Consider the following 55,205-nt stretch of genomic DNA (forward strand, 5'->3'; position numbering starts at 1 on the left):
CGCTCTACCTGCTGGCGTTGCACCGGCTGCTGAAACAACGCCTGGGCGCAGCCTACCAGCCGGAACAACAGCTGGGTGGCGCACTCTACCTGTTCCTGCGCGGCATCCACGCCCCCGGCAATGGCTGCTGCCATCTTGCCCCGCCGCTGGCCTTGCTGGAGCAGCTGGATTGTCTGCTGTCGAGCGAAAAAACGAAAATCCGGCCAGTGACCATGCCGTAGGTCGGAATTCATTCCGAAAGCCGGATTGTTTGTCGGGTTGAAACCCGACCCACGGCGATGCTGCAAATTTACAAACAATAATCAGCGCAGCAGCGCCAACTCATCCTCGCTCAAATGCTTCCACTCGCCTTCCGCCAAGCCAAGGCCTGCCAGCTCCAGTCCGCCAATCGCCGTCCGGGTCAGCGCGGCGCAGTGATTGCCGGCTGCAGCCAGCATGCGTTTGACCTGATGATATTTGCCCTGATCGAGCACGATCTCGATGCGGCAATCGTCGAGTTTGCGGCACGCCAGCGCAGCGAGCGGGGCCGGTTCGTCATGCAGTTTCACCCCGGCAAGCAGATCCGCGACCAGTTGCTCGGTTACCGGCTCGGCGGTGGTGGCGACATAAGTCTTGGGCTGGTGGCGCTTGGGGGATGACTGGGCGTGGATGAAGGCGCCGTCATCGGACAGCAGCAACAGCCCGGTGGTGTCGTAATCGAGGCGGCCGACCGGCTGCACATCGCGCCATTCATAGTTTTCCGGCAGCAATGACAAGACGCCCGGGTGGCTGGACGGTTTGCGCGAGCATTCGTAATCGAACGGTTTGTTGAGCACGATGTACACCTGCGCGCGGTATTCCCAGGTTTCATCGAACACGCTGAAAACCAGCCCGTCCGGGTCGATCTCGGTGCGCCAGTCGGTAATGACCTCGCCGGCGATGGATACTTCGCCGTCTTCGATCAGCTCGCGGCAGCCCTTGCGGCTGCCAAAACCCTGCGATTGCAGGATGCGGTCAAGAGAGAGTTTTTTAGCCATGGCGGCACTTTACCGCGTCAGGCCCGACGCCTGCAAACCGCGACCAGCGAACAAAGTGATTGGCTATCCATTTGATTGCTGGCAAGTCCCTCCCAAATTCCTTCAAGGCCGCCAAGTGCTGTAGGTCGGGTTTCAACCCGACACAATGCCTATGCTGTCGGGTTGAAACCCGACCTACGACAGATGCAAAGAAAGTGCCCACTCGCCGGGGCGAACGCCCGGCCAATCCCGGCTTCCATGCACACCGTCACCACTTGTTGCGATGCAATTGGCCTCGCAGCCTGTTAATCTTGTCGCTCCTTGCGCCACGCCCAATTGCTGCCATGCTGCCCGTCGACTTCTCCCCGCTTTATTCGCCGCTTGCCCCCAGCCATGGCCTGTGCCTGGCCTTTATCGGCGAGGATTTGCTGCTGACCCCGAACAATCAGTTTCCAGCCATGACCGAGTTAACCGCCTTGCCGCCCGCGGATACCGACTGCCTGATCGGCCAGCTCGGAGATCAGCCATGCCGGCTCATGGCCTGGCCGGATGCGACGCCGACACCGGCCAATCTGCAGCGCCTTGGCCTGCGCGCCGCCTGGAACCTGCTTGACCGCGAGCAGCATGCGCTCGCCACACGCGCCAAACTCATGCGCACCTGGGATCGCGAGCACCGCTTCTGCGGCGTGTGCGGCACACCCACCCAGCCCATGCCGCACGAACCGGCACGTATCTGCCCGGCCTGCCACCATCGTGCCTATCCGCGCCTGTCTCCCGCCATCATGGTGCTGATCCGGCGCGAGCGCGAATTGCTGCTGGCACGTTCTCCGCATTTCCGCCCCGGCATGTATAGCGCCGTGGCTGGCTTTGTCGAGCCCGGTGAAAGCCTGGCGGAATGCGCCCATCGCGAGGTGATGGAAGAAGTCGGCGTGCGCATTGCCAACCTGCGCTGGTTCGACAGCCAGCCCTGGCCATTCCCGCATTCGTTGATGCTGGCCTTCCATGCCGATTATGTCTCGGGCGAGGTGGTGCCGCAGCCGGGCGAGATCGAAGATGCCCGCTGGTTCTCGATCGATGCCATGCCCGACCTGCCTACCTCGGACAGCATTGCCTACCGGCTGCTGCAGGATGCCCTGAAGGAGATGCGCGATGCCGAGTGATTTCGACCGCATCATTGACCGCAGCGGCACCGCCAGCCTGAAATGGGACAAATATGCCGGGCGCGACGTGTTGCCGCTATGGGTGGCGGACATGGATTTCGCCGCACCACCGGTGGTGCTGGATGCGCTGCGCGCGCGCATCGATCACGGCGTGTTCGGCTATACCCGCGCACCGGCCAGTGCCAATGCCGCCGTGGTGAACTACATGCAGCACCGCTACGACTGGACCATCGAGCCGGGCTGGATCGTCTGGCTGCCGGGGCTGGTCCCGGGCATCAATCTGGCCTGCCGTGCCGTGGGCGAAGCCGGCGACGCGGCATTGACCTTCACCCCGGTCTATCCGCCATTCCTGTCCGCGCCCGGCTTCAACCAGCGCGAGCTGATCGCCTTGCCACTGGTCGAGGGTAAAAACGAATGGCAAATTGATTTTGCCGCACTGGAACAGGCAATCACGCCGCGCACGCGCCTCTTGATCCTGTGCCACCCGCACAACCCGGTCGGGCGCATCTGGCGCCGTGACGAGCTCGAACATCTGGCCGTATTCGCGCAAAAACATGCCCTGACCGTGGTCAGCGATGAAATCCACTGCGATCTGCTGCTGGAGCCCGATGCGCGGCATGTTCCGTTTGCCAGTTTGTCAGAGGATGCCGCAGCGCGAACCATCACGCTGATGGCACCGTCCAAGACTTACAACGTGCCGGGCCTGGCGTGCTCCTTTGCCGTGATTGCCGATCCGGTCCTGCGCCATGCCTTCCAGCGCGCGATGCGCGGCATCATGCCGGAAATCAACCTCCTGGGTTTTACCGCGACCGAGGCCGCGTTCAATCATGGCGGGCAATGGCTGAATGGCCTGCTGGATTACCTGCGCGGCAACCGTGATCGCGTCATCGCAGCACTTGATGGCGTGGGCGGGCTGAAGGTCACGCGCGCGCAAGCCACCTACCTGGCCTGGATCGATTGTCGTGCAAGCGGGATCGAACAGCCGCAGCGTTTTTTCGAAGCGGCCGGTGTCGGTTTGTCCGATGGCGCGGATTTCGGCCTGCCCGGTTTCGTGCGGCTGAATTTCGGCTGCCCACGCGCCACGCTGGACTTGGCACTAGAGCGGATGACCGCAGCTTTGCACCGGCGCTGAAGCCGGGCACAATGCGACCCGGTTTGCACAAGGGATAAGCGGAACATGTGGCAGTTTTTGAAGCGCTTGCTGGGTTTGGGTGGCCAGATCAACAGTTCGGTCGACCCTGCTTTCATCGATCAACTGGTCGATACCGCCAGCCCGCGGATCAAGATGGCCGACAGCTACCGCCAGCGCCTGGCTCCACTGGTCGAACATGCCTGCAGCCTGGTTCACGTGCTGGGCGAAAAACTGCCCGCGCCGGTAGCGCTGACTGCCGAATCCTGGCGCAACAACCGTCTGCTTGGCGTTGCCTTCGCCAACCCCGACCGCATGGCCGAACTGGTTGCCAGCGATGAACGCATCCGCCACTGGTTCCGCGAACATCCGCTGGCAGAACGCGCCTATGCCATTCTCGGCATGAGCCATACCGTCGAACTGCGTTATGGCCTGGAAGAGCACAACGGCCTGGTGCGGCATGATGTGCCGCAGGAAGTGCTGGTTTTGCGGGATCACCTGTTCGGCGAGCCGGTCGGCGATGTTCACGAATTGAACCGCCAGGCCCGTCTGCGTGCCATGGAAGAACTGGCCAACCACGCTGCACGGCGCATCCAGGGGCTGGAAACCGATCGAAAGCAGATCGAGGAAGAGATCAACACGCTGCGCATCGCCATCCGCTACGGCGGCAGCACCGATCCGATCAGCGCCTCGCCACAACAACGCCAGCGGCAGCAGCGCCTGGCCAGCCTGCAGCAGGATCTGGCCGATCTGCGCCGCGCACTGGAGCCGGACATGCAGCTGGAAACGCTGTGCGCCGCCTTGGCAACGCCGGAAAATCAGTTGCGTTATACCGAGACCGAACTCCTGGTCGATGCCATGGGCATCGTGCGCAACACCGATCCGCAAGCCAGGCCGGTGCGTCTGGTCGAAATCGAAATGATCGCCGACAACCCGGTCAGGCGCGTGCTGTTGCCGGTGGAAATCCCCAAAAGCCTGATCCAGCGCGAAGATGGCGGTTCAGCCGAAGCCGCGCTTTTCAGCATCACCTCTTATTGAACCTCTGCCGGAGTCATCATGGAATCCCGTCTCACCGAACTTGAAATCCGGCTTGCCCTGCAGGACGACCTGCTCGATACGCTGAACCGCACCGTAGCGGAACAGCAACTGCAGATCCTGCGCCTGCAACAGGAATTGCGCGAGTTGTATCAACACCTGCAAGCGCTGGAACCTTCGGCGCGCCATCTGCCGCAGCAGGAAATCCCGCCGCATTATTGAGAATTCAGCACTCCGCCTTTAAATTCAGTGCTGTAGGTCGGGTTTTAACCCGACAGCCTACGACCTTTGTCGTCGGAATGAATTCCGACCTACGGTGACAAGGCAGAATTCTCGCGAATACTTACAGGCTCAGACAAGCACCAGGTTATCGCGATGGATCAGTTCAGGCTCGTCGATATAGCCCAGCACTGCCTCGATCTGGCCGGTGGGCAGCTTGAGAATGCGACGACTCTCCTGCGCGCTGTAATTGACCAGCCCGCGCGCGATTTCCTGACCGGCTTCGTCCACGCAACGGACCACATCCCCGCGCAGGAATTCTCCCTCCACCGCAATCACGCCGATCGGCAGCAGACTGGAACCCTGCAGACGCAGCGCGCGCACGGCACCGGCATCGAGCACCACGCGCCCGCGCCATTGCAGATGGTCGGCTATCCATTGTTTCTTGGCCGCCAGCGGCGACGTATGCGCCAGCAACTGGGTGCCGATGCGTTCACCCGCAGCCAGTCGCGACAGCACATCGTCTTCACGCCCGCAGGCTATTACCGTGGCCGCGCCGCTGCTGGCAGCACGCTTGGCGGCAAGCACCTTGGTCAGCATGCCGCCAGTACCGACACTGGAGCCGGCACCGCCCGCCATCGCCTCCAGCTCCGGCCGCCCGGCTTCGTCTTCTTCGATCAGGCGCGCGGACGGGTCCTTGCGCGGATCGGCGGTGAACAGGCCCTTCTGGTCGGTCAGGATCACCAGCGCATCGCCTTCGATCAGGTTGGTAACCAGCGCGCCCAGCGTATCGTTATCGCCAAACTTGATTTCGGCCGTCACCACCGTATCGTTTTCGTTGATGATCGGAATCACGCCCAGATTCAGGAGTGTGAGCAAGGTAGAGCGCGCATTCAGGTAACGCGTACGGTCGCTCAGGTCTTCATGCGTGAGCAGGATCTGCGCGGTCTTGAGGCCATGACTGCGAAAAGCGGTTTCATACGCCTGGCACAAGCCCATCTGGCCCACGGCGGCGGCCGCCTGTTTTTCATGCACGGCGGTGGGTTTCTCCTTCCAGCCCAGTCGTGCCACGCCTTCGGCAACGGCACCGGAAGAAACCAGCACCACCTGCTTGCCCAGGCGGGCGAGTTCGGCAATCTCACGCGCCCAGCGTGACAGGGCATGGTGATCGAGCCCCTTGCCATCGTTGGTAACGAGGCTGGAACCCACTTTGACGACGATACGGTGTGCGGTATGAATGACGCTGCGGGACATGATGGCTGGAATTCGTTGGCAAGCCTGCATTATAACGGTATGGCCAGTTCTGCGAGTTGCTGCGGTCGGTCGATTATTAATCCTGCCCTAGGCTCTGTTGACATTTGATTAATTTTTACGCGGTTGGGTATTTTGCTCCAGTACAAGGCATTTCCCAGGCCGCGGTACGGGTACCGCAAGTGGGAAATAACGCCGTAATGGAGCAAAATACCCAGCGCCCGGAGGGCAAGCCCGCCATTCTTGCTGGTAACTTTGTCGCCAATGCTCGCAATACACCAGTATTGCTGGCGCTTGGCTTATCGCCCCGGCAAGTTGACGGGCTTGCGTAAAAAACAATCAAACGTCAACAGAGCCTATTCTTGCCGCAGGTCGGAATTTATTCCGACAACTGGGTACATTGTGACGGGTTAAAACCCGTCCTGCGGCCTCATTTCCTTTGGAACAAGCAGCCAAAGGATTTAAAGGCCTCCCTGGCGATAGCACTGGCATGCAACCTTGGCACACGTTAAGCTGCGCGCAAACCAATGAGTCACCCCGGATTGATTCTCATGAACAGCCAACCCGATCCCTTGCCGCTGCAGGAAGTGCTTGATCTGTCGCTGGTCGCCGGCCTGATAGCACACCAGTCGGGCGGCGATACCGCACGCACCAGCGCCACGATCCGGCGCATGGCGCTGGCGCTGGGTGCCACGCGCGCCGATACAGTGGTCTCGTCACTGAATATCGGCGTGACGGTCGAGCGTGGCAAGGCGCGCGAAACCGCTTTTCGCAAGGCACCGCACATGGGTGCAAATTTCACCATGCTCACGGAAGTTGCGCGCGTGGTCGAAGCGATCGAAGAGGGCAGGATCGGTATCGACGAGATCCGCGGCCGCCTGGATGCGATCAGCAGTCAGCCGCATTTCTATCCGCGCTGGCTGATCGCCAGTCTGGTCGGCATTTCCTGTGGCGGTTTTGCGGCGCTGTTCGGTGGCGACCTGCTGGCGATCCTGTGCACAACCATCGGCAGTGCACTCGGCATGCGCTTGCGCCAGTTCCTGCATGCACGGCATTACGTACCGTTCATGTTTGCGGCAGCATCCAGCTTCACCGCACTGCTGATCACCGGCCTGCTGCTGAAATGGCTGCCCTCCACCACGCCTGAAGCCGCCATGGCGGCCTCGGTGCTGTTCCTGATCCCCGGGGTACCGCTGATCAATGGCGCGGCTGACCTGTTCCACACCAATTATCTGAACGGCATGGTGCGCATCATGATGGGCCTGCTGTTCGTGATCGGCATCGCGGTGGGTGTGAGCCTGGCGCTGCGCATCCTGTGAGATCTGACCTATGAATGCCTGGCTTCTGGAATTGTGGGCTGCACCCGCAGCACTCGGGTTCGCACTGCTGTTCAACGTGCCGCCGCGCTCGCTGGTGGCCTGCTGCACACTGGCCGTGATCGGGCACGCCACACGCAAGGGCGTGGTCGATCTGGGCGGGGATATCGTGCTGGGCACCCTGCTGGGTGGGGTGGTGATCGGCATTGCCGCCGAATGGTGGGCCAAGCGCCATCACATGGTGCCGACCGTTTATTCGATCAGCGCGGCAATCCCGATGGTGCCGGGTACTTTCATGTACAAGGCAATTCAAAGCCTGCTCGGCATTGCCACCATGTCCGGCCTGCCGGCCGGCGCAAGCCAGGAAAGTGCTCAGCAATTGCTGATGGCGGCCAGCGTCAGCGCGGTCAAGGCCAGCATGATCCTGATGGCTCTGGCTTTCGGCATTGCCGCGCCGATTTTATTCCTGCCGCACCGGCGGGATTAGAGCGCCCTAAATACCAGAGATGTAACGCGTCGGATCAGCCACGCCTGCGGCTTCAAACCCGGCACGGCGCAAACGGCAGGCATCGCACACGCCGCAGGCGCGGCCTTCGCTGTCGGCCTTGTAGCAGGTGACCGTCAAGCCATAATCCACCCCCAGTGCCACCCCGCGCGCCACGATCTGTGCCTTGGTCAGCGAGATCAGCGGGGTATGGATGGTTAGCGGCGCACCTTCCACGCCGGCCCGGGTCGCCAGGCGTGCCATGGCCTCGAAGGCGGCGATGTATTCCGGCCGGCAATCCGGGTAGCCCGAATAATCGACCGCATTCACGCCGATGAAGATATCGTTCGCGCCCAGCACCTCGCTCCAGGCCAGTGCATAGGAAAGCAGGATGGTATTGCGCGCCGGCACATAGGTCACCGGAATCACGTCCTCCTGCACGCCATCGGTCGGCACTTCAATATTGGCATCGGTCAGAGCCGAGCCGCCGAAGGTGGCGAGATCAATCCTGGCAATGCGGTGCTCCATGGCACCCAGCGCCTTCGCCACGCACGCAGCGGCTGCCAGCTCGGCATTGTGGCGCTGGCCATAATCGAACGACAGGCAATAGGCCTCGTAACCCTGGCTTTTGGCGATTGCCAGGCAGGTGGCGGAATCCAGCCCGCCCGAGAGCAGAATGACGGCTTTTTTCATCAGAATCCTTAGCGATACTGTTTCGGCATACACCGCAAATATCAACGACTAATGATTCGGCCCCGTAATGCTTAACTCGTCGCCCCGGCGAAGGCCGGGGCCCAGGGGTTTTAAACCACATCGTAGCTGGATTCCGGCCTTCGCCGGAATGACGACATATTAAACTTCAGAGGACCTGATCAATAATAGGTAAACCTGCCAGACGAGCGAGCCAAAGCAGATTGCAGGAAGCCGGAGCGCAGGAACCGGAATGTACATTTTGTACCTGAGGATTCCGAGTACCGCCTGACTGCAAGATGCGAAGGCGCAGCCGTCTGGCTCTCACACGCCGGGCCGGTCGCCCCAGAGTATCTTGTGCAACTGCACCTGCATCCGCACCGGCAACCGGTCCTGCACCACCCAGTTGGCCAGATCGACCGGTTTGAGCGTTTCCCACACTGGCGAAAAACTCACCGGGGCGATTTTTTCCAGTGCGCGTTCGCGCAGCACGTTGCGCGCCCACTCGTAATCGGCCCGATCGCACAGTACGAACTTGATTTCGTCATGCGAGGTGAGTTCGGTAAGGTTTTCCCAGCGGTTTTGCATCACCTCTCCCGAGCCGGGGGTCTTGATATCGACAATGCGCGAAATGCGCGCATCGATACCCTCGACCGGCATGGCACCGCTGGTTTCCAGGCTGACCGAATAGCCGGCATCCGCCAGCCGGGTCAGCAAGTCAGGTGTTGCGATCTGGGCTAGGGGCTCGCCGCCGGTTACGCAGACATAGTACGCGCCGTATTGCGCAACTTTGGCCAGGATGTCATCCAGCGACATGCTCGCACCGCCCGAATAGGCATATTTGCTGTCGCAGTAGGTACAGCGCAACGGGCAGCCGGTGAGGCGCACGAATACCGTCGGCAAGCCGATGCGGCTGGTTTCCCCCTGCAGGGAATAGAAGATTTCGCTGACACGCAGCGTTAGAGGTCGATTCAATTGCTTGCTCCTGCCGGATATACAGTCCGACGGAAAAGTGGGCGATGGCCTGAAGCCATCACCCGGCGGCAACCCGGAAAGCCAGGCCGCCTGGTTGGTATTACTGGATGGTCAGTGCCTTGCGCGCCGTGGCGGCTGCCTCGGATTGCGGATATTTCTCGATAATGCTAACCAGATGTTTGCGCGAATTCTGGTTGTCTTTCTGCGCGGCGGCAACGGCAGCCAGCCCCAGCAGGGCATCCGGTGCGCGCGGATTATCCGCCGCCTTGCCTACCACCTCGTTGAAGGCTGCCGTGGCGGCCTTGTAGTCCTTCAGAGCGGAATAGGCAGCACCCTTCCAGTAAGTGGCTTCCGGCAACTTAGTGCTTTGCGGGTTGTCCTTGGCAAACTTTTCCAGTGCAGCCAGTCCTTCCTTGTGCTTGGCCGCTTTGACCAAGGCCACGGCCTCATCGAACTGCTTCTGTTCGGCGACCACCAGGGCATTCTGTTGCGAAGCCTTCGCCTCTTCGCGGGCCTGTTCCATGCCACGCAGACGGGTATCCAGATCAACGTACAGGTCCTTCTGGCGCTTGATCGCCTCGTCCTGGTTGAACTGCAACACTTCAATCTTGCCGCGCAAAGCAGCAATTTCCTGTTTCAGGCTGTCGATCTGGTTGAGCAGATCCAGCATCCGTTTGCTTGATGCTTCCAGCAATTGCAGCCGCTCTTCCTGTTTCTGCAAATTGCCTTGCATCTCACTGCGTAGATCCACAATCTGCTGGCGAGCAATATTGTCATCGAACAGCGCTGCCTGGGCCTGGAAGGCAAAGGCCAGCATAAGCACAGCCGCAATACGTTTCATGATTTTTTCCTGACAAGACAAAGGCCCCGGCAACCTGCGGCGATACACCTGCCGGGCTTGCGGGGCCTCTATTTTATGCCGAAGCGCTTACTTCTTGGGGAACTTGGCTTCGCCCGGGTACACGATTTCTACACGACGGTTTTTCGCCCAGGCTTCTTCGTTGCTGCCTTGCACTGCCGGACGTTCCTTGCCGTAGCTGGTGGTTTCCACTTGCTTGGCTTCCACACCGTAAGCGGTCGTCATGACCTTCTTCACGGCATCAGCACGCTTCTGGCCCAGTGCCAGGTTGTATTCGGCGGTGCCGCGTTCATCAGCGTGGCCTTGCAGGGAAACCTGTGCACCGTTGGTCATGGTCAGGTAGTTGGAATGCGCCTGAACCAGTTCGGTGAAGTCTTCCTTGACGTTGTACTTGTCAAAGTCAAAGTAAACAGCGCGTTGCGACAGAATGTTGTTCGGATCGGTCAGGGCGCTGTAGGCACCCGGCGTTGCAGCGATCTTATCGGTCGGAGCAACAGCGGTACCGGCGGTTTGGGACTGGCTAGCCGTTTGGGCCGGTTGCGAAACCGGGGCAGGCTGCTGGCTGGCACAGGCTGCCAGCAGGGTGGTGGCCAAAAGGCTGAGGCCGATCTTTTTCATCATTCACTCCTTGCTTGTTGAATTAAAAAGTTGATACACCAATGGGCCGGGTTATGTTGACACTCGGCTGGTCAAAATTGCCAAGTGCCAACATAACCCGATACCCAAACTGCGGGGAATTCGTTACTTCAGCAACGGTCCCCAGGCCGGTTGCCGCACTTCACCTGCAAATGCCTTGATACGCTGCTTGATGCGCCCATCATTGGAAACGATGGCCAGCGTACGGCGGCGACCTTCCAGTGTTTCATACAGAATCATGCGGCCATTGGGCGAAAACGTGGGCGAATCATCATCAGGGCTGTCAGTCAGCACCATCGATTGGCGCGAGGCCACATCCATCACGGCCACGTTATAGCCATTGCCAGTCTTGGTGACATAAGTCAGCAATTTTCCGTTTGGCGAAAGTTTAGCCGAAGCATTATACCCGCCATTGAAAGTCAGGCGTTCCGCATCCCCTCCCGTGAGAGGCTGACGGTAAATTTGCGGGCTGCCGCCACGATCCGAAGTAAACAGCAGGGCACGGCCATCCGGTGTCCAGGAAGGTTCGGTATTGATGTCGCCCACCATGGTGAAACGACGTGCCGGGCCACCTTCGGCGCTGATCAGGTTGACTTGGGTGCCGCCATCCTTGGTCAGTGCCACCGCCAGCTGCCGTCCGTCCGGCGACCAGGCCGGCGCCGAATTGTTGCCGCGGAACGAGGCCACCGCCTTGCGCCGGCCCGATTGCAGATGGTGCGTATAGACTTCCGGCTTTTGGCGCTCAAATGATACATAGGCCAAGGTCGAGCCATCCGGCGACCATTTCGGTGACAGGATCGGCTCGCGCGAGCCCAGCACGGTCTGTGCGCCGAAACCATCCGAATCCGCCACTTGCAGCTCGTAGCGCGCACCGGTTTTCAACACGTAGGCGATCCGAGAATTGAAGGCGCCGGGTTCGCCGGTGATCTTTTCGTAGATCATGTCGGCGATCTGGTGCGCGGCGCGGCGCAGTTGCTGCGGCTGTGCCGTCATCTCATACGCGATCAGTTCCTTGCGCGTGGCAGCTTCCAGCAACCAGAACTTGATGCGCACTGCCGCCCCTGCCGGCTCGACCTGACCCACCACCACCGTCTGCGCCCCCCGGGCTGTCAGCGCTTGCGGATTGACCTCCGCCGGCGCGTACGGCACCGGCGACAGATCGCCAGCATTGATCACGCGAAACAGGCCGGAAAGCGTCAGATCATTGCCGATAACCGGTGTCAGTTGCTGGCTCAGTGCCACCTCGCTGCGAAACGGCGCAATGGCAATCGGATATTGCTGGCCGCCAACCCCCACAATTTCAATCGAAACATCCGCACGCGCCGGGCCGGCCAACAGCAATGCCATACCGAACACGGCCAGTGCCAGGCTTATCCGCTTGATCCAGTTCATGTCTCGTTCCTCAATCTATCCGGCATTCGTTGACTTCCTTGGCACAGAAGCTCAAGGTCCATTCACGCATATCGCCGCTAAAGCCCTTGCCATCGGGTCGTGGCGGGAAGGTGTGCGTCGTGATCACCGCCCGGCGTGCCGCTTCGGCATAGGCCGGATCGCCGATCGATTTCACCAGCTGGGCATCCCGAATCGTACCGTCCGGCAGCAAAAACACCTTGATTTTTGCCTTCGGATTATCTGGCCTGTTGTCCGGATAAACCAGATTCGACTTGATCAGGCGCACCACCTGGCCCAGATAAGCATCGCCCAGCCTGCCCCCCCCGCCGGCACCCAGTCCTGGCGCGCTGTTGCTCTGGGCATTGACATTGGCACCCGTTCCGCCAGGTTTGCCCCCTGCCTGTGGCGGCGTATTGGCCTGGTTGCGCTGCTCCATGGCCTGGCCAAGCAAATTGGCCAGATTATTGGATTCCGTCTTCTTCGGCTCCGGCTTCTTTTCCGGCTGCGCTTTGGGCTCGGGTTTGGCTTCAACCTTCGGCTTCGGCTTTTCCTCGACCTTCACTTTTGAAGCGGGCTGCGGCTTGGGCTTTTCTTCCTTGGCCTGCTTCTTGACCTTCTCTTCGACGATATCCGGTTTTTTCTCCGGCACCGGTTCCGGTTTGGGCTGTGGCTTGGGCGCTTCCCTGGGTTCAACCTTGGGCTCGGGCTTTGGCTCCGACTTGGTTTCCACCACAGGCGCTGGCGGCGGGCTTCCCCATAACTCAACCGACACCGTTCCGGCGCGTTGCGTACGCCACTGCACCGAGACAAACAAAAACAGCGCCAGCAGTGCATGCATTGCCAGCGCGAGTACGAACGAAAGCCCGCGACGCTCGTCGCGCTGGAAAATATGGCGGTCAGCGTGAAAGGCTTCCATCAGCTTATTTGGCTTGTACCTGCAGGCCAACCCGCGCCACATTGGCCTGTTTCAGTGCATCCATTATGTTCATGACCAATTCATAGCGGACTGACTTGTCGGCCCCGATCACAACCGGGCGATCCGGCGCATTGGCCAGTTTTTCCTGCACCACGCCGACCAAGGCTGCGGCATCGGCAATGGAGCGGGTTTCATTCTGATCCTGCAGCTTGTACAAGCCATCGGCGCCGATTTCCACTTTCAGCGGATTGGCATTGACCTCGCGATCAGACTTGCCAACGGAGGGAAGGTTCACCACGCCTTGCTGCATCATCGGCGTGGCCACCATGAAGATCACCAGCAACACCAGCATCACATCGATATAGGGAACGACGTTGATCTGGCTCATCGAGCGACGGGGACGGCGGGCCATGACGTATCCTCAGCGCGCAGCCTGGCGCTGCAGGATGTTGGAGAATTCTTCGATAAAAGTATCGAAACGGTTGGCCAGCTTGTCGATATCGTGGGCGAAATGGTTGTAGGCCACGACGGCCGGAATCGCGGCAAACAGGCCGATTGCAGTGGCCACCAGTGCTTCGGCAATCCCGGGCGCCACATTGGCGAGCGTGGCCTGACCGACATTGGCCAGCGCACGAAACGCATGCATGATGCCCCACACGGTTCCGAACAGGCCTACGTATGGAGAAACCGAGCCGACCGATGCCAGGAATGAAGTGTGCGCGTCCAGATGATCAAGTTCGCGCTGGCAGGCAGCGCGCATGGCACGGCGCGTCCCTTCCATGATGTCGGAAAGCTCCATGCTGCCGCGCTGGCGCAACTTGAGGAATTCGGCAAAACCGGCATGGAAGATTTTTTCCATGCCCTGTCCGCCATTGTCGCGCCTGACCGATTCATACAGACCATTCAGGTCCGCCCCGCTCCAGAAGCGATCTTCAAATCGCTCGGTATTGATGCGTGCATGACGAATGGTGAACATCTTGCTGAAGATATGCCACCAGGACATGAACGACAGCAACAGCAACAATGCCATCACCAGTTGCACGACCAGACTGGCATGCAGTACCAGATTCAGAATGGAAAGATCCTGCGTCCCTGCGGAAACATCCACGGTTGATAACTCCCTCTTGGCCTGACCAAGGCCGGTATTTTAGTCTTCATGACGGCAACGGGTCTGTTACCGCCTGAAACAACTGCCTGTAATTATTTAACTTTCAAACAATCCACCGACGCGGCGCGGCTCCAGACCGAAATGTTGATAGGCCGACAAAGTGGCCACCCGTCCGCGCGGCGTGCGTTGCAACAGACCCTGCTGGATCAGATAAGGTTCCAGAACATCTTCAATTGTGTCGGATGACTCACCGATGGCTGCCGCCACGTTATCCAGCCCAACCGGCCCGCCACCGAATTTATCGATCACGGCAGACAAGAGCTTGCGGTCCATCACATCCAGCCCGGCATGGTCGACATCCAGCATCGACAGGGCCGCATCGGCGATTTCACGTGTAACAACCCCATCAGCCCTGACCTCGGCATAATCGCGCACCCGGCGCAGCAGACGGTTGGCGATACGCGGCGTCCCGCGCGAGCGCCGGGCAATCTCGAATGCCCCGTCCGGCACAATCTGCACTTCCAGCAGTGCGGCAGAACGCTCGACAATGCGGGCCAGCTCCTGCGGCGTATAAAACTCCAGCCGCGCCACAATCCCAAAACGATCGCGCAGCGGATTGGTGAGCATGCCTGCGCGCGTGGTCGCCCCCACCAGCGTGAACGGTGGCAGATCGAGCTTGACCGAACGTGCGGCCGGGCCTTCGCCGATCATGATATCGAGCTGGAAATCTTCCAGCGCCGGATAGAGGATTTCCTCGACCACCGGGCTCAGCCGATGGATCTCGTCGATGAACAACACGTCATGCGGTTCGAGATTGGTTAGCAAGGCCGCCAGATCGCCGGCACGCTCCAGCACCGGACCGGAAGTCTGGCGCAGGTTCACGCCCAGTTCGCGCGCGATGATGTGCGCCAGCGTGGTCTTGCCCAGACCGGGCGGACCAAACAGCAGTACATGATCCAAGGCCTCGCCACGTTTTTTGGCGGCCTCGATGAAAATCTGCAACTGGCCACGCGCTTTTTCCTGGCCCACGTATTCATCGAGCACCTTGGGGCGCAGGGCACGTTCCTGCGCTTCTTCATGCGCAGATAGTTTCTGCGCCGTGATCAGCCGCTCGGGCGGTGCGGAGGAAAGCGAATCGGTTTCAATCATTGGCGGCTCTCTTGGAACTTGTTCACGGCTTTACACCTTGGCCAGCGCCTTGAGCGCCAGCTTGATGCCATCGTTCACACCCGTATCTTCCGGTACCAGCTTGAGTGCTGCAGCCGCTTCGCGCTCGTTGTAACCAAGCGCGAGCAAGGCATGCAGAATGTCCTGACGCGGTGACGGCGCGGCAGTCGGCATGGCTTTGCCGATTTGAGGGGCACTGCCAGACAGATTGCCCAGCTTGCCGCGCAGTTCCAGCACCAGACGTTCGGCCGTTTTCTTGCCGATACCCGGTACCTTGGACAGGCGCGCCGTATCTTCACTGGCAATCGCCAGCGCCAGTTCGTCGGCATTCATGCCGGAAAGAATCGCCAGACCGATCTTGGGGCCGATACCGGAAACCTTGATCAGCTCGCGAAAGGTATCGCGCTCGCTGCGCGTGGCAAATCCGAACAACAGGTGGGCGTCTTCGCGAATGGCCTGGTGAATGAACAAGGTGGCCGGCGCACCCAGCGCCGGCAGCTCGTAGAATGTGCTCATCGGCACATCCACTTCATAGCCGACGCCATGCACATCCAGCACGATCTGTGGCGGTTGTTTCTCGATCAGGGTACCGCTCAGGCGACCAATCATCATTAAAACCTTGGGAGTTGGGAGTGGGGAATGGAAAGTGGTAAGGCTGTTCCACCCCCTACTCCCGAATTTTAATCAAGCCAAGCGACCACGCTTGATGCTCAAGCCGTGCCGCATCAATTGCTTCATTGCCCCGCTGTCATGCTGGGCATGGGTCAGAGCCACGGCCAGCGCATCTGCGGCATCGGCCTGCGGTACACCATTGAGCCGCAACAAACGCTGCACCATATGGCTGACCTGATCCTTGCCGGCATGGCCGTTGCCAACCACGGCCTGCTTGACTTGCAAGGCGGTATATTCGGCCACCGGCTGGTTCGCCAGCACCAGTGCGGCAATGGCCGCGCCACGCGCTTGCCCCAGCAACAGGGTCGAAGCCGGATTCACATTCACGAAGACCTGCTCGACCGCAGCCTGATCCGGCCGGTAAGTGGCAATGACTTCAGCGATTCCATCCAGAATCGCCTTGATGCGTCCGGGCAGATCACCTGCGGGGGTACGGATGCAACCGGAAGCCACATACAGACGGTTCTGTCCGTGCACATCGATCACGCCAAAACCGGTGACGCGCGAACCGGGGTCGATACCCAGAATGCGCATCAATTCAGCCCCAGCGTGCTGTCCGGGCCAAAAAACCAGGTACGCACGATGACCAATACGGAAGCCGGGCGGCCTGTGTCATCCAGCAGATCCGGCGGCAATTGGGAAAAAGGCCCGGCTTGACGCAGAATGCGCAAGGCCGCCTCATCCAGCGCCTGATTGCCCGAGGATTTGTCTATTTGCGCCGCGAGGATGCTGCCGTCGTAATTGATTTCCACCGCCACACGCAGACTGCCGCGCAATTTGTTGCCCGTCGCATCTTTCGGATAGGCATGCGTGCCTACGCGCTCGATTTTCTGCACCCAGGAATCCACCCACATGGCAGCACTGGTTTGTTTGGCCCGGGCACCGACATAAGCCTTGCGTGGTTTTTCCTGATAAGCCTGGTAATTCCGGCTGATTTGCGCTGCGGCCGCAGCAATTTCCCGGGATTGCTGCTTGAGTTGCTCGGTATCCAGCCCCTTGTCGGCCGAAGGTTCCGGAGCAGGTGCTGGCTTTTCCGCCGCAGGCAAGGACCATTCCGATTTCTTCAGCTGGCTCATCAGCCTTTCAGCCTTGGCCTCCAGCTGCTTTTGCTTGGCGACGGTCTGCTCCAGCACCGGATCACGCGCGGCGGCAGGCAAGGGGGACGTGGCACGTACCTTGGCATCGGTATTGCCACCACCATCCATATTGACTTGCGCCAATACCTGCGGCTTGGCGGGTGCGGTTTCGGTTTTTTGATTGACCAGGACGATTTCGATTGGCTCGGCGGCCAGGATGCGCTTGCTATCGGGCATTGTGAAACGCACACCCGCGATAAGCAGGGTATGGACCAGTGCGGATATCAGAATGGCGGTATTGAAAAAACGTTGCGGCCGATCCATTTTGCCTATCGCAGAAAACCGGTTTTGTGATCAAGCAACGCAGTGTAGCACAGCCAAACTTGAGCCGGTTTGCATGGCCTGCTTTGCTTGCGTAAGATGGGATAAGCATCTTCAAAATCGTAAGGATTGCAGGAATGAATTGCTGGCTGAGATCTCGTTGGCTATTGCTGCTGATTTTGCTGGCTGGTTTTGCCCAGGCAGAAGAACCGGCAACCAAGCTCATTGCCAAATACAACTGTCTGGGCTGCCATGCCGTAGACCAGCGGATCGTTGGCCCCAGCTACAAGGAAGTGGCCGCCAGATACCGCAACCAGAAAGATGCCGAAGCGCTGCTGATGAAGGAAATCCGCAGCGGTGTCCAGGGTAAATGGGATCTGAAATACAAAGTGGCAATGCCACCCCAACAGATCGGGGACAATGACTTGCGCGTGATCGTGCGCTGGATTCTGGCCCAGTAAATTTCCTTGCCGGATGCACAGGCACAGCAGCCCTATGAAATAGGTTTTGAGGCTGGTTGCATTACACAGGCAACTTCATTAAGCTGCCAGCCCATTCAGCTGTCATTGTTTTTTGTTTAAACCGATAAAAACCGGCTAACAGCCGGCTTCAACAAAGCGAGACAACATCATGGCTAAACTCTCGGAACAAGACATCCTGAACTGGAAAGGCCCGGAAGATGATTACATGAATGCGGACCATCTCGCATTTTTCCGGGAAAAGCTGCTGCAGATGAAGGCAGAACTTCTGGCCAACGCAGATTTGACCAGCCAGCATCTGCAGGAACAGGAAGCCACCCCGGATCCGGCTGACCGCGCCACGCTGGAAGAAGAATATGCGCTGGAGCTGCGTACGCGTGACCGCGAGCGCAAGCTGCTGCTGAAAATCGACGCCACCGTCCGCAAGATTGACGATGGCAGCTATGGCTACTGCGCCGACACCGGCGAACCGATCGGTCTCGCCCGCCTGCTCGCCCGCCCGACCGCCACCCTGACGGTCGAGGCACAGGAACGGCGTGAACGGATGAAAAAGCAGTTTGCTGACTGATCTGCATTGATCAGTAGTTCATTTTGCCAACGGCATGTGTTTACACACATGCCGTTTTTCTTTTTGGAAATACTGCCTGTGCATTCAACATTTGCAGCGCCTGTCAATAGCGGATAACCTAGATGGCTCCATCCAATAACCTACACCGCCGCAGAACGGTATATTCAAAAGCGCAGGACAGACCATGCATCAGACCGACGACGTACGTATCCGCGAAATCAAGGAACTCCTCCCCCCGGTAGCATTGCTGGAAAAATTTCCGATCACCGACACCGCAGCCAACACGGTTTTTGAAGCCCGCCAGGCGATTCACAACATGCTGGTCGGCGAAGACGATCGTTTGCTGGTCATCATCGGCCCCTGCTCCATTCATGATCCGCAAGCTGCGCTGGAATATGGCAAGCGCCTGAAAACCTTGCGCGAGCAATACAAGGGTGACCTGGAAATCGTGATGCGCGTCTATTTTGAAAAGCCGCGCACCACTGTGGGCTGGAAAGGCCTGATCAACGATCCGTTCATCAACGGCAGTTTCAATATCAACCAGGGTCTGCGCATTGCACGCAAGCTGCTGCTGGATCTGACCGATTCCGGCATGCCGGCTGCCGGCGAATTCCTCGACATGATCACGCCGCAATACATGGCCGACCTGATCAGCTGGGGTGCGATCGGAGCCCGTACCACCGAATCACAAGTCCACCGCGAACTGGCATCCGGTCTTTCCTGCCCGGTTGGCTTCAAGAACGGTACCGATGGCAATCTGAGAATCGCCATCGATGCCATCCGTGCCGCAGCCGCGCCGCACCATTTCCTGTCTGTCACCAAGTTCGGGCATTCGGCCATTGTTTCGACCGCCGGCAACCCGGATTGCCATGTCATTCTGCGTGGCGGCAAGGAACCCAACTACGATGCCGGCCATGTACGCGCCGCCACCGCCGATCTGGCTGCAGCAGGCTTGCCGGAAAAATTGATGATCGATTTCTCGCATGCCAACAGCCGCAAGGATTATCGCCGCCAGATGGAAGTATGCAGCGATACCTGTGCCCAGCTTGCCAGCGGTAACCAGGCCATTTTCGGCGTGATGGTGGAAAGCCATCTGGTGGAAGGGCGCCAGGATCCGAAACCCGGCCAGCCACTGACCTTCGGCCAATCGATCACCGATGCCTGCATCGGCTGGGAAAATACGGAGCAACTCTTGGCCAGCCTGGCTCAAGCTGTTGCCCGGCGGCGCACGCTGGCCAAGACCAACGCCTGACCAGTTTTCTGTTGAACCGACAAACCCCATCAGCCTTTGGCGATGGGGTTTTGTTTTAATGCATTGTGTAATTGGCCAATAGCAGTAAGAATTCAAACCCTATCATCGCCGACTGCTACCCCATGCGCCTGCACCAGGATTTGCCCCAAACTGCCAGCTATTTATTGGCAGCGCTGGCTGTGTTTCTCTCGCTTAAATTTCATCTGGTCGCACCGTTGCTGTTTGGCTTGCTGGTATTTGAACTGGTACGCCTAGTATCCGGAATTTCCCACATCAATCGTCTGGCTGGCAACAAAGCCAGGCTGGTTGGCTTGTTCCTGATTTCGGTGCTGGTGATCGCCGCCCTGAGCGGCCTGATCTCCATGATTTACTGGATGTCCGTGCGCGAGATGCAATCCCTGCCGGTTTTGCTCAAGCAGCTTGAATCCATCAACATCTCTTTGCGTCATGACCTGCCTTCCTGGATCGTGCGTCACATACCGGGCGATATCGAAGGCTGGCGCATCGCGCTCAATGAATGGGCATCCGGGCATATTGTGGAATTGCAGGACATCGGTTCGCGGGCTGGCCATATCTTTGCGCAAATACTGATAGCCATCGTGATCGGTGCGATGGTCTCACTGCATGTATATCCGCAATCGCAGGCACCGTTGGCCGCGGCACTGCAAATGCGCTGCCGGCATTTGTGCAACGCGTTTCGCAATATCGTGTTTGCCCAGATCCGCATTTCCGCGTTGAACACCTTTTTCACCGGCTGTTATCTGGTGCTGATTCTGCCCCTGTTCGGCTATTCACTGCCACTCGTCAAAACACTGATTGCCATTACTTTCCTGGCCGGACTGCTACCGGTGATCGGCAATCTGATCTCCAACACCGCCATCGTATTGGTCAGCCTGAGTGTGGCACCGGGCGTGGCGGCCGCTTCGCTGGTCTATCTGGTGGTTATCCACAAGCTGGAGTATTTCCTGAATGCGCGCATCATTGGCGGCCGTATCGCCGCACGCGCCTGGGAGTTGCTACTGGCCATGCTGCTGCTGGAAGCCATTTTCGGCCTGCAGGGCATCGTCGCCGCCCCAGTGTTCTATGCCTACATCAAGGATGAACTGAAAGCAGTGCGCTTGATTTAACCAGAACCCTATCTCCCTCTCCCACAAGTGGGAGAGGGTTGGGGAGAGGGCACATTACCGGCAATTTCCCCCCTCTCTCCTGACCTCTCTCCCCCATGGGGCGAGAGGAAATACCGGCTCCAAAAATTCAAACCGGCAGTACCGCATCCAGCCGAAGATCCCAATGATCGCGCGGTAAGTAATCCACACGCTGGCAGGCAAAGGCCAGCCCGATCAGGCGAGGTTTTTTCCAGTGTTGCCGGTTGCGCCGAAACGCAAACGTGGCATCGTAGTACCCCCCGCCCTGGCCAAGCCGGCTGCCTTCGCTATCGAACCCGACCAGTGGCAGAAAAACCGTATCAAGCTGTCGGGTCGGGCATGCCTGGCCTGATTGCAGCTCCGGAATATCGTATTTGCCATTGACCCAGTGCGCATGCTGATCAAAGCGCACAAACCGCATCTGCCGCCCGCGCCGGGGGACTTGCGGCAAATAAACCTCCACACCGCGTTTCAGCGCCATCAGAATCAACGGCCATGGCGAGAACTCACTGCCGACCGGAATATAGGCAGCAATGCGCTTGCCAGGCCTTAGCAAGCCGCGGCGCACGGCCTGGCGTGCCGCAGCCAGTTCAGCTTGCAAACGCTCGCTATGCGCCAATGCAGCACGTTGCTGGCGCAATTTGCGCCGCAGGCTGCTTTTATCGGGATGAGGGCTGCTGGACAAGGGTGTTTTCCGGCACGGTTGCAGAGCAACGAAAACAAAAATGGCGGATCAAAATCCGCCATTTTCGATTGCCTGCCATGTTTGGTAGGGATTCCCGCGGATGCCGTCCGGCTCGCATCTTGAACCCAAGGGTTCAAGTGGTCACTTTCCGTGGCCATCAGGTGCATTCGGCTAGGGAATGCTCACAACAGGCCATAATTAGGTAGCAACCGAGTAAAGCTTATCGGTTCAAAGAATCTGAGCCGTAACAAGCACCGCAGGAAAAGGGTTTGCTCGCCGCGCGCTAGAACAAATCGTTTTGTTGCTGAAGCGCCGCGTCGATCACTGCATCCATGTTTTTAATTCTACGCTGGATCGCGCCGATGTCAAAATCGCCGCCACCAACCTGAACCTGCAAAAATTCATGCGAAATATTCAGTGCGGCCAGGATAGCAATCTTTTCCATACCGACCACTTTACCGGTCGAACGGATTTCCTGCATTTTTCCATTAAGCAAATCAACGGCTTGCAACAGCGTAGCTTCTTCTTCTACCGGACAGCCAACCCGGAACTCACGTCCCATGATGCTGACATCAAGTTGCTTGATCTCGCTCATCAGGCTTCCTCCGGAATCTTGGCCAGGATCGCCAGAATACGGCTCTCGGCCCCTTCGAGCCTCTGCTTGAGCCTGACATTATCCTGCTCGGCCACCAGCATCTGCTGCCGCAAGGAACCATTTTCTTGGCGCAACGTTATGCACAATTGCGCGAGCCGGCCAATTTTTTCTTCCAATCGGGCAAGTTCTGCTTCCATAGCACAATCCATGTGAAGAAGGCTTTGCGATTCTAAGCCATTTTTGCCGCCAATGTCCGCTTCAACCAATTTCCGCCTCGCCATCGGCAGCCGTCTGTTCTTCGTCTGGCACAGGCTCGGTTATGTCATCCGGCGTTTCCAGCGTAATTCGACCGAGTTGGCCGCTGCGGAACTCGGTCAGAATCATTTCTGCCGCTTTCTGCTCGTCGATTCTGCCACCCGAGAGTACCGCACCACGGCGCTTGGCGATCGCAGCAAAGATATCTTCGGTTTCACCTACGTATTCCTTCAGGCCATACCTTTCCAGCAAAGCTTGCGGATAGCGTGCACGCAAGGTATCGATGGCAAACCATGCCACATCGATCTGGTCATAGGCGTTGGTGCCGATCGAGCCTGCCATGGCCAGGCGATAACCGGAGTTCTCGTCATGCACTTTGGGCCACATCAGACCAGGCGTATCGTAAAGGATGGTGCCATCCTGCAGCTCGATGCGTTGTTGCGACTTTGTCACCCCCGGCGTATCAGCCACATTGGCCACGCGCCGACGCGCCAGATGATTCATCAAGGTGGATTTACCCACATTGGGAATACCCAGAATCATTGCGCGAACAGGTTTGATCTCGCCACTGCGATGAGGCACCAGCTTGCGGCACAAGCTTGGCAACCGTTTGGCTGATTCAATCTTGTTATCCTCACCAATCAACACCGCATCCACACCCGGTTGCGACTTGAACCAATCCAGCCAGACCTTGCTCAACACCGGATCAGCCAGATCCTGCTTGTTGAGAATCTTCAAAGCCGGGCGCTGACGTGCCAGACGCAAACTTTCAATCATCGGATTGCTGCTGGACCAGGGCAGGCGCGCATCGACAATCTCGATCACCAGATCCACCTTGGCCATTGTCTCCGCCACCTGCTTGCGTGCCGCATGCATGTGCCCGGGAAACCATTGAATTGCCATCTATGTACTCCAAGAAAGGAGCGGATTATACCGATAATCCACAAAGCCGCTGTAAAATCAACGAGTTGCCCTGTGGAAAAGATCCAGAAACCATGGGGGTTAAATGGCTGGACGCAGCCCCAGAAAAATAACCAGCAAATAATCCACAAGCCCAAGCAAAATAAGCCACAAAGCTATCATGGATGTAACTTCATGATTTAAATGTTATTTTTTAGATATCCACAGGCAGGAACAATGCTTATTATCTGTTCTTACTCTTTCTATCTAATATTATTGAAAAGAAACCCATGAAGAAGCGTATCTACATCATAGCTATCCTGCTTGCTCTACTGGCAGCAACATTGTTTTTTGTAGCCAGCAAACAAGGACAGGTAGATCCAGCCCAGGAGATCACGCTGATCAATGGAGAGAAAATCACCTTTGCCAGTCTGCAAGGAAAACCACTGATGGTGGTGTTCTGGGCAACCAGTTGCACCACCTGCGTTCAGGAAATGCCAGAGCTGGCCAAGATACATGGCAAAGGGTCTACAGAAGTGCTGGCTGTAGCCATGCAATACGATGAAGAGGACAAGATCAGAAATTTCATCAGCCAGAACGGCTATGAGTTCAGGTTCACCTGGGATCGTAACGGCACGCTATCGCATCTTTTTGAAGACACCGTACTCACACCAACCATCTTCTACCTGGACAAAGATGGGTACATCACATCGAAATCGGTCGGCAAGATAGAACAGATCTGATCCTGCTTCCGTAACAACAACATCGGCCGCGTTATCCACAGGCAGATCTGTGGAAAAACGCCAGTTTATCTGTGCATGAACGGCAAAATTTCTGAATGACAGAAAACCTGCCCAAACAAAACATGTATACCAAGTGGTAACCCACAAACAATATTTTCAAGCAAGTTATTGATTTTTATAGTTTATTTTGTGTTATCCACAGATAAGTGAGGTCTTTATTATCTGTTCTTATATCTCTTATCTAACATTGTTAGATAGAACTTTCTGGATGAGGCACTGCTGCCTGCCTCTCGTTCGTACCCAAATTTCCAACGTTCGTCATAAGTAGTAGGTTTAACGGTTTTTCATAGTTATGCTATAGGCTATCCAGATCTATAAGTTACTTTAAAGAAAAAATTATGAAAAAAATAAATTATGGATTCACATTAATTGAATTAATGGTTGTTGTTGCAATTATAGGAATAATTGCATCAATCGCTTATCCAAGTTATCAAGATTATGTAAAAAAAACCAATAGAACTGCTGCTAAATCATTTTTGATGGACATAATGCAAAAAGAGCAACAGTATTTATTAGATACACGAGAGTATGCTGATGATTTATCTGAAGATAAATTAAATATGTCTATACCAGAAGAAGTATCTAAGTATTACAGTATAAATCAACCTTTCACCATAACAGCAAATCCACCTAAAGTTACAGTAACAGCGACAGCGACAGGGTCTCAAGCATCTGATGGTAATTTGACAATTAGTAGTTCAGGCGAAAAAACTGGGAAATGGTGATTCTATGTATAGAGTCAATAAATTTTATGGATTTACTTTAATTGAATTAATGGTAACCATTACTGTACTTGTTATTATTCTTGCAATTGCAGTACCGGAATTTTCAAAAATGGTAGCTGAAAATAAAGTAAGATCTGCTGCATCAGCTCTACATAGCAACTTGTTAACAGCACGTAGTACAGCAATATCAAGAAATGCTTCTATTGTATTATCTCCAAAATCAAGCAACTGGATAAATGGTTGGGTTTTATATCCAGAGACAGCTACTACCCAATTAATTATTGATCATGGATCTTTTGATTCTATTCAGATTTCCTCTAATCCTAGTGGAAATGTTTTATTTAAGTCCAATGGCAGAACAAATAGTAATACGAAATTTACTATTACTTCATCAACATATTCTACTGTTATTCGCTGTGTAACAATTGAAGCTAGCGGGCGAGCTGTCTCAACAGTCGGAGCATGCTCATGATTAGCAAAACAAACAGAATTTATTTACCTAAATATCAAGGTTTTTCACTGATTGAAGTTATGGTGACTATTCTTATAGTTGCTATTGGTCTTTTAGGATTGGCTGGCTTGCAATCAAAATTGATGAATGCTGAAATGGAATCATATCAGCGCTCTCATGCATTAATATTATTGCAAGATATGATGAGCAAAATAAGGTCTGATGAGTCTGGCGCACTTAATAATAATTATGACAGTATCGATAACACAAATTCAAATATCAATTCTTGGAAAGAAAATTTGAGTGGCTATTCAGGAGAAAATCAAGTAGGAGGGTTAATTGGTGCTCAGGGCTGCTTGTCTGTTGTCAGTAATTCACCCAAAACAATCCATGTGAGCATTGCATGGCAAGGATTAAGCTCGACTAAGGCCCCAAGTGAAACGGAGCTATGCGGAAAAAATGATTATGGGAACGAAAATTTAAGGCGGGTTGTTTCTGGCGATGTGATTATTGTTGATGTTGAGGAATGATATGAATAATAAGTACAATATAAATTATTCCAGAATATATGGATTAACACTGATTGAGTTAATGCTATCTCTTGCTCTAGGATTAATATTGATTTTAGTTCTAGGTAATCTATTTATTTCAACAATTAAAACAAGAAATGAAATTGAAAAAAATGGGCAGCAAATTGAAAATGGAAGATATGCATTGCAAGTTTTAATAGATGATATTAGCAATGCTGGTTTTTTTGGTGGGGCTAATATTACGGATGTAAAAACTCAAACAGACTACTGTGCAGCTAATGATGCAGACAAAGAAATAAATAAATATATTTTAAAGCCATATTTAGCGATACCTGGTACTGTCCCTAGTTGTATAACTGATATTAAATCAGGTACAAATTTAATTGTAATAAGACGATTTACCACTTCGCAGCTTGCTACTTCGGGAACTTCATCAGCTCCAGTATGCTCTAGTGAATATACTTGTGTTCAAATTGGACAGGATGGTAATCCTACTTTTTTAACAGGCACTGTAACTGAAAAATTGGCAAGTGGAGAATGGGCTGCTGTTAGAATACCATTACAGAATATTTATTATATTGACGCAAATAATGTATTAAAGAGAAAAACATTAACTTGGAATAATCATGTTGCGACAGTAAGCAATACATCTGAGTCCATAGCGGATGGCATAGAGAAGATTTTCTTTACACAAAGTGGCAGTACGGTAAAAATTGAATTATTAGCTAGAAATTCAACAGCAACACCTGGTATTGATAATAAAACATATATTATTGGTGGAAATGAATATACGCCAACTGAACCGAATATAAGGAGACAGTATTATTCGGCTGTGGTAAATGTATACAATCCATTAGATTAGAGTACATGTAATATGAAAATGAGCACTAATAAATACATGTCTAGTAATAATGGGTCCACACTAATTGTGGCACTTATTATGTTGATCATGGTTACTTTAATAGTAATCATGAGTTTCAATATAAGTGATTCAAACTTGAAAATAGTTGCGAATGCACAAAATAAGCAACGCACCATGGATGCTGCTGAATTTATATTGAATGATAGTATTAATACTATTAATCAACAGCTGACAAGTGATCCTTGTAATATTAATACACTGAAATCTTCTGATGGATCATTTACTAAAACGGTTGATGGTATAAATATTGATATTAGCCGAACGCTAATTCAAGTGATACCAAGACTAAATAATTATTACACTGAAAAATGGAATAATTCATTGTCCAATTTGGAGACTGCTAAAGCAAACCAAACTTCTGTTTGCACTGCGGATTCTAGTAGTTCAAGTTGTGCTGCAGCAAATAGTGCAGTTTCACAATTAGAAAAGGAAGCTTTAAGCAATGAGCAAACCGTTGAGCAATGTGTGAGTAGTACGGATGTAACGCTTGAGGATCCTGAAACCACTAGCGGTTCGTCATCAAATGAAAGCTACTGTGTGGATGTTGTGATGGAACTGCGTGCAGAAGCCGTTGATTCTATTAGTAATGCAAAATCTTCGATTATTCGAGGAATTTCGCTGGTTTGCAGTAATCATGAGATTTCGGAGTAATTTCCAAGGATTAAATCATGAAATTATTTAATTTTAGTAAAATACTGTTTTTTATATCTACCTTGATTGTTGCCAATGGCCAAACACTGGCGGAAGATATTGATCTATTTGTCGGGAATACGTCATCAAGCACTGCACCAAATATATTGATTGTATTGGATAACACTTCGAACTGGGCAAGGCAAAGTCAGCAGTGGCCTGGTGGAGAGCAGCAAGGCCAGTCTGAAGTGATGGCAATCAAACAGGCGCTGAGTGCTTATAGCGCTGGTAAAATAAATATTGGTTTGATGGAGTTTGTTTCAGATGGCAATGCAAATGACAATGGTGGTTATGTAAGACATGCAATTAAATCGTGGGATGGGAGTACTAATACTTCAGCATTTAATGGTAAGTTAGATACCATTTATGCTGGAATTAACTCTACAATTGAAAAGAGAAATTCAAATACTGAATATGGTAATCTGGTATATGATGTTTATAACTATTTAGCTGGTAATAATGTATACAATAGTGGCGGGGGGACTCCCATCTCGCTTGCTGATGGTGCTGGGTATCAAGTGTTACCTACAAGGTTTAAATCTCCTCTGACGGATGAAAGTATTTGTAATAATACTTATATTATATACATTACTAATCCAAATAGTAGTGGACCGGCTACGGATAGTAGTAATAATTCAACGGTTCTTGCTAATCTAATTGCAGCGGCTGGCGGTACAAAGGATAAGTTGGCAGGTGATAGCACTGGTTTACCTATTCCCCTTCCTATTTTTACGACTACTACGACTACTGAATCTACACTTTTAAAAACGACAACCTCTTGTTATTCAAAAAATGAGAGTTGTTCTAATGTTATATCGAGTGAATCTGTAGATTGTACTATTTATGGATCATGTACATGTACAGAATTGACTAGTAATAGTTGTAATAATAATCAACGTTTATTTAAAATATTTGGTAATAATAGTGTTTTTACAGTAAGTGAGACAAATACATATAACAACACAGTTGGCACAAGTTGGAATTTCGATGATTGGGCAAAATTTTTGTATTTGTATGGTGTTCCTTATGGAACTGGAGACAATGCAATACGTGTAAAAGCTGTAACCTATACAATAGATGTATTCAATAAGCAACAAAATGCTGAACATACCAGCTTGATGATGAGTGCTGCAAAAGTTGGCGGTGGTCGTTACTTTGCAGCCAAGAATAAACAAGCCATTACAGTAGCGTTACAGGAAATAATTTCTGAAATTCTTTCCGTCAATTCATCCTTTGCTTCTGCCGCACTTCCAGTAACGGCGACTAACCGTAGTCAAAACGAAAACCAGGTTTATGTCCCTATGTTCAGGCCAGATCCACAGGCTCGCCCTCGTTGGTTTGGTAATTTGAAACGCTATGAAATTGGTTATAGTGATGGATATCTGGCCCTAGTTGATAAAAACAAGAATGCTGCAGCCAATGGTCAAACAGGATTTATCAATGATTGTGCTATCAGTTATTGGACGACTGGTACAGGATTTACTGATAATTCCGGCTCAGTATTGAACAACTATTGGCAAAACAGAGCTGTATCACCAGATCCAAGAAGTGAATGCAGTTCGGCGACTTATCCCTATTCTGACAGTCCAGATGGTCCATTTGTGGAAAAGGGTGGCGTTTCTGAAATTTTACGTAAAGGTAATACTGCCACAGATGGTCTAGTTCATCGCAGCATCTTTACTCAAGTAGATTCTACAGGCCTTGTTACATTCAATTCTACTAATTCTAGTCTAAGTGATTCTTTAGTGAATTATATAAGAGGCCAAGATATTGATAATGCCGATGGGAATAAGATAACGGATTCTGAGGCACGCATTACGATTCATGGGGATGTTGTTCATTCCAAGCCATTGCCAATCAACTATGGCGGTAGTACGGGGGTCACCGTTTTTTACGGAAGTAATGATGGCATGTACCATGCAGTTAATGCGCAGACAGGGGTAGAACGCTGGTCTTTTGTTGCTAAAGAACATTATGGAAAATTAGCTCGCATAAAGGATAATTCACCAAGTATTAAATATCCAAATCAAACAACGGATGTTGCTAGTAGCAATACACCTAAAGACTATTTTTTTGATGGATCAACCGCGTCGCTGACCTACTACAATTCATCCGGTTCAATTACCAAAGCTTGGATTTATCCAACCATGCGCCGTGGTGGAAGAATGTTGTATGCGTTGAATGTAACTGATCCAACATCACCACAATTTATGTGGAAAAAAGGTTGTGGATCTTCGGACGACACTACATGCGATACCGGATTCACCGGTATCGGGCAAACATGGTCTGTGCCTGCCTTGGGATTGGTGAAAGGCTACGAGAGTGGCAACAAGCCAGTATTGATCATTGGCGGTGGCTATGACAGCTGTGAGGATAGTGATTCCGCTACAACTACTTGCACCAGCGCTGAAAAGGGCCGTGCAGTTTATGTATTGGATGCTCAGTATGGAACCTTACTGGCTACCTTCCAGACGGAAGGCGCCGTTCCTTCTGATGTCGCTCTCGCGGATGTGGACAGTGATGGGCGTGTAGATTTTGCTTATGTTGCTGATACACGAGGCAATGTTTATCGGATCGACTTTGTTAATCCGAGTACCCATGCCGCCCGCGCCAGTGCTGATTGGACAATAAAGAAAATTGCCTATACCACAGGAGCAAATCGTAAATTCCTGTATGGACCGGATGTATTTAATGTTGGTTCCGCAATTTACTTGGCTCTTGGATCAGGTAATCGAGAAAGGCCGCTGATGAACAATTATCCGTATGCAAGTGATGTACAAGATCGTTTCTATATGCTCATGGATCAGCCATCTCAGGATATAGCTGCTTATAGTTTGGATAGCACGACCTATATGAATCAAGCCTCAGCTAGTTCCAGCTCCAGTGCTGCTAGCTGTACGACTGAAAAAATTGTACCAGGAACTACCAAACGCGGATGGTGGTATGACTATGCCTATAGAGGTGAACAGACTGTGACTTCTGCACTGATTCATCTTGGTACGGTGACATTTAGTACCTCTCAAGCAGGTTCTAGCACTACGACTGGTAACATGTGCGCCAAACCTTTGGGTGTGGCAAGAAGTTATACGCTGAATTTGTTTAATGGATCAGGGGCCGTCAATTCTTCGAACAACTGTGGCGGAGATGCGTTTGTTGAAATGGCAGGTGGTGGTATTCCACCTTCGCCAGTTTTGGCCACAGTAGTAATTACTTTGCCTGATGGATCTTCCAAGAAGGAAACAGTCATTATCGGGGCTGGATCCAAGGGTATTGGTGATGTCAAGGATGCTAAACCAAAAGTAAGCCCGAAGGTAAAACGAAAATACTGGGGTTCAAATATTGATTAATTTTTATGTCGATAGAAATTGTATTCATTTCTTGGATTAAGGGTATGGCTGGTTTGTGATGTATGTATAAATATCTTAACAGGGTGGTGAAAAACGTTTTCGAGCGGGATAAAACTCGAAAAGCCACCGACAATTGCTCAAAAAATGGGCAAAAACGGCCTATTTTGAGCCTGGTTTATCCTTTTTCGCCCCGGGACTCCGCACATTTTCGATTTTCTATGGGGTGTCTCGGACTTTTTCACCACCCTGTTATAGCGGAAGCTTCAAAAGTATGTAGTCGTTTGCATTGGCTGGAATGCAAACCGCCATGCCGGATAAAACCGGCTTGGCAGCTTGAAAAGTGAATTGTTCAGACCTGACTAATTAGTAAATTTTTTGAAGATGCTAGGGTAGACTTAATTTCATTATTTGAGTGTGCATTTGACACAAACCCTGCCTCAAACGCTGACGGTGCCAGATAAACGCCTGCTTCCAGCATCGCGTGGAAGAAAGCATTGAATCGGTCCCGGTCGCTCTGCATCACATCCTGATAGCTCTGTGGAATGTTTTCTGAAAAATACACGCCGAACATACCGCCCACGCTTTGCGCACAGAAGGCAATACCCAATTCCTTGCCAATGGCATTGAATCCATCTGTCAGCATGCGGGTCTTGCTGCTGAGTTCATCAAAAAATACGGGTTTTCTGATTTCGTTTAGCGTAGCCAACCCTGCTGCCACGGCAACCGGGTTGCCCGATAGGGTGCCGGCCTGGTAGACCGGGCCGAGTGGTGCCATTTTGGCCATGATGTCGGCGCGGCCACCGAAGGCGGCCAGCGGCATGCCGCCGCCGATGACTTTACCGAGGCAAGTCAGATCAGGGGTGATGCCGTGCAGGCCTTGAGCGCATTGCAGCCCTACGCGGAAACCGGTCATCACTTCGTCGTAGATCAAGAGTGCGCCATGCTGTTGGGTGAGTTGGCGCATGGCCCGGATAAAGGCGGGGCTGGCTTGCACCAGATTCATGTTGCCGGCGATGGGCTCGACGATGATGGCGGCGATTTCGCCGCCTTGTGCGGCAAACAGGGTTTCCAGTGCGGCAACATCGTTATATGGCAGTACGATGGTATCGTTGGCGACTGCTTCAGTCACCCCGGCCGAAGATGGGTTGCCGAAGGTCAGCAGGCCGGAGCCGGCTTTTACCAGCAGGCTGTCGGCATGACCGTGGTAGCAACCTTCAAATTTCACCAGTTTGTTGCGGCCGGTAAAGCCGCGCGCCAGGCGGATGGCGCTCATGGTGGCTTCGGTGCCGCTGGAAACCAGCCGCACCTGTTCGATGGATGGCAGCAGTTCGCAGATCAGATCAGCCAGATCGATTTCAGCTTCAGTTGGGGCTCCAAAGCTCAGGCCATTGCGGGCAGTGCGTTCCACCGCTTCGATCACGGCCGGGTGGGCATGGCCCAGGATCAATGGCCCCCAGGAGCCGACATAATCGATGTAGCGCTTGCCATCGGCATCCCAGACGAAGGCGCCTTCTCCTTTGACAAAAAAACGCGGTGTGCCGCCAACTGAACCAAATGCACGGACAGGCGAGTTCACGCCTCCCGGGATGTGACGTTGCGCGCGTTGGAATAGTTGTTCGTTACGGGTCATGTTGGGTTCCTGAACTCGATAAGGAGTAAAAGCGTATGGCCAGATTATGCCCATTCGCCTGGTTTTTCTCATAGGTATGTATATTAAACCGAGCCTATTAAATGCCGTTGTTATGCACCAATGTAGTGCAAGTATTGTCCAGACAATACCGAGTGTGCATAAAGTAGCAACATGAACGACATAAATCTGAAACAATCCTGTTTTTCCATCCGGGATGCTAAAAGTGGACAAAAAAGGTAATTCTCAAACGGTTACTGGAAGCCAGTTGAAACTGGACCTGATGCGCTATGGCATCTGCTTGCTATTCATTCTGGGAGCAATGTATTACACCATCGGCTTCGAGCAGGGTGGGCCGATGTTGGTGGTTTCCGCCATGATCGGCGCCTACATGGCGATGAATATCGGGGCGAATGATGTGGCCAACAATGTTGGTCCTGCCGTGGGTTCAAAAGCGATTACGCTTACCGGTGCGCTTATTTTGGCGGCGATTTTTGAAGCGGCCGGAGCATTGATCGCCGGTGGCGAGGTGGTGGGTACGATTCGCAGCGGTATTATCAATCCGGCGATGATCCCGGATTCGAATACCTTTGTATGGTTGATGATGGCGGCATTGCTTGCGGCAGCACTCTGGTTGAATGTTGCCACGGCAGTCGGTGCTCCTGTTTCCACTACCCATTCGATTGTTGGTGCGGTACTGGGGGCAGGTGTGGCAGCCAGTGGCTATGACATTGCCAACTGGGCCAAGGTGGGCACGATTGCGGCGAGCTGGGTGATTTCGCCGGTGCTGGGTGGCTTGATCGCTGCGGCATTCCTCTACCTGATCAAGCGCAGCATTACTTATCAGCAGGATATGTCGGCAGCAGCTTCGCGCATGGTGCCGGTTCTGGTTGCCGTCATGGTGTGGGTATTCTCGGTTTATATCCTGCTCAAGGGCCTGAACCAGGTCTGGAAAATCAGTTTCGGCGCCGCTTCACTGTATGGGCTGATATTGGCTGGCGCGGTTTATTATGTGGTGAAGCCACGCATTAACCAGCGCGCACAGGAATTGGGCAACAGCAAGCATGATGTCAACCAGTTCTTTACCTTGCCGCTGATCTTTGCCGCAGCCTTGCTGAGCTTTGCTCATGGCTCCAATGATGTGGCCAATGCAGTCGGCCCGCTTGCGGCGATCGTAGATACCGTTTCCAGTACTGGCGAAATCCATAGCTCGGCTTCAATTCCGTTCTGGGTCATGATGCTGGGTGCTGCCGGTCTGGTCATTGGTCTTGCCATGTTTGGCCCGAAGGTGATCCGTACCGTGGGTTCGGAAATCACGGAACTGGATCAGATGCGTGCATATTGCATTGCCATGTCGGCAACGCTTACCGTGATTCTGGCCAGTCAGCTGGGCTTGCCGGTGAGTTCCACCCATATCGCGGTGGGCGGCGTATTCGGTGTTGGCTTCCTGCGTGAATATTTGAAGAGCCGCTATGCCGCCATGATTGCAGAAATCCGCGCGCACCACGCTGATTCTGACCAGGTAGCGCTCAATGATTTCATCGGTCGCTTTGAAAAGGCATCCATCAAGGAAAAGGATGTGATGCTGCGCGAGTTGAAGATCAAGGCCAAGGAAAGCATGGATCCGGAATTGCTCTCCAAAATGGAACGCAAGGGTCTGCGCAAGGCTTATCGCAAGGAACTGGTAAAACGTTCACAGATGTTGCGTATTGCGGCGGCCTGGGTGATCACGGTGCCGGCGTCAGCAGTGATGGCGGCGATGATTTATTACATGCTGCGTGGCGCGTTGCTGAACTGATTACGTTGCGTAGAAATAAAAAAACCGGTCGAGGCAGACCGGTTTTTTTATGCCACTTACTTTTGGTTCTCGGCGCGTTCTCGCGGGGGGAGTTTGCCGTCTTTCAGTGAATTCACGATGGTTTTCAGGCTATAAGGCCCGGCATCGCCGCAGAAATCATCGATCATCGCAAACTGCCAGGTGTTGCGTACGCTGTCATGCGGTATGCGCCAGATCACGGTATCGGTCTTGCGCCAGGTAAGATCCGGATTGCCCCAAGCATAGTTGCGGTAACGCGACGAGAAACAATCCAGCCCTTCAAAGAACACATTGCGCAAGCCGGTTTTCGCAACAACGGCGATGGCATAGCGCATGATGCGGTCTTCCTTGCCAATCGAGATTGAATCCACGGCGATTTCGATACGATTGGTACCCATCTGCTTGCCAGCATCGTAAATGCGCCATTCCTTCAGGCTGGCCAGATCCGGCATGTCGAACGATTCTTCAACCGGTGGCGGCATTTTTTCGGCATCGGTACTCATCCAGCGCTTGATATCACTTTCTTCGGGTTTTTCGGCAAGGACAAGACTGGAAGCAAGCAAGAGGGAGAGGCACAACAAACGGCGTGGCAGCATGGGCAAAGCTCCTTTCAAGCGGAGCATCGTAGCAAGTTGAAGGCATTGGCTCAAGGAAACAGGAAGCTCTCGTCCGCTTGCGGGAGGAAAGAAGCCGTAGGTCGGGTTTTAACCCGAGACCCTACAGCCATGGATTTAGTGATGCAGCGGCTTGATCGGGATGATGCGGCCGGATACCTGGCTGAACCAGATCGGTTGCAAGGTGGCATGGTCAATGCCATAGCGGCTTTTCAGCACATGGTTGATCCGCGCCAGCAATACCGGCCAATGCTGATGATCACGGATGACCAGATGGGCGGATAGTGCCGTGCGTTTGCCGCCAATGCGCCAGATATGCAGGTCATAGACTTCGATAACCCCGGCTTCACTGGCCAGCGCATGGCCGATTTCGTGCAGGTCGAGGTGTTCCGGCACGCTGTCCATCAGGATATTTACTGATTGAGACAGTACGGACCAGGTCGAACGCAGGATCAACAAGCAGACAAATACGGAGAGGATCGGGTCGATCGGTGTCCAGCCGGTGAAATAGATGACGCTGCCAGCCATGATCGCGGCCACCGAGCCGAGCAGATCGCCCAGTACATGGATAAAGGCGGCGCGGCTGTTCAGGTTGTCGTGATCATGTCCAAGCTGCCAGGCCGAAACGATATTGACCAGCAAGCCGACCAGTGCGATCACCATCACGCCCAGGCCATTGATCGGATTGGGGTTCAGCAGACGCTGCACCGCCTCGATAAAAATCCACAGCACCAGCCCGAGCATGGCCACGCTGTTGAGCAAGGCACCAATGGTTTCGGCGCGGGCATAGCCATAGGATTTGTCATAGTTGGCGGGCCGCTGGCCGATCAGGTTGGCCACCAGTGCCAGCAACAGGGCGCCGGCATCGGTGAACATGTGGCCGGCATCCGAGATCAGCGCCAGCGAACCGGACCACAACCCCCCTGCCAGCTCGATCAAGCCGAAGCCACCGGTGATCAGCAGGGCCAGCATCAGCCGGCGCTGGCTGCGTGGCGCACCATGATGATGGTGGTGGTGGGCAGAATCGAACTCATCGGCATGATGATGGCCATGTTCGTCGTGCCCCGCGTGTTCGGCATGCGCTGTGTGCATGGTGCTATTTCCCGTCGGCAGTGTTATCCGGGTCGCGCGGTTTGTTGCCGTGAATCATGCTGGCGATCAGGTTTTCACGGTGGCGCCAGCTTTCGACCAGGGCGCCGATCACATGCAATACGATGGCAGCAATCATGATACGTGCCAGGGTTTGATGAATGCCGAGCAATGTTTCATCTTCGTAAAACGCATCGGTGGTCATCAGAAAGCCGGAAATACCCAGCCCCAATACCAAGGTCAGCAGCAGCAGCATCATGACGGCACCCAGCGGGTTATGGCCGATGAAGCGAGGTGGCCGGTTCTGCAAGAGTGCCTTGATATAGGGAAACAGGCGCGAAGGCCACGGAAACCAATCCGAAAACCGTGCATGGCTGGTTCCGACAAAGCCCCAGACAATGCGTACCAGCACGCAGGCAGAAGCCAGCATGCCCATTGCCCGGTGAACCGGATGGCCGCTTTCGTTGAAAAAAAGATTGCTGAACACACATATCACCAGCACCCAATGAAGGATGCGCACCAGCGGATCCCAGACTCGAATTTTCTGCATCGTTTTCTCCTGTTTAACTACGAACCCGACCCTTGCTGATGGGCAGAATGGCGAATGCATGAACCACGCCGAGAGCAATAATTCACCATAACAAAAATCCGGCGCATACACAGGCCAGATGGCAGCAAGCAAGTCTGCAACGCACGGTACAATGCGGTTTTTGCAAGTTTTCGAGGAGATCCGGCATGGCCGAGCGCCCTACTCCCAACCTGTCGATTGATCTTTCCGGGCTGAATTGCCCGTTGCCGATCCTGCGCACCAAGAAAGCACTGGCACCCTTGACCAGCGGCGAGGTGCTGCATGTGACCTGCACCGATCCGGCGACCCCGACTGATTTCACGGCATTCTGCAAACAGACCGGCAATGAAATGATCGAGTGCTGGCAGGATGCCGACAAATTCCTTTTTTTGATCAGGAAACGCTGACATGACGCAAACCATTACGATAACCCGGCCCGACGACTGGCATCTGCACCTGCGCGATGGCGCCATGATGGCGGCCGTGGTGGCACACAGCGCGCGTGAATTTGCCCGTGCGATCGTGATGCCCAACCTCAAGCCGCCTGTGACCACGGTTGAACTGGCTGCGGCGTATCGCCAGCGCATTCTGGCAGCCCTGCCGGCCGGCAGTGATTTCCAGCCACTGATGACCTTGTACCTGACCGACAACACCCCGCCCGCCGAGATCGAGCTGGCCAGGGCCAGCGGGTTTGTCAACGCAGTGAAGCTCTATCCGGCTGGCGCCACCACCAATTCCGACAGCGGCGTGACCAGTTTCGACAAGGTGATGCCCACGCTGGAGAAAATGGCGGAGGTGGGTTTGCCGCTCTTGGTGCATGGCGAGGTGACCGATCCGACAGTGGACGTGTTCGATCGCGAAGCCGTTTTCATCGATACCATCCTGCAGCCCTTGGTGGCGCGTCTGCCGCAATTGAAGGTGGTGATGGAGCACATCACCACCGCGCAGGCAGCCGAATTCGTACTCGGTGCGCCAGCCAATGTCGCCGCCACCGTGACGGCGCACCATCTGTTGATGAACCGCAACGCCATGCTGGTTGGTGGCATCCGCCCGCATCTCTACTGCCTGCCGGTACTCAAGCGTGAAACTCACCGGCAGAAGCTGGTCGAAGCGGTGACCAGCGGCAGCAGCAAATTCTTCCTCGGCACCGACAGCGCGCCGCATGCCAAGCACACCAAGGAAACTTCCTGTGGTTGCGCCGGCATGTATACCGCCCATGCCGCGCTGCCCTTGTATGCCGAGGTGTTCGATGCTGCCGGTGCGCTCGACAAGTTCGAAGCCTTTGCCAGCCTGAACGGCCCGGCTTTCTATGGTCTGCCGGTCAATCGCGGTACGGTGACGCTGGTGAAGGAAAGCTGGAGCGTGCCGGCAGAATACCCGGCTGGCGAATATCCGGTGGTGCCGTTGCGTGCGGGTGAGACCATCGCATGGCGTCTGGCATGATCGTTCATCGCACCGTCAGCCACCCGGCCTGGTGGCTGTTCGGTGTCGGGTTGGCGCTGGCAGCCTGGTGGGGATTGCCGCTGATCGAATCGAGCGAGTTGCAGAACAACTTCTTTGGCTTGTTCTGGTATTCGATGCTGATATTAGGAGCGGGCTTTTGGGCAGTGCCGGCCGAGCAGCGCGCCACCGCGCAGCATATTGAACGGCGCTACTGCCTGCTGGGCGTGGTAACCCTGTGGCAACACCGTTATCTGGTCAGCGATTTCCGCGCCGTGTTGCTGGAGCAGGAACCCAATATGTTTGGCCGCGACAGTGTATGGGTGATGTTTGCCGGCGCCGGAGATAGCCGGCTGGTTTTCGCACGTTTTCGTGCCAGCCAGCGTGGAGTGGATGCCGCCATGGCGCTGACAAAACAGCTTTCAGAACAAACCGGCCTGCCAACCGAAACCCCGTAGGACGCACTACAGTCCGTCGGCGATTGGTTTTGCCCCTCTCGCCCGTTTAGGGAGAGAGGGAACCTGCCTCAATCCTGTCCCGGTTGCAGTTTCAGGCCAACCTGCGTGATCTTGCTGCCCGCCATGGCGCGAACGGTCAATTCGATCCGGTCGACGATCACCCGATCTCCCTCCACCGCCGGTCGACCCAGGCGGTACTGAAGCAAGTCGGCGACTGTGCCCGAGGCCTCATCGGCGGCCAGCGCCAGCCCATAGGCATCGGCCAGATCGCAGGCCGCCGAGTTGGCATCGAGCACGAATTCCCCGAAGAATTTTTGCGGAGCCAGTTGGCCGCCGCCATCGAAACGGGAAAAAAATTCGGCATGGTGTTCAGCCTCTTCCTCGCTGGCCAGCAGCCAAACTTCGTCATCAGCTTGCAGGGGCCAATTACTATTGCTTTCGAAACGCTGGCCGTTGCGCACCCAGAACAGGCAAGGCACCGGCTTGTCATGCTCGTCGCGCAGGCGATCGGCATACTGGCCACAGGCCAGTGCAGCGGCCGTCAGGCGGAAAGAATACAACTCGACCGAATGGTTGCGATCCAGCCACAGGGTTTTGTTTTGCAACGGGGCGGGGCGGGGTGGCACCACGACTTTCAGCCAGCGCGCCATCAAGGGAACCGTACTGCCTTGAACGATCAGCGACACCAGCACCACCGCAAAGGTTGCATCGAACAACAGACGGGCATGGGCGATATCGGCCATCACCGGAAATACCGCCAGTACAACCGGCACTGCGCCGCGCAGGCCAACCCAGGCAATGTAACTGATTTCCCGGCGTGGAAATCGGAACGGTGCCAGACATAGCAGCACACCGACCGGGCGGGCGATCACGATCAGGAAGATGGCCACCGCCAGAGCCTTGAAACCGTAATCGAGCAAATTGGATGGAGTGACCAGCAGGCCCAGAATCAGGAACATGCCGGCCTGCGCCAGCCAGGCCAGCCCGTCCATTACGCGCAAAACCAGTTCGGTCGCGCGGCTGCGGCTGTTGCCGATCAACAAGCCGGCCAGATATATCGCCAGAAAACCACTGCCGCCCAGCTGGTTGGTTACGGCAAACACGAACAGACCGCCCGAGGCGATCAACAGCGCATACAGTCCTTCCGCCAAACGAACCCGATCCAGCACCCAGGCCAGGGCATAGCCACCGGCCAGACCAGCCAGCGTGCCCAAGCCAAATTGCTGTACCAGATACAGCAGGCCGCCGGACAAGGTTGCGGTCTCGGGTTTGGTAATCAGATCAAGCAGCAATACCACCAGGAAGATCGCCATCGGATCATTGGCGCCGGATTCAATTTCCAGCGTCGCGCCAACACGTTCATTGAGACGTACACCGCTGAAACGCAGCAGGCTGAATACGGCTGCGGAATCGGTCGAACCGACGATAGCGCCGAGCAACAGGCCATAGCGCCAGTCCAGTCCAAAGATCCAGGTGGCAAACAAGCCCATCAGTCCGGCAGTCAGCGCCACACCGGCGGTGGCGAGCACCGCAGCGGGCTTGAGGGCGACACGGAAGGTACTGATCTTGGTACGCAGCCCGCCATCGAGCAGGATGATCGCCAGCGACAGGTTACCGACCAGAAAGGCCAGCTGGAAATTGTCGAATGGAATGCCGCCCGGCCCGTCTTCGCCCGCCAGCATGCCCACGCCAAGAAACACCAGCAGCAAGGGCAAGCCAAGCCGGGTGGAAAGCGTGGTGGCCAGCACGCTCAAAAACAGCAGCAAACCGCCGAGCAGGATCAGGGTGTTGGTCAACGTCATGGCGAACCGTGGAACAGGTCAAGGATATGGATATTTAACAAGACCACCATAACGTCTGGTAAGTGCCCATGGCAACGAAAAAAATGTGTATTCGCGCATTCTTGAAAAAATGAGTAGGGATACTCATGGCAAGTCGCTGATTTTCTTTGCGCGGATGGTGCTTGGGCAGGATAATCCCCATCGCGAAGCAGGCCAGACAGTCGCTGCCCGTGCAAACGGGGGGAGGAAAGTCCGGGCTCCACAGGACAGGATGCCGGCTAACAGCCGGGCGCCGTGAGGCGACGGAAAGTGCAACAGAGAGCTGAACCGCCGATGGCCCATTACTTCGGTAGTGGGATCAGGTAAGGGTGAAAAGGCGAGGTAAGAGCTCACCGCGGACGTGGTAACACGGACGGCAGGGTAAACCCCATCCGGAGCAAGACCAAGCAGCAGGCAGTGAGGCGGTCCGCTGAGCCTGCGGGTGTGTTGCTTGAGCCCAGTGGCAACGCTGGGCCTAGAGGAATGACTGTCACGCCGGGCAACCGGCGAACAGAACCCGGCTTACCGGCCAGCTTCGCATCCAATTTCTACGAGGAGTGCAGTGTGTTGCAGACCTTCGTCTACGTATCCTGTTCCCAGAGTCGGGAAATCCAGGTTTTTTCCCTTGATGTAGCAACGGGCGAACTGGCGTTGGAACAGTCTTGCCCGATGCCGGCATCGGTACAGCCGCTGCGTATCAGCCCGGATAAAAAAATCCTGTTTGCCGGCATGCGCGATCCGCACGCGGTGGCTTCTCTGGCGGTGGATGCCCAAACTGGCAAATTGACCTTGCTCGGTCAGCAGCAGGTGGCTGGCCCGGCCACGTTTGTTGCCAGTGATCAGAACCAGCACATGCTGTTTTGTGCCTCCTGGGGCGGCAACAACCTGAGTTGCTGCCCGCTCGACGCCCAAGGCGTACCGCAACCGGTGAGCCAGACCGAACACGATCTGCCGCGCGCGCATGCTGCACTTACAGATGCGAGCAACCGCTGGCTGCTGGTGCCCACGCTCGGTGGCGATGCAATTCGTGTCTATGCGTTGCTGACAGATGGCCGCATCGTGCCGAATGATCCACCGTTGGTTCAATGCCGCCCGGGCAGTGGTCCGCGCCATCTGGTTTTTTCCAATGACAATCGGTGTGTGTATTGCCTGAACGAACTTGATGGCAGTATCGATCGGTTCGAATTCGATGTGAATTCGGGAAAATTGTCGTTGAGCCAATCGGAAAGCATGTTGCCAGCAGGCAGCACGGCAAAGCCATGGGCTGCAGAGTTGCGTGCCACGCCGGATGGCCGATTCCTGTATGCCACCGATCGTACGCTGAGCATCATCACCGCATTTGTCCTTGACCCTGACAACGGAAAGATGACGCTGATTGACCACTTCCCGACTGAAACGCAGCCACGCGGCATGGGCATTGATGCTTCCGGTCGCTGGCTGATCGCTGCCGGCCAGTTGTCGGGCCAGCTTACGGTGTATGCCATTGATGCTGGTTCGGGCCGGCTGAATCCGCAGCATCGCTATCCGACAGGGCAAGACCCGATCTGCGTCGAAATTGCTGCTTGGTAACGATTATTCGAAGTGGCGCATTTTGCATGGAGGGCTATTGACAGCAGGTACGCCCCGCTGGCAGAATCGCGCCTCTATTCGATGGCTATGTAGCTCAGTTGGTTAGAGCACAGCACTCATAATGCTGGGGTCAGTGGTTCAAGTCCACTCATAGCCACCACCGAATTCAAGGCCTCGACTCTGTCGGGGCCTTTTGTTTTCAATGGCTTGGCGCATTCGTGTCTAACCATACAGCCCTCGAATCGAGGCGTGATCCTGCCGGTATGTCTTGTCGTATTTCCCGTTTCAGAGGCTAAGTTTTCAAATAAAGTGGGACAAATTTTGGACAGAACATACTGCCCTAACCATTCCATCTTTCTGCATTATCAAAACGACAATCCCGCACATTGGATAGCTGTAACTGCCCGGAAACATCCGTGTTACTGCATCGCAGTCCATGCCGGAGACAGGCGTGCAACGCAAATTCCCAAAGTGTTCTCTATGATTGAATTGAATGCTTGGGATGATGTTTTCCCTCTATGCCTATCCTTCCGCACAGGAGAAAATCATGTACCAGCGAATTTTTGTGCCCGTCAATGGCAGCGAAACCTGCGCTGTCATACTTGAAGAAACCCGGCGCTTGGCTTGTGCGCTGCACGCCAAAGTTTGCCTTGCCGAGATTATCGACACCTCGCAATTTGCCGAAGACCCGATCGAGCTTGTTCATCAATTGCATCTGGCAGAGCCGCAGCGGCAGCTTGACGAAAATAGGGAAGAATTTCGCCGTTACCTGGCAGCGAATGCACAGTCGCTGCAACAAGCGGGAATCGAAACTGAGACAAGGTTGCTGGAAAAATATGGCGGAAAAGTTTCCAAGGCGATCGTACAGGCTGCAGAAGAGTGGGGCGCACAGTTGATTGTCATGGGTACCCATGGCCGCAGCGGGTTGCAGCATTTGCTGATGGGCAGTGTGGCCGAAGAGGTTATCCATCACACCCGGATACCCATCCTGCTGTTACATATTCCTCCTGACGACGAATAAGCGGGTGGCTTGCATGCATGCTGTGTCCGCACAGCCTTTCTTCGGCATGACGGAATTCTGATGGTTTGTCTGGACATAGGCTTTTCGATATGGAACAAATGACAATCTTGTCGATAAGCCGATGTTTGTTTGCGATAGTGCAACCTGAATCAGGCGGATTGATCGATAATCCGCCCTGTTTTTTACTGTCCCCAAAAATTCATGTTAAGTCTTTTTTCCGGTCTTGATTTCAGCGTCGGTCTCAGCTTGCTGTTCGCCCTCGCTTTCGTGCTGGCGTTTGAATTCATCAACGGCTTTCACGATACGGCCAATGCGGTTGCCACGGTGATTTATACCAAGGCCATGCCTGCCCATCTGGCGGTCACCGCTTCCGGTATATTCAACTTCTTTGGCGTTCTGCTTGGTGGCCTGAGTGTGGCATATGCGATTGTCCATCTGTTACCGGTGGATATGTTGCTCAACGTCGCCTCGACGCAGGGCATGGTCATGGTGTTTTCGCTGCTTGCCGCCGCCATTATCTGGAACTTCGGTACCTGGTATCTGGGCTTGCCGGCTTCCAGTTCGCATACGCTGATCGGTTCCATTCTGGGCGTAGGACTGGCTAATGCCTGGATCAGTGGCTTGCCCCTTGCACAAGGTATCAACTGGAAAAAAGCCATCGATGTGATGCTGTCGCTGGTGGTTTCCCCGACAGTTGGTTTTCTGATCGCCGCCATACTCCTGTTGCTGCTGAAGTACCTCAAGCCGACATCCCGCATGCATAAGACGCCGGAAGAACGTCAGACCATTGATGGCAAAAAACACCCGCCTTTCTGGACACGCGTGGTACTCATCGCTTCGGCCATGGGCGTGAGCTTTGCCCATGGCTCCAACGACGGGCAGAAAGGCGTGGGTCTGATCATGCTGGTGCTGATCGGCATCGTGCCGGGCAAATTCGTGCTGAATATGGATAGCAGCGCCTATGAGATCCTGCGAACCCACGATGCTGCAGTACACATGCAACAATTCTACGAGCGACATAATGACAAGCTTGCCGAACATCTGGCGATCGGCAAGGCATCGACCCAGACGCTGCCTCCGTTGTTCAAGTGTGATGCCAAGCTGACCATTCCTGCTATCAACGAACTGGTCACGACGCTGAATCCGCAGACCGTCAAGAGCTACGATGTGCTGGACGTGGAAACCCGCCGCAAGGTGCGTCGCCTGCTGCTGTGCTTGGATGATACTGCCAAGAAAGTCGGTAAACTGCCAGGAATCTCGTCCAGTGAACGTGCAGACCTCGATAGCCTGCGCAAGGATCTGACCGCAACCACTGAATACTCGCCGACTTGGGTAATCTTTGCGGTAGCTTTGGCGCTGGGCATTGGCACTATGATCGGCTGGCGTCGCGTTGTGCTGACTGTCGGGGAAAAGATCGGACAAAAAGGCATGACCTATGCCCAGGGTGCATGTGCGCAGATTACGGCAAGTTGTGCGATTGGCTTGGCCAATGTTTTCGGCCTGCCGGTTTCGACGACGCATGTGCTCTCATCGGGGGTTGCCGGCACGATGATCGCCAACAGAAGCGGCCTGCAGGGCGGTACGGTCAAGAACATCCTGCTCGCGTGGTTGTTGACCATGCCTTCATCCATGCTGTTGGCCTGTGCCTTTTTCTGGATCGGCACACGCCTGTTCAACTGATCTCTTGCTTTCTTCCATGCCAGGTCTGGCCATGAATTCATGGTTTTCAGGTCAGCCTGGCAGTACATTCCTGATTCCGGGCAACATGTCCGGATCTTCTCTTCAGCCTTTCGGCGATTCCTTCTTGCCACAGGTGTGTAATTGCCAGCGACCAGCAGCCGGGTGAGTTTGCATGGTTGGTAATGGGCAATCCGGGTTAAACGTTTCCAGCATCCGCTTACCGCAAAAAAACCATGCTTTGGCAGAAAACCACATATAAAACATAGTCATATAAATGTTTTGTAAGAAAAGTGCTACGTGGCATATAGGTAAGGATCTTTATGGTATTTATTTATGAATGATTCCTGAAATTGCGTAAGCACGGTACTGGTTACTTGTTGCTGACCTACCGCAAGTGCCTGCCGGCTGATGTACTCAAGATCGACCAGAGCTTCGTGCGCGACATGCTTACCGATCCGGATGATCTGGCGATCGTCGAAGGCGAGAAAACGGCCGAATATGGCACCAACCACTTGCAGTGACATGAGCCAGGCTGAACTCAGCGGGGGAGCTCATCGTGGTGCTGTACGCCAGCTGTGGCTGACCGATCCTGCTAAGCCCTAGCCCATCAAGGCTTCTGGCGAATGGATTTCTGGCTGAATATCCGGCCTGCCTGGCGATGACAAGCTATAAATTGAAATGGAGCGGTATACGAAAGCTGCGGGTGAATAAACCTGTCAGCATCATGTCGATCAATCTTGCTCAAGCAGATAATCATGTCTCGCAAAATGTTCCTCGCAGCAACATGGCTATCGTTGTTGTGGTCTTGTGCCTTCGCAGCTGAACCGCTAAGGCTCGTCAGCTACGCCTATCCTCCCTACGTTGAACAAACCCAGAACGGCGCACAAGGCTTGAGCGTGGACATTGTCAAAGAGGCCTTTGCGCGCATGCAACGGCCTGTTCTGATCGAGTTCTACCCGTTTGCGCGTGGGGTAAGGATGATCAGCGAAGGCGTGGCCGATGGACTTTTCACGATCAAGAAAACACCGGAAAGAACCGCTTCGATGCTTTTCCCGCAAAGGCCGCTGTTCAGTCAGGATTATGTGTTCTTTACCCTGAAGGATTCGGGTTTCCACTTCGACGGCCACTTCTCCACGATTGCCGATATGCGCATCGGCGTGGTCAATGCCACCCATTACGGCGATCGCTTTGGCGATGCGGTCAAGTCAGGCGAGTTCAAGCATCTGGATTCGGCCAGCGATTACGAGCTGACTTTCCGGAAGCTGCTCGGCAAGCGCGTGGATGCGGTGATCTGCAGCCGGCTGGTGGGTCTGGCCATCCTGAAAAATATGGGCGCGGCCGACAAGACCCGCATCAGTGGTCCACCCACGGAATCCGCAGTCAGTTATCTGGCGTTTTCCCGTGCCCGAGTCCATCCCGATGTGGCCGTTGAATTTGACCGTGCCATCGAATCCATGGAAAAAGATGGCACGATCAAAAAATTCTTCTTGAACTACCATTTCCCCAACCAGGCTGGGGTACAACGCTAGGTTCTGTTGGCATTTGATTAATTTTTACGCGGAAGGGTATTTTGCTCCAGGACAAGCCCGCCAATTTTGCCGGATGCTTTGTCGCCAATGCGCTTTGCTTGCGCCGTAGGTCGGGTTTTAACCCGACAGCACTGATCATTGTGTCGGGTTAAAACCCGACCTACGGCACCCCGGCAAGCTGGCGGAATTGCGTAAAAAACAATCAAATGCCAACAGAGCCTAGGCCAGTAGCGCTGCCGGCACCGGCCGGCCGAACAAATAGCCCTGGAAATGGCGACAGCCGATGGCTTGAAGTGCCTGTTGTTGCGCGACCGTCTCCACGCCTTCCGCAATTACGTTCAGTTCAAGACTTTCACCCAGCGTGAGAATTGCCTTGATGATGGCCGCATCGTCGGGGTCGGTGAGCAGATCGCGGATGAAGGAGCGGTCGATCTTGAGCTGATCCAGCGGCAGGCGCTTCAGGAAACTCAGCGACGAGTAGCCAGTACCGAAATCATCGAGCGAAAACCATACGCCGGCGGCTCGCAGCCGCGTCATTTTGGCGATGACGCTGTCGACATCATCGATCAGCTGGCTTTCGGTCAGTTCCAGTTTCAGGTGATCGGCACGGGCGCCGGTTTGCTGCAGCACCCGCAGTACCTTGTCGGCGAAATCTGGCTGGCGGAACTGGTACGCGCTGACATTCACCGCGATACAACGCGCGGCCGTTGCGGGGGTGCTTGCCCAGGCAACTAGCTGTTGACAGGCCGCCTGCAGAATCCAGTCGCCCAATGGCAGGATCAGGCCACTGCTTTCTGCCACCGGAATAAAGCGGCCGGGCGGCAGCAGGCCATGCTGGGGATGTTGCCAGCGTACCAGCGCTTCCGCAGCGACAATGTGGCCGCTGGCATCGACTTGCGGCTGGTAGTGCAGCACGAATTGCCCATGCGCCAGCGCTTCACGCAGATCAGCTTCCACACTGGCGCGTTCGCTGACCTTGGCCTGCATGGCCGGGTTGAAAAAGCGTACGGTATTGCGGCCATCGGCCTTGGCCTGGTACATCGCCATATCGGCACGCTTGAGCAGGATTTCCTTGCTGTTGAATGAATCGGAAAACATGGCAATGCCGATGCTGACCGAGCATTGATGAAATTGCCCGGTAAGTTCGTAGGGTTGACCGAGGACCGCGCTGATTTTCTTGGCGGCTTGCTCGGTCTGGCGCAGTGCCTCGCTCTGCAGCGCGCTCAAATCCTGCAGCATGACCACGAATTCATCGCCGCCCAGCCGCGCCACGGTATCTTCTTCCCGCGTGCAGGCATTTAGCCGCTTGGCCACCTGCACCAGTAATGCATCCCCGGTATCGTGGCCCAGGGTATCGTTCAGATCCTTGAAGTTGTCGAGGTCGATAAACAAGAGGGCGCCATCTTGCGGATGGCGGGCATAGGCGGCGAGCGCATGTTGCAGGTGATCCTGCAGCAGCCTGCGGTTGGGAAGTTGCGTCAGCGGGTCGTAGAACGCCAGCTGGTGAATTTCTCGCTCGGTTTTTTTCTGGCGAGTGATGTCGGTGGAAACGCCGCACAGCGCATAGATCTCGCCATCGGGCCGGCGCAGCGGCAGCTTGATCGAAAGATAGGCACGTGTCTCGCCGCTGGCCAGATCGCAGTTTATTTCCTCGACTTCGATGCGCTCACCCTGCTCCAGCACGCGCTGATCGATCTGGCGCAGACTGGCCGAGGTAGTGGCATCGAAGAACTCATGGTCCTCGTGGCCGATCACGTCAGCCCCGCTGCGGTTGAACAATTCGCAAACCTTGCGATTGACATACTGATAACGGTAATCGCGGTCCTTGATGAAAATATAGGCTTCCACGCTGTCCAGAATCGTATTCAGCCTGGTTTCGCTATCGCGCAATTGCCGGGTTTTTTCCGCCACCTGCCGGCGCAGGAGCGAAACACCGGCGAGCGTCAGCAGCAGCATGCCGCTCAGAACGGCCAGCCCCCACCACACCGCGGCCGGCAAATCAGCTTGGTGTGGTGCATCCATCCAGCGTTCAAGCGTTTTGTAATAGAGGGATCCCTGTTGTGACTGCCATTGCGCCAGATGGCGATCGATGGCTGCGAGCAGGTCCGCGTTGTGCCCCTTGCGGCTGGCATAGAAGAGTTTGCTGGGCAGAAAGACGATGGATGTTTCCAGCAACTGGTAGCGTGGCGCCTGCACATCGCCCGTGAAGCGGCTGGCAACCATGACATCGGCGGTTTTGTTTGCAACCGAGCTGAATGCCTCCTGGATGGTTTTGACCGGTAGCAGTTCAGCCTGAATGCCAAATCCCGGCAACAGTTCTGCCAGATAGGTTTGCTGGATCGAGCCGGCCACCACCGCGATGCGTTTGCCGTGCAGGTCCAGGATAGATTCGAGCTGGATGCCGTCACGACGATAAATTCTGGACCAGCTATGCAGGGCGGGTTGCTGGTGAAAATCGAATTGGCGTGCGCGCTCTTCCGAGTAGGCCGTATCGGGCAGCAGGTCGATCTTGCCCTCGCGCAGGGCATCCAGGCAGGCCTGCCATTCGCACTGCATGGTGCGCAAGGTCCAGCCTTCCTCGCGCGCGATGGCTTGCAGCAGATCGCCCAAGATGCCGCTCGGTTGCCCTTCCTGATTGATCAGAATCTTCGGTTCGTTGTTATAGGCGCCGACGATGACCTGCTTGCCGTGATCGGCCTGGGTAAGTGCGGGCAACAGCAAGACAAGCATGCCAAGCACAAGCAGACGGGCAAGGCGCATAAGGCAGGAAGGGCTGCGTGGCATAAGGCTATGGGCGAGAAAACTCTCGCCGGGCTCCTTGTTGATACCGGCATTGACCAGAGGCATGGAATTATACGTTCTGATTAGGCCTGTCGGCATGCGCAGGATGGGCGGACGGCAGGATCAGTTCGTCCTGCAGCATGCGCTGCATGCGTTGCCAGTGGCTGCCGGGCCAGTAGATGCGTCCGCATTGATCACATCTGGTGAAGTGCGTCTGCTTCACGCGTACGGATGGCGGCAGGTGATCAAGCACGCGCTGCTTGTCGACCGTGCGTAGCGGCTGGTTGCACTCCAGGCAAAGGGTGAACGGTTGCATGCAGGATTGCAGCGCCAGCCGGCAGACGATTTCCCGCCACTGTTGTGCGGGTTGCTGCGCGTGAACAAAGCAGCCATGCGTGATTGTGCGTTGCTTGAGCAGTTCACGATCGCGCGTGAGCAGGATGCGGTACTCGCGCACCGACAATGCAGCCAGTTCCCGATCCCCGTAATCATTGCGATACAGCGTATCAAAGCCCGCCATGCGCAGCAGACGGGCCAGGCCACCCAGATGGGCATCGGCAATAAAGCGCGGTGCGGCGGGAGCCTCTGTGGTGGCTGGGATGTCGGGTTTTGCGCGCTTGGGATAAATTTCGACAGCATCACCATCCTGCAACAAGCGGTCGAAACCCGAATCCTCGGTATTGACGCAGATGCGCCCGACCTCGGTATGCGGTATGCCCAAGGCTTCGATCATGTGCTTGGTGGTGGCCGCCCGGGCACACGGCACGCTGAAGGCAAGATTGCGTCGCGCCTTGGGCAGAAAATCATTCAATTCTTCATGGAAACGGAACGTGGCGAGAACCATGGCTATGCCTGTTCATCATCCTGATATTGCTTGCGCAGCCGTGTCAGCCCCTGGCGCAAGGCTTCGCCATCGCCATGATCGAAAAATTGCGGGTAGCGCCCATGCGCGCCCTTGATGCGGCGTGCGTGCTTGATCGGGCACCAGTATTGTTCGGTGCGCGCGGCCACTCCACGCGTGTAGGCCGCCACGCCATTGCCATAGGAGCAATAGAAACAGTTGAATTTTTCGATCAGGTTCAGGTAGGGCAGGTCTTCGCGGTCAAAGATCAGGTAGTCGGAGCGCCTGACCTTGGGAATGCGGTAAATCGGAAAGCAGATGATCTGGTAGACAGTGACAAACAGATCCATCAGCAGGAAGGGAATCCAGCCGAGATAGATCACTGGCGCGCTCAGCATGACCTGCAGGCGGCTTCTGAGCAGGAAGCGGAACAGGCCGATCTTGTAGCGGCGCTGCTGGCGCTGGACTTCTTCGGCCAGCTGGCGCTGCTTGTCCTGCAGGGTTTCGCGCGACTGGCGGTATTCGTCCTCGAGCTGTTCCTGCAGTGCCTGGATGCGTTCCAGCAGTTCATCGATCTGTTTGTTTGCCATGCACTCGATCTCCACCTGCGGGGTGTCGTTGCAAGAAATCCGTGATCAGCCCGGCCAGGCCAGGTTGTTCGGTTTCGGCAAACTCGTAGCGCGCGCGGAGCACCGGTTTGCTCAGCGCGAGCAAGGCGGCCAGGTCGATCGGTGTTGCCGAGATGATGGCTTCGGCCGGCGTGGCTTCGATGGTGGCGCGCAACGCCTGCAGTTGCTCGTGCGAATAACCGAGCGCCGGCAGTACAGCGCCGATATGCGGATACTGCGCATACGTCGCCTGTAGCAGTGGCGCAGCGTACGGGCGCGGATCGACCGGTATGGCGCCAGCCGCGATGGCCGCCACATGGCCGGCGCCCCAGGGCATGCCGCCATGCGTGATGGTCGGGCCATCCTCGATCACCAGTACCCGCTGTCCGCGTACGCGGGCGGCATCGTCCAGCATCACCGGCGAGGCCGCACACAGAATGGGAATGGTCGGATGCAGTTGCGCGAGCGATTGCTGCATCTGGCGGATAGGGTCGGCCGGTGCGCTATCGCACTTGGCAATGATCACGCAGTCGGCCATGCGCAGTACCGCTTCGCCCGGATGGTGGCTGGTTTCGTTGCCCAAGCGCAGCGGATCGACCAGCACGATATGCAGGTCGGGGCGCACGAAGGGAAAATCGTTGTTGCCGCCATCCCAGAGAATGATGTCGGCCTCGTGCTCGGCCATGGCGACGATGCGGGCGTAATCCACCCCGGCAAAAACGATGTTGCCGGCTGCCAGGTGTGGCTCGTATTCCTCGCGTTCCTCGATGGTGCAGTCGGCTTGAGCGAGATCTGCGGGCGTGGCAAAGCGCTGCACGGCCTGGCGCGCCAGATCGCCATAGGGCATCGGATGGCGGATCACCGCGACCTTTCGGCCCTGTTCGCGCAAGAGGCGCGACAGATAGCGTGTAGTCTGCGATTTGCCGCAGCCGGTGCGCACCGCCGAAACGGCAATGACCGGCACACGCGCATTCAACTGGGTGTGCTGCGGCCCCAGCAATAGAAAATCGGCGCCTGCAGCCAGTGCACGTGAAGCCAGATGCATGACATGGCTGTGCGTGACATCGCTGTAGGCAAACACAACCAGCTCGATCGCCTGTTGCCGGCACAGCGCATCAAGTTCGTTCTCGTCAATGATCGGAATGCCTTGCGGATAAAGCGCACCGGCGAGCTCTGCCGGATAGCACCGGCCGGCAATGCCGGGGATCTGGGTGGCGGTAAACGCGATCACTTCGATGGCCGGATCATCCCGGTAGACGAGGTTGAAGTTATGGAAGTCGCGCCCGCCGGCACCGAGGATGACCACGCGTGTGCGGCGTGTTAGTGAAGAACACATGTCCGGGTTCCTTGTCTGTCTGCATTCAGGCCTGGTCACCGTAAATCGATATTTCAAGAGCGGCACTTCCAGCCTAGCCTGAAAAGCCGGTAATTGTGGCGGCAATCACGAGCTTGCCGGGCGCTTTCCTATAATGCGGATTGTTGGTTCCAATTCTTAAGGAAGTGATCGTGACATTGGCCTTTATTGCCGTGGTTGTCGGGTTGGCGGTGTTGGTCTGGAGTGCAGATCGTTTTGTGGAAGGGGCTGCGTCCGTTGCGCGCCATTTCGGCATGCCGTCCTTGTTGATCGGTATGGTGATCGTGGGTTTCGGTACCTCGGCACCGGAAATGGTGGTGTCTGCGCTGGCGTCCATGCAGGGCAATCCCGGGATTGCACTGGGTAATGCCTATGGCTCGAATATCACCAATATTGCCCTGATCCTGGGGCTGACCGCGCTGATCAGCCCGATAGCCGTGCATTCACAGGTGCTGAAGAGGGAGTTGCCGATCCTGATCGCAGTGACACTGTTGGCTGCTGGCTTGCTCTACGATGGCAATTTGTCGCGCCAGGATGCACTCATCATGCTGCTGGTATTTGCCGGGCTGATGGCGTGGACAATTCGGGAAGGATTGCGCCAGCGTGATGATGCGCTGAGTAGCGAAATGGATGCTGAGCTGGCCGAACACGCCATGCCGTTGAATCGGGCTTTGTTCTGGCTGGTGGTGGGTCTGGTTGTGCTGATCGGCAGTTCGCGCGTGCTGGTATGGGGGGCGGTTGAAATCGCGCATGCACTGGGTGTCAGCGATCTGATCATTGGCCTGACGATTGTGGCGGTCGGAACGTCGTTGCCGGAACTTGCATCGTCGCTGATCGCTACGCGCAAAGGCGAACACGATATCGCCCTGGGCAACGTGATTGGCTCCAACCTGTTCAATACCCTGGCCGTGGTCGGGATAGCCGCCGGCATTCACCCTCTGGAGGTCGCCCCGGAAATCTTCCAGCGCGATATCCTGGTGATGACCGTGCTGACGGTGGCGCTGTTCGTGATCTGCTACGGTTTTCGAGCCCCGGGGCGAATCAACCGGATCGAGGGTGGTTTGCTGCTGGCGAGTTATGCCGGTTATACCTTGTGGTTGCTAAGCAGCACATTTGGCCAGTAAAAAAACAAGGGGGCGAAAACGCCCCCTGTTGCTTTCAATCGGTAATCCGCTTACTTGGCACCAATCGTCTCGATCACTTTCCAGGCACCGTTTTCAACCTTGTACACGGTAATGCCGCCTTCTTTCAGATCGCCCTTTTCGTCATAGGAGATGTGGGCCGAAGTCACGCCGGCGTGTTCGATGGTAGCCAGTACCGGCAGGTACTTGGCCGGATCGGCCGAATCCGCCTTGAGCATGGCGGCCAGCAATACGCGCGTCGCATCGTAGCCATACGGCGTGTAGATTTCCATGTCGCCATACTTGGCCTTGTAGCGCTCCAGGAAGGCCGGGCCGTCGGGCATCTGTTCGATCGGCACACCGGCCATCGAAGCGATCGTGCCTTCGGCTTCGCTGCCAGCCAGCTTGAGGAAGGTATCCGAGCGCGTCATTTCGCCAGAAACCAGCGGGGCGCTGATGCCCAGACGTTTTTTCTGCTTCACCATCGGACCGGATTGCGCATCGGCACCACCGAAGAAGATCAGGTCAGGTTTGACTGCCTTGATGCTGGTGAGGATGGCGGTGAAGTCGGTTTCCTTGTCGCTGGTGAACTCGCGTTTGGCAATGGTCGCACCGGCAGCTTTGGCGGCCTTTTCAAACTCGTCGGCCAGACCCTGGCCATAGGCAGAGCGGTCGTCGATGATGGCAATCTGCTTGGCGTTGAGCTTTTCCACCACATACTTGCCCAGTACCGAGCCTTGCTGGGTATCGGAAGTCAGCGAGCGGAAGGTGGTCTTGTATCCTTGGGCGGTAAAGGCCGGCGCAGTGGCCATGGCTACCTGGGCCAGACCGGCATCGCTATAGATCTTGGAGGCCGGGATCGAGGTGCCGGAATTGAAGTGGCCGATAATGCCGGCCACCTTCATGTCGACAAATTTTTGTGCGATCTGCGTGGCGGATTTCGGATCGGCCATGTCGTCTTCGGCCAGCAGTTCAAACTGCACTTTTTTGCCGCCGATGGTCGGGTTATTGGCATTGACATCATCGATCGCCATCTGTGCGCCGTTCTGATATCCCTTGCCATAATGGGCCTGAGGGCCGGTCAGCGGGGCGGCAAAGCCGATCTTGATGTTTGCGATGCTCTCGGCAGCAGCCGAGGCGGTCTCGGTCGTGGCGGTTTCCTGTTTCTGTCCGCATGCGGCCAGCGCAAGCGCGGCGCAGACGGGCAGGGCGATCCTGGCAAAACCCGACATGGTTTTCTCCCTGTGCTCAATCAATCTTGAAAATTAGACAATAACTTTGCCATATTCGCATGACCCAGTACAGGGAAAGACTTGTTTGGCAACAAAAAACCGCCGGATGACCGGCGGCTGCAGCGGGTTGTGACAAGCTGATTCCTATTTGGCCAGCGCCGCGAGCTTTTCCTGGCTGGGCGCAAAAAATGCCGCGCCGCTGACCGCGCGCGTGAAGTTGAGCAGGTGATCCACCCGGCCATCGTGAATCGGTGTGACCATGCGCGAGAGCATGCGCTCGAAAATGGCCGGGTCGCGGCTGTAGGCGCAGAAATACATGCCGCGCTCGCCGCCCGGAATGCCATACGGCATGGAGTGGCGCAGCAGCTTGAGTTCCTGGCCATGTTCTTCGATGTTGACCCGATGCATGTGGCTGGTGAGCGGCCGGTCGTCCTTGTCCATCTCGATATTGTCGGATTTGGTGCGGCCGATCACGGCTTCCTGCTGTTTGACCGGCAGCCTGTTCCATTCGTCCATGCGGTGGACATAGCGCTGTACATGTACATAGCTGCCACCAGCCCAGGCCGGATCTTCCGCGCCGACCAGCGCGATTTCGGGACGCTCCTGGCCATCCGGGTTGCCGGTGCCATCGACAAAGCCGGTCAGGTCTCGCCCATCGTGGTAGCGGAAGCCGTGCACCACTTCGAGCATGTCGAGCCACTCGCCCAGTTCCGGCACCAGCTTGTCGGCAAATTCATGCAGGAAGTCGTAACGTTCCGAGCGCAAATGCAGCAGTACATCAGCTTCAGTTGTGGGGGCCTGGTGGACAGCGCCGGATATGCGCGGGAATGGGCGCAGGGAGTGCGGGCGATCTTCCCACAGTTCGTTCCAGACATTGGCCCCGAAGGCAATCACGGCCACGAAATGCGCGTTCGGGTCGGTAGCGGCAAGCTGTGTGGCACGTTCGGGCAATTGCGCGAGCAGTTTCTTGATGCGCGGGCTGGCACGGCGGCCTATCCGGCGCCGGAACAGCAGGAACAGGCTATGTTGGTTGGCATCGGGCAAGATGCCGCTTTGCGGCGTGGTCATGAGCATTCTCCAAGCGCGAATTTCCAGATCCGGGGCAGCCAGTCGGCATAGCCGACAAAGCTGTGATCGCCTCCTTCAATGACTTCCTGGCAGCAGCCGGCGTAATAATCGACGGCCTGCCGGTAATCCAGGGTTTCATCCCCGGTTTGCAGCAATACCCAGTAGTTTTCCGGCTGAGCCGGCTTGCGCTCAAGCTGGCGCAGGTCATCGGCGAAACCGGC

At 55.3% G+C, this 55,205-nt stretch carries 59 protein-coding genes, 1 tRNA gene and 2 other RNA genes (2 of these 62 cut by a window edge); 31 read left to right on the plus strand and 31 right to left on the minus strand.

The genetic code is table 11. The annotated features are described in order from the left end of the window. Positions 1 to 221 carry the end of an exodeoxyribonuclease V subunit beta gene (gene recB / locus AC0KVQ_RS07325; RefSeq protein WP_473420490.1) on the plus strand. 3,397 nt of this gene lie to the left of the window's left edge, so 221 of the gene's 3,618 nt are visible here — the last part of the coding sequence; the start codon falls outside the window, past its left edge; its stop codon occupies positions 219 to 221. Between the two features lie 81 nt (positions 222 to 302). Here the strand turns inward: recB and AC0KVQ_RS07330 are convergent, their stop codons facing one another. Continuing rightward, positions 303 to 1,016, minus strand: coding sequence for a pseudouridine synthase (locus tag AC0KVQ_RS07330; protein WP_473420491.1), 714 nt, complete (start codon positions 1,014 to 1,016; stop codon positions 303 to 305). A 323-nt stretch (positions 1,017 to 1,339) separates the two neighbouring features. Between AC0KVQ_RS07330 and nudC the strand changes: the two genes are divergently transcribed. Genes nudC through AC0KVQ_RS07350 form a run of 4 tightly spaced genes read left to right on the plus strand, consistent with a single transcriptional unit; the run spans position 1,340 to position 4,541 of the window. Then, entirely contained in the window at positions 1,340 to 2,155 is an 816-nt protein-coding gene (gene nudC / locus AC0KVQ_RS07335; RefSeq protein ID WP_473420492.1) for an NAD(+) diphosphatase, read from the plus strand. After that, positions 2,145 to 3,287 (plus strand): MalY/PatB family protein, encoded by a 1,143-nt coding sequence (locus AC0KVQ_RS07340; protein ID WP_473420493.1) that lies wholly within the window; start codon positions 2,145 to 2,147, stop codon positions 3,285 to 3,287. Before nudC ends, AC0KVQ_RS07340 begins: the two co-directional genes overlap by 11 nt. A 45-nt stretch (positions 3,288 to 3,332) precedes the next feature. Next, positions 3,333 to 4,322, plus strand: a complete 990-nt coding sequence (locus AC0KVQ_RS07345; RefSeq protein WP_473420494.1) for a hypothetical protein — start codon at positions 3,333 to 3,335, stop codon at positions 4,320 to 4,322. Positions 4,323 to 4,340: 18 nt separating this feature from the next. Beyond that, complete coding sequence (locus AC0KVQ_RS07350; protein ID WP_473420495.1) at positions 4,341 to 4,541, plus strand: SlyX family protein; 201 nt, start codon at positions 4,341 to 4,343, stop codon at positions 4,539 to 4,541. Between the two features lie 129 nt (positions 4,542 to 4,670). Here AC0KVQ_RS07350 and proB read toward each other — a convergent pair whose 3' ends face one another. Then, positions 4,671 to 5,792 carry a glutamate 5-kinase gene (proB, locus tag AC0KVQ_RS07355; RefSeq protein ID WP_473420496.1) on the minus strand — a complete coding sequence of 374 codons (1,122 nt, stop codon included), beginning with the start codon at positions 5,790 to 5,792 and terminating at the stop codon, positions 4,671 to 4,673. A gap of 197 nt (positions 5,793 to 5,989) precedes the next feature. On the opposite strand from proB, the gene AC0KVQ_RS07360 reads away from it, so the two are divergent. From AC0KVQ_RS07360 to AC0KVQ_RS07370, 3 genes are all read left to right on the plus strand, one after another. Then, the gene (locus AC0KVQ_RS07360) at positions 5,990 to 6,121 is read left to right on the plus strand and encodes a hypothetical protein (RefSeq protein ID WP_473420497.1); all 132 of its coding nucleotides are present in this window, start codon (positions 5,990 to 5,992) and stop codon (positions 6,119 to 6,121) included. Between the two features lie 219 nt (positions 6,122 to 6,340). Then, complete coding sequence (locus AC0KVQ_RS07365) at positions 6,341 to 7,108, plus strand: threonine/serine exporter family protein (protein ID WP_473420498.1); 768 nt, start codon at positions 6,341 to 6,343, stop codon at positions 7,106 to 7,108. A 10-nt stretch (positions 7,109 to 7,118) separates the two neighbouring features. Beyond that, positions 7,119 to 7,592, plus strand: coding sequence for a threonine/serine exporter family protein (locus AC0KVQ_RS07370; RefSeq protein ID WP_473420499.1), 474 nt, complete (start codon positions 7,119 to 7,121; stop codon positions 7,590 to 7,592). Positions 7,593 to 7,598: 6 nt separating this feature from the next. Here the strand turns inward: AC0KVQ_RS07370 and queC are convergent, their stop codons facing one another. The 12 genes from queC to AC0KVQ_RS07430 all read right to left on the minus strand — a co-directional run bounded on the left by queC (position 7,599) and on the right by AC0KVQ_RS07430 (position 17,404). After that, the gene (gene queC / locus AC0KVQ_RS07375) at positions 7,599 to 8,282 is read right to left on the minus strand and encodes a 7-cyano-7-deazaguanine synthase QueC (RefSeq protein WP_473420500.1); all 684 of its coding nucleotides are present in this window, start codon (positions 8,280 to 8,282) and stop codon (positions 7,599 to 7,601) included. Positions 8,283 to 8,603: 321 nt separating this feature from the next. Next, on the minus strand, positions 8,604 to 9,254 hold the full coding sequence (gene queE / locus AC0KVQ_RS07380) for a 7-carboxy-7-deazaguanine synthase QueE (protein WP_473420501.1): 651 nt from the start codon (positions 9,252 to 9,254) through the stop codon (positions 8,604 to 8,606). 100 nt (positions 9,255 to 9,354) lie between these two features. Next, complete coding sequence (gene ybgF, locus AC0KVQ_RS07385; protein ID WP_473420502.1) at positions 9,355 to 10,095, minus strand: tol-pal system protein YbgF; 741 nt, start codon at positions 10,093 to 10,095, stop codon at positions 9,355 to 9,357. A gap of 87 nt (positions 10,096 to 10,182) precedes the next feature. After that, entirely contained in the window at positions 10,183 to 10,734 is a 552-nt protein-coding gene (pal, locus tag AC0KVQ_RS07390) for a peptidoglycan-associated lipoprotein Pal (RefSeq protein WP_473420503.1), read from the minus strand. Between the two features lie 120 nt (positions 10,735 to 10,854). Then, positions 10,855 to 12,141, minus strand: coding sequence for a Tol-Pal system beta propeller repeat protein TolB (tolB, locus tag AC0KVQ_RS07395; protein ID WP_473420504.1), 1,287 nt, complete (start codon positions 12,139 to 12,141; stop codon positions 10,855 to 10,857). 10 nt (positions 12,142 to 12,151) lie between these two features. Then, positions 12,152 to 13,057 carry a cell envelope integrity protein TolA gene (tolA, locus tag AC0KVQ_RS07400; RefSeq protein WP_473420505.1) on the minus strand — a complete coding sequence of 302 codons (906 nt, stop codon included), beginning with the start codon at positions 13,055 to 13,057 and terminating at the stop codon, positions 12,152 to 12,154. A 4-nt stretch (positions 13,058 to 13,061) separates the two neighbouring features. Continuing rightward, positions 13,062 to 13,469, minus strand: coding sequence for a protein TolR (tolR, locus tag AC0KVQ_RS07405; protein WP_473420506.1), 408 nt, complete (start codon positions 13,467 to 13,469; stop codon positions 13,062 to 13,064). Positions 13,470 to 13,478: 9 nt separating this feature from the next. Next, positions 13,479 to 14,165, minus strand: a complete 687-nt coding sequence (gene tolQ, locus AC0KVQ_RS07410) for a protein TolQ (protein WP_473420507.1) — start codon at positions 14,163 to 14,165, stop codon at positions 13,479 to 13,481. A gap of 96 nt (positions 14,166 to 14,261) precedes the next feature. Continuing rightward, the gene (ruvB, locus tag AC0KVQ_RS07415; RefSeq protein ID WP_473420508.1) at positions 14,262 to 15,314 is read right to left on the minus strand and encodes a Holliday junction branch migration DNA helicase RuvB; all 1,053 of its coding nucleotides are present in this window, start codon (positions 15,312 to 15,314) and stop codon (positions 14,262 to 14,264) included. A 30-nt stretch (positions 15,315 to 15,344) separates the two neighbouring features. Beyond that, positions 15,345 to 15,941, minus strand: coding sequence for a Holliday junction branch migration protein RuvA (gene ruvA, locus AC0KVQ_RS07420; protein WP_473420557.1), 597 nt, complete (start codon positions 15,939 to 15,941; stop codon positions 15,345 to 15,347). Positions 15,942 to 16,016: 75 nt separating this feature from the next. After that, complete coding sequence (gene ruvC / locus AC0KVQ_RS07425; RefSeq protein ID WP_473420558.1) at positions 16,017 to 16,538, minus strand: crossover junction endodeoxyribonuclease RuvC; 522 nt, start codon at positions 16,536 to 16,538, stop codon at positions 16,017 to 16,019. After that, positions 16,538 to 17,404 (minus strand): energy transducer TonB, encoded by an 867-nt coding sequence (locus AC0KVQ_RS07430; RefSeq protein ID WP_473420509.1) that lies wholly within the window; start codon positions 17,402 to 17,404, stop codon positions 16,538 to 16,540. Before AC0KVQ_RS07430 ends, ruvC begins: the two co-directional genes overlap by 1 nt. 134 nt (positions 17,405 to 17,538) lie before the next feature. Between AC0KVQ_RS07430 and AC0KVQ_RS07435 the strand changes: the two genes are divergently transcribed. The 4 genes from AC0KVQ_RS07435 to AC0KVQ_RS07450 all read left to right on the plus strand — a co-directional run bounded on the left by AC0KVQ_RS07435 (position 17,539) and on the right by AC0KVQ_RS07450 (position 20,827). Next, the gene (locus AC0KVQ_RS07435) at positions 17,539 to 17,862 is read left to right on the plus strand and encodes a c-type cytochrome (RefSeq protein ID WP_473420510.1); all 324 of its coding nucleotides are present in this window, start codon (positions 17,539 to 17,541) and stop codon (positions 17,860 to 17,862) included. Positions 17,863 to 18,031: 169 nt separating this feature from the next. After that, entirely contained in the window at positions 18,032 to 18,448 is a 417-nt protein-coding gene (gene dksA / locus AC0KVQ_RS07440; RefSeq protein ID WP_473420511.1) for an RNA polymerase-binding protein DksA, read from the plus strand. A 184-nt stretch (positions 18,449 to 18,632) separates the two neighbouring features. Next, complete coding sequence (aroG, locus tag AC0KVQ_RS07445) at positions 18,633 to 19,700, plus strand: 3-deoxy-7-phosphoheptulonate synthase AroG (protein WP_473420512.1); 1,068 nt, start codon at positions 18,633 to 18,635, stop codon at positions 19,698 to 19,700. Between the two features lie 122 nt (positions 19,701 to 19,822). After that, complete coding sequence (locus AC0KVQ_RS07450) at positions 19,823 to 20,827, plus strand: AI-2E family transporter (protein WP_473420513.1); 1,005 nt, start codon at positions 19,823 to 19,825, stop codon at positions 20,825 to 20,827. 127 nt (positions 20,828 to 20,954) lie between these two features. Here AC0KVQ_RS07450 and AC0KVQ_RS07455 read toward each other — a convergent pair whose 3' ends face one another. The 5 genes from AC0KVQ_RS07455 to ylqF all read right to left on the minus strand — a co-directional run bounded on the left by AC0KVQ_RS07455 (position 20,955) and on the right by ylqF (position 23,283). Then, the gene (locus tag AC0KVQ_RS07455) at positions 20,955 to 21,530 is read right to left on the minus strand and encodes a 5-formyltetrahydrofolate cyclo-ligase (protein ID WP_473420514.1); all 576 of its coding nucleotides are present in this window, start codon (positions 21,528 to 21,530) and stop codon (positions 20,955 to 20,957) included. An 87-nt stretch (positions 21,531 to 21,617) separates the two neighbouring features. Next, positions 21,618 to 21,796, minus strand: a non-coding RNA gene (gene ssrS / locus AC0KVQ_RS07460) — 6S RNA. A gap of 17 nt (positions 21,797 to 21,813) precedes the next feature. After that, positions 21,814 to 22,125: a cell division protein ZapA gene (locus AC0KVQ_RS07465; RefSeq protein WP_473420515.1), complete on the minus strand. Its 312-nt coding sequence runs from the start codon at positions 22,123 to 22,125 to the stop codon at positions 21,814 to 21,816. Beyond that, positions 22,125 to 22,322, minus strand: coding sequence for a hypothetical protein (locus AC0KVQ_RS07470; protein ID WP_473420516.1), 198 nt, complete (start codon positions 22,320 to 22,322; stop codon positions 22,125 to 22,127). Before AC0KVQ_RS07470 ends, AC0KVQ_RS07465 begins: the two co-directional genes overlap by 1 nt. A gap of 61 nt (positions 22,323 to 22,383) precedes the next feature. Continuing rightward, positions 22,384 to 23,283: a ribosome biogenesis GTPase YlqF gene (ylqF, locus tag AC0KVQ_RS07475; RefSeq protein ID WP_473420517.1), complete on the minus strand. Its 900-nt coding sequence runs from the start codon at positions 23,281 to 23,283 to the stop codon at positions 22,384 to 22,386. Between the two features lie 287 nt (positions 23,284 to 23,570). On the opposite strand from ylqF, the gene AC0KVQ_RS07480 reads away from it, so the two are divergent. The 7 genes from AC0KVQ_RS07480 (at position 23,571) to AC0KVQ_RS07510 (ending at position 30,748) form a co-directional block, all read left to right on the plus strand. Beyond that, entirely contained in the window at positions 23,571 to 24,023 is a 453-nt protein-coding gene (locus tag AC0KVQ_RS07480; protein WP_473420518.1) for a TlpA disulfide reductase family protein, read from the plus strand. Between the two features lie 398 nt (positions 24,024 to 24,421). Continuing rightward, on the plus strand, positions 24,422 to 24,808 hold the full coding sequence (locus tag AC0KVQ_RS07485) for a type IV pilin protein (protein ID WP_473420519.1): 387 nt from the start codon (positions 24,422 to 24,424) through the stop codon (positions 24,806 to 24,808). 4 nt (positions 24,809 to 24,812) lie between these two features. Continuing rightward, on the plus strand, positions 24,813 to 25,280 hold the full coding sequence (locus AC0KVQ_RS07490) for a GspH/FimT family pseudopilin (protein WP_473420520.1): 468 nt from the start codon (positions 24,813 to 24,815) through the stop codon (positions 25,278 to 25,280). Beyond that, positions 25,277 to 25,789 (plus strand): type IV pilus modification protein PilV, encoded by a 513-nt coding sequence (gene pilV, locus AC0KVQ_RS07495; RefSeq protein ID WP_473420521.1) that lies wholly within the window; start codon positions 25,277 to 25,279, stop codon positions 25,787 to 25,789. Before AC0KVQ_RS07490 ends, pilV begins: the two co-directional genes overlap by 4 nt. Before the next feature lies 1 nt (position 25,790). After that, a complete protein-coding gene (locus tag AC0KVQ_RS07500) occupies positions 25,791 to 26,651 on the plus strand; it encodes a hypothetical protein (protein WP_473420522.1) in 861 nt (286 codons plus the stop codon). Between the two features lie 18 nt (positions 26,652 to 26,669). Beyond that, the gene (locus tag AC0KVQ_RS07505; RefSeq protein ID WP_473420523.1) at positions 26,670 to 27,362 is read left to right on the plus strand and encodes a pilus assembly PilX family protein; all 693 of its coding nucleotides are present in this window, start codon (positions 26,670 to 26,672) and stop codon (positions 27,360 to 27,362) included. 17 nt (positions 27,363 to 27,379) lie between these two features. Further along, complete coding sequence (locus tag AC0KVQ_RS07510) at positions 27,380 to 30,748, plus strand: pilus assembly protein (protein ID WP_473420524.1); 3,369 nt, start codon at positions 27,380 to 27,382, stop codon at positions 30,746 to 30,748. A gap of 349 nt (positions 30,749 to 31,097) precedes the next feature. Here AC0KVQ_RS07510 and hemL read toward each other — a convergent pair whose 3' ends face one another. Continuing rightward, a complete protein-coding gene (gene hemL / locus AC0KVQ_RS07515) occupies positions 31,098 to 32,378 on the minus strand; it encodes a glutamate-1-semialdehyde 2,1-aminomutase (RefSeq protein WP_473420525.1) in 1,281 nt (426 codons plus the stop codon). Positions 32,379 to 32,643: 265 nt separating this feature from the next. On the opposite strand from hemL, the gene AC0KVQ_RS07520 reads away from it, so the two are divergent. After that, the gene (locus tag AC0KVQ_RS07520) at positions 32,644 to 34,173 is read left to right on the plus strand and encodes an inorganic phosphate transporter (RefSeq protein ID WP_473420526.1); all 1,530 of its coding nucleotides are present in this window, start codon (positions 32,644 to 32,646) and stop codon (positions 34,171 to 34,173) included. A 56-nt stretch (positions 34,174 to 34,229) separates the two neighbouring features. Here AC0KVQ_RS07520 and AC0KVQ_RS07525 read toward each other — a convergent pair whose 3' ends face one another. The 3 genes from AC0KVQ_RS07525 to AC0KVQ_RS07535 form a co-directional block, all read right to left on the minus strand. After that, positions 34,230 to 34,787: a CNP1-like family protein gene (locus AC0KVQ_RS07525; protein ID WP_473420527.1), complete on the minus strand. Its 558-nt coding sequence runs from the start codon at positions 34,785 to 34,787 to the stop codon at positions 34,230 to 34,232. A 135-nt stretch (positions 34,788 to 34,922) separates the two neighbouring features. Further along, on the minus strand, positions 34,923 to 35,897 hold the full coding sequence (locus AC0KVQ_RS07530; RefSeq protein WP_473420528.1) for a cation diffusion facilitator family transporter: 975 nt from the start codon (positions 35,895 to 35,897) through the stop codon (positions 34,923 to 34,925). Between the two features lie 4 nt (positions 35,898 to 35,901). Continuing rightward, on the minus strand, positions 35,902 to 36,444 hold the full coding sequence (locus AC0KVQ_RS07535) for a cytochrome b/b6 domain-containing protein (RefSeq protein ID WP_473420529.1): 543 nt from the start codon (positions 36,442 to 36,444) through the stop codon (positions 35,902 to 35,904). A 185-nt stretch (positions 36,445 to 36,629) separates the two neighbouring features. Between AC0KVQ_RS07535 and AC0KVQ_RS07540 the strand changes: the two genes are divergently transcribed. The 3 genes from AC0KVQ_RS07540 to AC0KVQ_RS07550 are packed head-to-tail and all read left to right on the plus strand — an operon-like array spanning position 36,630 to position 38,360. Then, entirely contained in the window at positions 36,630 to 36,869 is a 240-nt protein-coding gene (locus AC0KVQ_RS07540) for a sulfurtransferase TusA family protein (protein WP_473420530.1), read from the plus strand. Position 36,870: 1 nt separating this feature from the next. Further along, on the plus strand, positions 36,871 to 37,905 hold the full coding sequence (pyrC, locus tag AC0KVQ_RS07545) for a dihydroorotase (RefSeq protein WP_473420531.1): 1,035 nt from the start codon (positions 36,871 to 36,873) through the stop codon (positions 37,903 to 37,905). Then, positions 37,902 to 38,360, plus strand: a complete 459-nt coding sequence (locus tag AC0KVQ_RS07550; protein ID WP_473420532.1) for a hypothetical protein — start codon at positions 37,902 to 37,904, stop codon at positions 38,358 to 38,360. Before pyrC ends, AC0KVQ_RS07550 begins: the two co-directional genes overlap by 4 nt. A 68-nt stretch (positions 38,361 to 38,428) precedes the next feature. Here AC0KVQ_RS07550 and AC0KVQ_RS07555 read toward each other — a convergent pair whose 3' ends face one another. After that, on the minus strand, positions 38,429 to 40,162 hold the full coding sequence (locus tag AC0KVQ_RS07555) for a potassium/proton antiporter (RefSeq protein WP_473420533.1): 1,734 nt from the start codon (positions 40,160 to 40,162) through the stop codon (positions 38,429 to 38,431). A gap of 184 nt (positions 40,163 to 40,346) precedes the next feature. Between AC0KVQ_RS07555 and rnpB the strand changes: the two genes are divergently transcribed. The 7 genes from rnpB to AC0KVQ_RS07590 all read left to right on the plus strand — a co-directional run bounded on the left by rnpB (position 40,347) and on the right by AC0KVQ_RS07590 (position 45,979). Continuing rightward, positions 40,347 to 40,721, plus strand: an RNA gene (rnpB, locus tag AC0KVQ_RS07560) — RNase P RNA component class A. Positions 40,722 to 40,744: 23 nt separating this feature from the next. Next, positions 40,745 to 41,749: a lactonase family protein gene (locus tag AC0KVQ_RS07565; protein ID WP_473420534.1), complete on the plus strand. Its 1,005-nt coding sequence runs from the start codon at positions 40,745 to 40,747 to the stop codon at positions 41,747 to 41,749. A gap of 83 nt (positions 41,750 to 41,832) precedes the next feature. Continuing rightward, positions 41,833 to 41,909, plus strand: a tRNA-Met gene (locus AC0KVQ_RS07570). Between the two features lie 387 nt (positions 41,910 to 42,296). After that, positions 42,297 to 42,770 carry a universal stress protein gene (locus AC0KVQ_RS07575; RefSeq protein WP_473420535.1) on the plus strand — a complete coding sequence of 158 codons (474 nt, stop codon included), beginning with the start codon at positions 42,297 to 42,299 and terminating at the stop codon, positions 42,768 to 42,770. A gap of 201 nt (positions 42,771 to 42,971) precedes the next feature. Further along, entirely contained in the window at positions 42,972 to 44,450 is a 1,479-nt protein-coding gene (locus tag AC0KVQ_RS07580) for an inorganic phosphate transporter (RefSeq protein ID WP_473420536.1), read from the plus strand. A 350-nt stretch (positions 44,451 to 44,800) separates the two neighbouring features. Then, positions 44,801 to 44,971 carry a hypothetical protein gene (locus AC0KVQ_RS07585; RefSeq protein WP_473420537.1) on the plus strand — a complete coding sequence of 57 codons (171 nt, stop codon included), beginning with the start codon at positions 44,801 to 44,803 and terminating at the stop codon, positions 44,969 to 44,971. Between the two features lie 234 nt (positions 44,972 to 45,205). Continuing rightward, entirely contained in the window at positions 45,206 to 45,979 is a 774-nt protein-coding gene (locus AC0KVQ_RS07590) for a substrate-binding periplasmic protein (RefSeq protein WP_473420538.1), read from the plus strand. A gap of 219 nt (positions 45,980 to 46,198) precedes the next feature. Here AC0KVQ_RS07590 and AC0KVQ_RS07595 read toward each other — a convergent pair whose 3' ends face one another. Genes AC0KVQ_RS07595 through AC0KVQ_RS07610 form a run of 4 tightly spaced genes read right to left on the minus strand, consistent with a single transcriptional unit; the run spans position 46,199 to position 51,545 of the window. After that, the gene (locus AC0KVQ_RS07595; protein ID WP_473420539.1) at positions 46,199 to 48,826 is read right to left on the minus strand and encodes an EAL domain-containing protein; all 2,628 of its coding nucleotides are present in this window, start codon (positions 48,824 to 48,826) and stop codon (positions 46,199 to 46,201) included. Between the two features lie 4 nt (positions 48,827 to 48,830). Then, the gene (locus tag AC0KVQ_RS07600) at positions 48,831 to 49,604 is read right to left on the minus strand and encodes a Mut7-C RNAse domain-containing protein (protein ID WP_473420541.1); all 774 of its coding nucleotides are present in this window, start codon (positions 49,602 to 49,604) and stop codon (positions 48,831 to 48,833) included. Between the two features lie 2 nt (positions 49,605 to 49,606). After that, a complete protein-coding gene (locus tag AC0KVQ_RS07605; RefSeq protein WP_473420542.1) occupies positions 49,607 to 50,191 on the minus strand; it encodes a hypothetical protein in 585 nt (194 codons plus the stop codon). Next, the gene (locus tag AC0KVQ_RS07610) at positions 50,169 to 51,545 is read right to left on the minus strand and encodes a cyclic 2,3-diphosphoglycerate synthase (RefSeq protein ID WP_473420543.1); all 1,377 of its coding nucleotides are present in this window, start codon (positions 51,543 to 51,545) and stop codon (positions 50,169 to 50,171) included. Before AC0KVQ_RS07610 ends, AC0KVQ_RS07605 begins: the two co-directional genes overlap by 23 nt. 170 nt (positions 51,546 to 51,715) lie before the next feature. On the opposite strand from AC0KVQ_RS07610, the gene AC0KVQ_RS07615 reads away from it, so the two are divergent. After that, entirely contained in the window at positions 51,716 to 52,687 is a 972-nt protein-coding gene (locus AC0KVQ_RS07615; RefSeq protein ID WP_473420544.1) for a calcium/sodium antiporter, read from the plus strand. 50 nt (positions 52,688 to 52,737) lie between these two features. Here the strand turns inward: AC0KVQ_RS07615 and AC0KVQ_RS07620 are convergent, their stop codons facing one another. The 3 genes from AC0KVQ_RS07620 to AC0KVQ_RS07630 all read right to left on the minus strand — a co-directional run. Next, positions 52,738 to 53,916: a branched-chain amino acid ABC transporter substrate-binding protein gene (locus tag AC0KVQ_RS07620; protein WP_473420545.1), complete on the minus strand. Its 1,179-nt coding sequence runs from the start codon at positions 53,914 to 53,916 to the stop codon at positions 52,738 to 52,740. A gap of 144 nt (positions 53,917 to 54,060) precedes the next feature. Beyond that, on the minus strand, positions 54,061 to 54,984 hold the full coding sequence (locus AC0KVQ_RS07625; protein WP_473420546.1) for a Dyp-type peroxidase: 924 nt from the start codon (positions 54,982 to 54,984) through the stop codon (positions 54,061 to 54,063). Beyond that, on the minus strand, positions 54,981 to 55,205 hold the end of the coding sequence (locus AC0KVQ_RS07630) for a YqiA/YcfP family alpha/beta fold hydrolase (RefSeq protein WP_473420547.1). Its footprint extends 369 nt past the window's final position; 225 of the gene's 594 nt are visible here — the last part of the coding sequence; the start codon falls outside the window, past its right edge — the gene reads right to left on this strand; its stop codon occupies positions 54,981 to 54,983. The genes AC0KVQ_RS07625 and AC0KVQ_RS07630 overlap by 4 nt, the downstream gene beginning before the upstream one ends.

The organism is Formivibrio sp. oc-25 (genome assembly GCF_055810895.1).

Excerpts from the sequence above, each read along its gene's own strand:
- AC0KVQ_RS07330 (WP_473420491.1), bottom strand. The coding sequence starts at position 1,016 with ATGGCTAAAAAACTCTCTCTTGACCGCATCCTGCAATCGCAGGGTTTT.
- nudC (WP_473420492.1), top strand. The coding sequence starts at position 1,340 with ATGCTGCCCGTCGACTTCTCCCCGCTTTATTCGCCGCTTGCCCCCAGC.
- AC0KVQ_RS07340 (WP_473420493.1), top strand. The coding sequence starts at position 2,145 with ATGCCGAGTGATTTCGACCGCATCATTGACCGCAGCGGCACCGCCAGC.
- AC0KVQ_RS07345 (WP_473420494.1), top strand. The coding sequence starts at position 3,333 with ATGTGGCAGTTTTTGAAGCGCTTGCTGGGTTTGGGTGGCCAGATCAAC.
- AC0KVQ_RS07350 (WP_473420495.1), top strand. The coding sequence starts at position 4,341 with ATGGAATCCCGTCTCACCGAACTTGAAATCCGGCTTGCCCTGCAGGAC.
- proB (WP_473420496.1), bottom strand. The coding sequence starts at position 5,792 with ATGTCCCGCAGCGTCATTCATACCGCACACCGTATCGTCGTCAAAGTG.
- AC0KVQ_RS07360 (WP_473420497.1), top strand. The coding sequence starts at position 5,990 with ATGGAGCAAAATACCCAGCGCCCGGAGGGCAAGCCCGCCATTCTTGCT.
- AC0KVQ_RS07365 (WP_473420498.1), top strand. The coding sequence starts at position 6,341 with ATGAACAGCCAACCCGATCCCTTGCCGCTGCAGGAAGTGCTTGATCTG.
- AC0KVQ_RS07370 (WP_473420499.1), top strand. The coding sequence starts at position 7,119 with ATGAATGCCTGGCTTCTGGAATTGTGGGCTGCACCCGCAGCACTCGGG.
- queC (WP_473420500.1), bottom strand. The coding sequence starts at position 8,282 with ATGAAAAAAGCCGTCATTCTGCTCTCGGGCGGGCTGGATTCCGCCACC.
- ybgF (WP_473420502.1), bottom strand. The coding sequence starts at position 10,095 with ATGAAACGTATTGCGGCTGTGCTTATGCTGGCCTTTGCCTTCCAGGCC.
- pal (WP_473420503.1), bottom strand. The coding sequence starts at position 10,734 with ATGATGAAAAAGATCGGCCTCAGCCTTTTGGCCACCACCCTGCTGGCA.
- tolB (WP_473420504.1), bottom strand. The coding sequence starts at position 12,141 with ATGAACTGGATCAAGCGGATAAGCCTGGCACTGGCCGTGTTCGGTATG.
- tolA (WP_473420505.1), bottom strand. The coding sequence starts at position 13,057 with ATGGAAGCCTTTCACGCTGACCGCCATATTTTCCAGCGCGACGAGCGT.
- tolR (WP_473420506.1), bottom strand. The coding sequence starts at position 13,469 with ATGGCCCGCCGTCCCCGTCGCTCGATGAGCCAGATCAACGTCGTTCCC.
- ruvB (WP_473420508.1), bottom strand. The coding sequence starts at position 15,314 with ATGATTGAAACCGATTCGCTTTCCTCCGCACCGCCCGAGCGGCTGATC.
- ruvA (WP_473420557.1), bottom strand. The coding sequence starts at position 15,941 with ATGATTGGTCGCCTGAGCGGTACCCTGATCGAGAAACAACCGCCACAG.
- ruvC (WP_473420558.1), bottom strand. The coding sequence starts at position 16,538 with ATGCGCATTCTGGGTATCGACCCCGGTTCGCGCGTCACCGGTTTTGGC.
- AC0KVQ_RS07430 (WP_473420509.1), bottom strand. The coding sequence starts at position 17,404 with ATGGATCGGCCGCAACGTTTTTTCAATACCGCCATTCTGATATCCGCA.
- AC0KVQ_RS07435 (WP_473420510.1), top strand. The coding sequence starts at position 17,539 with ATGAATTGCTGGCTGAGATCTCGTTGGCTATTGCTGCTGATTTTGCTG.
- dksA (WP_473420511.1), top strand. The coding sequence starts at position 18,032 with ATGGCTAAACTCTCGGAACAAGACATCCTGAACTGGAAAGGCCCGGAA.
- aroG (WP_473420512.1), top strand. The coding sequence starts at position 18,633 with ATGCATCAGACCGACGACGTACGTATCCGCGAAATCAAGGAACTCCTC.
- AC0KVQ_RS07450 (WP_473420513.1), top strand. The coding sequence starts at position 19,823 with ATGCGCCTGCACCAGGATTTGCCCCAAACTGCCAGCTATTTATTGGCA.
- AC0KVQ_RS07465 (WP_473420515.1), bottom strand. The coding sequence starts at position 22,125 with ATGAGCGAGATCAAGCAACTTGATGTCAGCATCATGGGACGTGAGTTC.
- AC0KVQ_RS07470 (WP_473420516.1), bottom strand. The coding sequence starts at position 22,322 with ATGGAAGCAGAACTTGCCCGATTGGAAGAAAAAATTGGCCGGCTCGCG.
- ylqF (WP_473420517.1), bottom strand. The coding sequence starts at position 23,283 with ATGGCAATTCAATGGTTTCCCGGGCACATGCATGCGGCACGCAAGCAG.
- AC0KVQ_RS07480 (WP_473420518.1), top strand. The coding sequence starts at position 23,571 with ATGAAGAAGCGTATCTACATCATAGCTATCCTGCTTGCTCTACTGGCA.
- AC0KVQ_RS07485 (WP_473420519.1), top strand. The coding sequence starts at position 24,422 with ATGAAAAAAATAAATTATGGATTCACATTAATTGAATTAATGGTTGTT.
- AC0KVQ_RS07490 (WP_473420520.1), top strand. The coding sequence starts at position 24,813 with ATGTATAGAGTCAATAAATTTTATGGATTTACTTTAATTGAATTAATG.
- pilV (WP_473420521.1), top strand. The coding sequence starts at position 25,277 with ATGATTAGCAAAACAAACAGAATTTATTTACCTAAATATCAAGGTTTT.
- AC0KVQ_RS07500 (WP_473420522.1), top strand. The coding sequence starts at position 25,791 with ATGAATAATAAGTACAATATAAATTATTCCAGAATATATGGATTAACA.
- AC0KVQ_RS07505 (WP_473420523.1), top strand. The coding sequence starts at position 26,670 with ATGAGCACTAATAAATACATGTCTAGTAATAATGGGTCCACACTAATT.
- AC0KVQ_RS07510 (WP_473420524.1), top strand. The coding sequence starts at position 27,380 with ATGAAATTATTTAATTTTAGTAAAATACTGTTTTTTATATCTACCTTG.
- hemL (WP_473420525.1), bottom strand. The coding sequence starts at position 32,378 with ATGACCCGTAACGAACAACTATTCCAACGCGCGCAACGTCACATCCCG.
- AC0KVQ_RS07525 (WP_473420527.1), bottom strand. The coding sequence starts at position 34,787 with ATGCTGCCACGCCGTTTGTTGTGCCTCTCCCTCTTGCTTGCTTCCAGT.
- AC0KVQ_RS07530 (WP_473420528.1), bottom strand. The coding sequence starts at position 35,897 with ATGCACACAGCGCATGCCGAACACGCGGGGCACGACGAACATGGCCAT.
- AC0KVQ_RS07535 (WP_473420529.1), bottom strand. The coding sequence starts at position 36,444 with ATGCAGAAAATTCGAGTCTGGGATCCGCTGGTGCGCATCCTTCATTGG.
- AC0KVQ_RS07540 (WP_473420530.1), top strand. The coding sequence starts at position 36,630 with ATGGCCGAGCGCCCTACTCCCAACCTGTCGATTGATCTTTCCGGGCTG.
- pyrC (WP_473420531.1), top strand. The coding sequence starts at position 36,871 with ATGACGCAAACCATTACGATAACCCGGCCCGACGACTGGCATCTGCAC.
- AC0KVQ_RS07550 (WP_473420532.1), top strand. The coding sequence starts at position 37,902 with ATGATCGTTCATCGCACCGTCAGCCACCCGGCCTGGTGGCTGTTCGGT.
- AC0KVQ_RS07555 (WP_473420533.1), bottom strand. The coding sequence starts at position 40,162 with ATGACGTTGACCAACACCCTGATCCTGCTCGGCGGTTTGCTGCTGTTT.
- AC0KVQ_RS07575 (WP_473420535.1), top strand. The coding sequence starts at position 42,297 with ATGTACCAGCGAATTTTTGTGCCCGTCAATGGCAGCGAAACCTGCGCT.
- AC0KVQ_RS07580 (WP_473420536.1), top strand. The coding sequence starts at position 42,972 with ATGTTAAGTCTTTTTTCCGGTCTTGATTTCAGCGTCGGTCTCAGCTTG.
- AC0KVQ_RS07590 (WP_473420538.1), top strand. The coding sequence starts at position 45,206 with ATGTCTCGCAAAATGTTCCTCGCAGCAACATGGCTATCGTTGTTGTGG.
- AC0KVQ_RS07595 (WP_473420539.1), bottom strand. The coding sequence starts at position 48,826 with ATGCCTCTGGTCAATGCCGGTATCAACAAGGAGCCCGGCGAGAGTTTT.
- AC0KVQ_RS07600 (WP_473420541.1), bottom strand. The coding sequence starts at position 49,604 with ATGGTTCTCGCCACGTTCCGTTTCCATGAAGAATTGAATGATTTTCTG.
- AC0KVQ_RS07605 (WP_473420542.1), bottom strand. The coding sequence starts at position 50,191 with ATGGCAAACAAACAGATCGATGAACTGCTGGAACGCATCCAGGCACTG.
- AC0KVQ_RS07610 (WP_473420543.1), bottom strand. The coding sequence starts at position 51,545 with ATGTGTTCTTCACTAACACGCCGCACACGCGTGGTCATCCTCGGTGCC.
- AC0KVQ_RS07620 (WP_473420545.1), bottom strand. The coding sequence starts at position 53,916 with ATGTCGGGTTTTGCCAGGATCGCCCTGCCCGTCTGCGCCGCGCTTGCG.
- AC0KVQ_RS07625 (WP_473420546.1), bottom strand. The coding sequence starts at position 54,984 with ATGACCACGCCGCAAAGCGGCATCTTGCCCGATGCCAACCAACATAGC.